This is a genomic window from Aeromonas aquatilis (assembly GCF_054052405.1).
In genome coordinates this window covers 1-57671 of the sequence record NZ_JBSTYP010000011.1, presented here as the reverse complement: position 1 = coordinate 57671, position 57671 = coordinate 1, and the positions used below count along the sequence as shown (strand labels likewise).

46 protein-coding genes and 2 pseudogenes (1 of these 48 running past the window's edge) are annotated in these 57671 nt (G+C 58.4%); 23 read left to right on the top strand and 25 right to left on the bottom strand.

Going from position 1 to position 57671, the window contains the following annotated elements:
• Positions 1-475: the beginning of an acyl-CoA dehydrogenase family protein gene (locus ACW5W8_RS05905; RefSeq protein WP_498626898.1), read on the bottom strand. The gene continues 683 nt to the left of window position 1, outside the view; only the first 475 of its 1158 coding nucleotides appear in the window; the start codon lies at positions 473-475; its stop codon lies beyond the left edge, outside the window.
• A gap of 319 nt (positions 476-794) precedes the next feature.
• On the opposite strand from ACW5W8_RS05905, the gene ACW5W8_RS05900 reads away from it, so the two are divergent.
• From ACW5W8_RS05900 to ACW5W8_RS05860, 9 genes are all read left to right on the top strand, one after another.
• The gene (locus ACW5W8_RS05900; RefSeq protein ID WP_100645989.1) at positions 795-1937 is read left to right on the top strand and encodes an isovaleryl-CoA dehydrogenase; all 1143 of its coding nucleotides are present in this window, start codon (positions 795-797) and stop codon (positions 1935-1937) included.
• The gene (locus ACW5W8_RS05895; RefSeq protein ID WP_498626897.1) at positions 1934-3535 is read left to right on the top strand and encodes a carboxyl transferase domain-containing protein; all 1602 of its coding nucleotides are present in this window, start codon (positions 1934-1936) and stop codon (positions 3533-3535) included. Before ACW5W8_RS05900 ends, ACW5W8_RS05895 begins: the two co-directional genes overlap by 4 nt.
• A gap of 11 nt (positions 3536-3546) precedes the next feature.
• Entirely contained in the window at positions 3547-4416 is an 870-nt protein-coding gene (locus ACW5W8_RS05890) for an enoyl-CoA hydratase-related protein (protein WP_498626896.1), read from the top strand.
• On the top strand, positions 4413-6383 hold the full coding sequence (locus ACW5W8_RS05885; RefSeq protein WP_498626895.1) for an ATP-binding protein: 1971 nt from the start codon (positions 4413-4415) through the stop codon (positions 6381-6383). The genes ACW5W8_RS05890 and ACW5W8_RS05885 overlap by 4 nt, the downstream gene beginning before the upstream one ends.
• Complete coding sequence (locus tag ACW5W8_RS05880; RefSeq protein WP_498626894.1) at positions 6380-7348, top strand: hydroxymethylglutaryl-CoA lyase; 969 nt, start codon at positions 6380-6382, stop codon at positions 7346-7348. The genes ACW5W8_RS05885 and ACW5W8_RS05880 overlap by 4 nt, the downstream gene beginning before the upstream one ends.
• A gap of 2 nt (positions 7349-7350) precedes the next feature.
• The gene (locus ACW5W8_RS05875; RefSeq protein WP_498626893.1) at positions 7351-7761 is read left to right on the top strand and encodes a MerR family transcriptional regulator; all 411 of its coding nucleotides are present in this window, start codon (positions 7351-7353) and stop codon (positions 7759-7761) included.
• 36 nt (positions 7762-7797) lie between these two features.
• A complete protein-coding gene (locus ACW5W8_RS05870; protein WP_498626892.1) occupies positions 7798-8559 on the top strand; it encodes a substrate-binding periplasmic protein in 762 nt (253 codons plus the stop codon).
• A 52-nt stretch (positions 8560-8611) separates the two neighbouring features.
• Positions 8612-11614 carry a DUF748 domain-containing protein gene (locus ACW5W8_RS05865; protein WP_498626891.1) on the top strand — a complete coding sequence of 1001 codons (3003 nt, stop codon included), beginning with the start codon at positions 8612-8614 and terminating at the stop codon, positions 11612-11614.
• Between the two features lie 224 nt (positions 11615-11838).
• On the top strand, positions 11839-12435 hold the full coding sequence (locus ACW5W8_RS05860) for an acetate uptake transporter (RefSeq protein WP_005336948.1): 597 nt from the start codon (positions 11839-11841) through the stop codon (positions 12433-12435).
• 88 nt (positions 12436-12523) lie between these two features.
• Here ACW5W8_RS05860 and ACW5W8_RS05855 read toward each other — a convergent pair whose 3' ends face one another.
• Positions 12524-13288 (bottom strand): M90 family metallopeptidase, encoded by a 765-nt coding sequence (locus ACW5W8_RS05855; RefSeq protein WP_498626935.1) that lies wholly within the window; start codon positions 13286-13288, stop codon positions 12524-12526.
• Between the two features lie 76 nt (positions 13289-13364).
• A complete protein-coding gene (locus tag ACW5W8_RS05850; RefSeq protein ID WP_498626890.1) occupies positions 13365-13802 on the bottom strand; it encodes a GNAT family N-acetyltransferase in 438 nt (145 codons plus the stop codon).
• A gap of 348 nt (positions 13803-14150) precedes the next feature.
• On the opposite strand from ACW5W8_RS05850, the gene ACW5W8_RS05845 reads away from it, so the two are divergent.
• Positions 14151-15650 (top strand): alanine/glycine:cation symporter family protein, encoded by a 1500-nt coding sequence (locus ACW5W8_RS05845; RefSeq protein WP_498626889.1) that lies wholly within the window; start codon positions 14151-14153, stop codon positions 15648-15650.
• 70 nt (positions 15651-15720) lie between these two features.
• Here ACW5W8_RS05845 and ACW5W8_RS05840 read toward each other — a convergent pair.
• Together ACW5W8_RS05840 and ACW5W8_RS05835 are read right to left on the bottom strand one after the other, a co-directional pair.
• Positions 15721-16263, bottom strand: a pseudogene (locus ACW5W8_RS05840) (enoyl-CoA hydratase-related protein); the annotation flags it as partial.
• A 53-nt stretch (positions 16264-16316) separates the two neighbouring features.
• Positions 16317-17402 (bottom strand): transposase, encoded by a 1086-nt coding sequence (locus ACW5W8_RS05835; RefSeq protein ID WP_498626887.1) that lies wholly within the window; start codon positions 17400-17402, stop codon positions 16317-16319.
• Between the two features lie 605 nt (positions 17403-18007).
• Between ACW5W8_RS05835 and ACW5W8_RS05830 the strand changes: the two genes are divergently transcribed.
• Entirely contained in the window at positions 18008-18343 is a 336-nt protein-coding gene (locus tag ACW5W8_RS05830) for a type II toxin-antitoxin system TacA family antitoxin (protein WP_498626885.1), read from the top strand.
• Positions 18306-18875 carry a GNAT family N-acetyltransferase gene (locus tag ACW5W8_RS05825; protein ID WP_498626884.1) on the top strand — a complete coding sequence of 190 codons (570 nt, stop codon included), beginning with the start codon at positions 18306-18308 and terminating at the stop codon, positions 18873-18875. Before ACW5W8_RS05830 ends, ACW5W8_RS05825 begins: the two co-directional genes overlap by 38 nt.
• A gap of 96 nt (positions 18876-18971) precedes the next feature.
• Here ACW5W8_RS05825 and ACW5W8_RS05820 read toward each other — a convergent pair whose 3' ends face one another.
• From ACW5W8_RS05820 to ACW5W8_RS05810, 3 genes and pseudogenes are all read right to left on the bottom strand, one after another.
• Positions 18972-19235, bottom strand: a complete 264-nt coding sequence (locus tag ACW5W8_RS05820; protein WP_498626883.1) for an Ogr/Delta-like zinc finger protein — start codon at positions 19233-19235, stop codon at positions 18972-18974.
• Positions 19236-19257: 22 nt separating this feature from the next.
• Positions 19258-19817 (bottom strand): annotated as a pseudogene (locus tag ACW5W8_RS05815) (phage portal family protein); the annotation flags it as partial.
• 18 nt (positions 19818-19835) lie between these two features.
• Positions 19836-20642, bottom strand: a complete 807-nt coding sequence (locus ACW5W8_RS05810; RefSeq protein ID WP_498626882.1) for a crotonase/enoyl-CoA hydratase family protein — start codon at positions 20640-20642, stop codon at positions 19836-19838.
• 168 nt (positions 20643-20810) lie between these two features.
• On the opposite strand from ACW5W8_RS05810, the gene ACW5W8_RS05805 reads away from it, so the two are divergent.
• The 5 genes from ACW5W8_RS05805 to ACW5W8_RS05785 all read left to right on the top strand — a co-directional run bounded on the left by ACW5W8_RS05805 (position 20811) and on the right by ACW5W8_RS05785 (position 27067).
• Complete coding sequence (locus ACW5W8_RS05805; protein WP_498626880.1) at positions 20811-22598, top strand: putative nucleotidyltransferase substrate binding domain-containing protein; 1788 nt, start codon at positions 20811-20813, stop codon at positions 22596-22598.
• Between the two features lie 2 nt (positions 22599-22600).
• Positions 22601-23227 (top strand): 3'-5' exonuclease, encoded by a 627-nt coding sequence (locus ACW5W8_RS05800; protein WP_498626879.1) that lies wholly within the window; start codon positions 22601-22603, stop codon positions 23225-23227.
• A gap of 105 nt (positions 23228-23332) precedes the next feature.
• Positions 23333-23644: a DUF485 domain-containing protein gene (locus tag ACW5W8_RS05795; protein ID WP_431363279.1), complete on the top strand. Its 312-nt coding sequence runs from the start codon at positions 23333-23335 to the stop codon at positions 23642-23644.
• Positions 23645-23655: 11 nt separating this feature from the next.
• Positions 23656-25308: a cation acetate symporter gene (locus ACW5W8_RS05790; protein WP_498626933.1), complete on the top strand. Its 1653-nt coding sequence runs from the start codon at positions 23656-23658 to the stop codon at positions 25306-25308.
• A gap of 166 nt (positions 25309-25474) precedes the next feature.
• Positions 25475-27067 carry an ABC-F family ATPase gene (locus ACW5W8_RS05785; protein WP_498626878.1) on the top strand — a complete coding sequence of 531 codons (1593 nt, stop codon included), beginning with the start codon at positions 25475-25477 and terminating at the stop codon, positions 27065-27067.
• Between the two features lie 258 nt (positions 27068-27325).
• Here the strand turns inward: ACW5W8_RS05785 and ppiD are convergent, their stop codons facing one another.
• From ppiD to tig, 6 genes are all read right to left on the bottom strand, one after another.
• Positions 27326-29239 carry a peptidylprolyl isomerase gene (gene ppiD, locus ACW5W8_RS05780; protein ID WP_498626877.1) on the bottom strand — a complete coding sequence of 638 codons (1914 nt, stop codon included), beginning with the start codon at positions 29237-29239 and terminating at the stop codon, positions 27326-27328.
• 150 nt (positions 29240-29389) lie between these two features.
• Entirely contained in the window at positions 29390-29662 is a 273-nt protein-coding gene (gene hupB / locus ACW5W8_RS05775; RefSeq protein ID WP_005315375.1) for a nucleoid-associated protein HU-beta, read from the bottom strand.
• Positions 29663-29902: 240 nt separating this feature from the next.
• Positions 29903-32257, bottom strand: coding sequence for an endopeptidase La (gene lon, locus ACW5W8_RS05770; RefSeq protein ID WP_498626876.1), 2355 nt, complete (start codon positions 32255-32257; stop codon positions 29903-29905).
• Between the two features lie 141 nt (positions 32258-32398).
• A complete protein-coding gene (clpX, locus tag ACW5W8_RS05765) occupies positions 32399-33673 on the bottom strand; it encodes an ATP-dependent protease ATP-binding subunit ClpX (protein ID WP_498626875.1) in 1275 nt (424 codons plus the stop codon).
• 70 nt (positions 33674-33743) lie between these two features.
• The gene (gene clpP, locus ACW5W8_RS05760; protein WP_498626874.1) at positions 33744-34367 is read right to left on the bottom strand and encodes an ATP-dependent Clp endopeptidase proteolytic subunit ClpP; all 624 of its coding nucleotides are present in this window, start codon (positions 34365-34367) and stop codon (positions 33744-33746) included.
• A gap of 86 nt (positions 34368-34453) precedes the next feature.
• Positions 34454-35764, bottom strand: a complete 1311-nt coding sequence (gene tig / locus ACW5W8_RS05755) for a trigger factor (RefSeq protein WP_498626873.1) — start codon at positions 35762-35764, stop codon at positions 34454-34456.
• Between the two features lie 441 nt (positions 35765-36205).
• Between tig and ACW5W8_RS05750 the strand changes: the two genes are divergently transcribed.
• Positions 36206-36640, top strand: a complete 435-nt coding sequence (locus ACW5W8_RS05750; RefSeq protein WP_498626871.1) for a YccF domain-containing protein — start codon at positions 36206-36208, stop codon at positions 36638-36640.
• A gap of 92 nt (positions 36641-36732) precedes the next feature.
• Positions 36733-37323, top strand: coding sequence for a 5'-deoxynucleotidase (yfbR, locus tag ACW5W8_RS05745; protein ID WP_498626870.1), 591 nt, complete (start codon positions 36733-36735; stop codon positions 37321-37323).
• Between the two features lie 90 nt (positions 37324-37413).
• Here yfbR and lolE read toward each other — a convergent pair whose 3' ends face one another.
• The 3 genes from lolE to ACW5W8_RS05730 all read right to left on the bottom strand — a co-directional run bounded on the left by lolE (position 37414) and on the right by ACW5W8_RS05730 (position 40677).
• Positions 37414-38655 carry a lipoprotein-releasing ABC transporter permease subunit LolE gene (lolE, locus tag ACW5W8_RS05740; RefSeq protein ID WP_498626869.1) on the bottom strand — a complete coding sequence of 414 codons (1242 nt, stop codon included), beginning with the start codon at positions 38653-38655 and terminating at the stop codon, positions 37414-37416.
• The gene (gene lolD, locus ACW5W8_RS05735) at positions 38655-39353 is read right to left on the bottom strand and encodes a lipoprotein-releasing ABC transporter ATP-binding protein LolD (protein WP_498626867.1); all 699 of its coding nucleotides are present in this window, start codon (positions 39351-39353) and stop codon (positions 38655-38657) included. Before lolD ends, lolE begins: the two co-directional genes overlap by 1 nt.
• 88 nt (positions 39354-39441) lie before the next feature.
• Positions 39442-40677, bottom strand: a complete 1236-nt coding sequence (locus ACW5W8_RS05730) for a lipoprotein-releasing ABC transporter permease subunit (RefSeq protein WP_498626866.1) — start codon at positions 40675-40677, stop codon at positions 39442-39444.
• Positions 40678-40753: 76 nt separating this feature from the next.
• Between ACW5W8_RS05730 and ACW5W8_RS05725 the strand changes: the two genes are divergently transcribed.
• Both ACW5W8_RS05725 and mfd read left to right on the top strand, forming a co-directional pair.
• Positions 40754-41329, top strand: coding sequence for a PilZ domain-containing protein (locus ACW5W8_RS05725; RefSeq protein WP_498626865.1), 576 nt, complete (start codon positions 40754-40756; stop codon positions 41327-41329).
• 56 nt (positions 41330-41385) lie between these two features.
• Positions 41386-44853, top strand: coding sequence for a transcription-repair coupling factor (mfd, locus tag ACW5W8_RS05720; RefSeq protein WP_498626932.1), 3468 nt, complete (start codon positions 41386-41388; stop codon positions 44851-44853).
• A 246-nt stretch (positions 44854-45099) separates the two neighbouring features.
• Here mfd and fbp read toward each other — a convergent pair whose 3' ends face one another.
• On the bottom strand, positions 45100-46134 hold the full coding sequence (gene fbp, locus ACW5W8_RS05715) for a class 1 fructose-bisphosphatase (RefSeq protein WP_005336993.1): 1035 nt from the start codon (positions 46132-46134) through the stop codon (positions 45100-45102).
• A 382-nt stretch (positions 46135-46516) separates the two neighbouring features.
• Between fbp and ACW5W8_RS05710 the strand changes: the two genes are divergently transcribed.
• Entirely contained in the window at positions 46517-48133 is a 1617-nt protein-coding gene (locus ACW5W8_RS05710; protein ID WP_498626864.1) for a peptide ABC transporter substrate-binding protein, read from the top strand.
• A gap of 102 nt (positions 48134-48235) precedes the next feature.
• On the opposite strand, the gene ACW5W8_RS05705 is transcribed toward ACW5W8_RS05710, so the two are convergent.
• The 3 genes from ACW5W8_RS05705 to sixA form a co-directional block, all read right to left on the bottom strand.
• Positions 48236-49153: a DMT family transporter gene (locus ACW5W8_RS05705; RefSeq protein ID WP_498626863.1), complete on the bottom strand. Its 918-nt coding sequence runs from the start codon at positions 49151-49153 to the stop codon at positions 48236-48238.
• 163 nt (positions 49154-49316) lie between these two features.
• Positions 49317-49523, bottom strand: coding sequence for a DUF1107 domain-containing protein (locus tag ACW5W8_RS05700; RefSeq protein WP_033137168.1), 207 nt, complete (start codon positions 49521-49523; stop codon positions 49317-49319).
• Positions 49524-49656: 133 nt separating this feature from the next.
• Entirely contained in the window at positions 49657-50124 is a 468-nt protein-coding gene (sixA, locus tag ACW5W8_RS05695; protein WP_498626861.1) for a phosphohistidine phosphatase SixA, read from the bottom strand.
• A 162-nt stretch (positions 50125-50286) separates the two neighbouring features.
• Here sixA and ACW5W8_RS05690 point away from each other — a divergent pair, with 162 nt between their 5' ends.
• The gene (locus ACW5W8_RS05690; RefSeq protein WP_498626859.1) at positions 50287-53073 is read left to right on the top strand and encodes an insulinase family protein; all 2787 of its coding nucleotides are present in this window, start codon (positions 50287-50289) and stop codon (positions 53071-53073) included.
• A gap of 332 nt (positions 53074-53405) precedes the next feature.
• Here ACW5W8_RS05690 and ACW5W8_RS05685 read toward each other — a convergent pair whose 3' ends face one another.
• The 4 genes from ACW5W8_RS05685 to ACW5W8_RS05670 all read right to left on the bottom strand — a co-directional run bounded on the left by ACW5W8_RS05685 (position 53406) and on the right by ACW5W8_RS05670 (position 57242).
• A complete protein-coding gene (locus tag ACW5W8_RS05685) occupies positions 53406-54053 on the bottom strand; it encodes a thiopurine S-methyltransferase (RefSeq protein WP_498626858.1) in 648 nt (215 codons plus the stop codon).
• 283 nt (positions 54054-54336) lie between these two features.
• Positions 54337-55707, bottom strand: a complete 1371-nt coding sequence (locus ACW5W8_RS05680; RefSeq protein WP_498626857.1) for a leucine-rich repeat-containing protein kinase family protein — start codon at positions 55705-55707, stop codon at positions 54337-54339.
• 323 nt (positions 55708-56030) lie between these two features.
• Complete coding sequence (locus ACW5W8_RS05675; RefSeq protein WP_498626856.1) at positions 56031-56576, bottom strand: hypothetical protein; 546 nt, start codon at positions 56574-56576, stop codon at positions 56031-56033.
• Between the two features lie 117 nt (positions 56577-56693).
• Positions 56694-57242: a hypothetical protein gene (locus tag ACW5W8_RS05670; protein WP_498626855.1), complete on the bottom strand. Its 549-nt coding sequence runs from the start codon at positions 57240-57242 to the stop codon at positions 56694-56696.
• Positions 57243-57671: the final 429 nt, after the last annotated feature.

The following is a 57671-nucleotide window of genomic DNA, read 5'->3' as shown; positions in this document are numbered from 1 at the left end:
CCCCCGAGATAAAGACCTTGGTTCCCTCGATGAGGTAGCTGTCACCCTCGCGCACCGCTCGGGTCTTGAGGGCCGCCGCATCGGAACCCGCCCCCGGCTCGGTGAGGCAATAGGAGCCCAGTATTTCGCCGCTGGCCAGTTTGGGCACCCACTCTTTGGCAACCTCGGTGGGCAACCAACTACCCAGCATCCAGCTCACCATGTTGTGGATGGTCAGATACGCCGTGGTCGAGGTACACCCCATGGCGAGGCGTTCAAAGATGAGGCTCGCATCGAGGCGAGGCAGCCCCAATCCGCCAAACTGCTCCGGGGTATAGAGACCGCAAAAACCTAGCCCGGCCGCCTGCTTGATAGTCGGGATCGGAAACTCATGCTCCTTGTCCCAGCGCGCGGCATGGGGTTTGAGCGCCTCATCGGCAAAGGCGGCGGCCGCCTCCACATACGCCTGTTGATCATCGGTCAGGGTAAAATCCATCTTGTCGTTCGCTCCCTTGTTGCCCCGCGCTTGTTGCCCTGCGCTTCTTTTCCTGAGTTAGTGCTTTATGACGCGGCGCCCACACACTGGTCATTCGGATCTGCCACTATGGCGCTGTTGTCGTGGTAGCTGCTGACGCTCTCACTACCACCCATCAATCGACACACAACAGATTAACAATTGATTTACGTTTACGCTAACGTAAACTTGTGACAGAAGTGAAGTACAAAAATGGACCGACCACTGCCAGCCGTAACGCCGAGTCAGCCGGTCGAACCCACCTTCCTACCCGATTGTCATATCCGCAAGGAGAGCATGGATGCAGATGGATGAGACCCTGAATGCCCTGACCGAACAGGTTGCGGCCTTCTGCCAGAAAGTGATCGCCCCGCGCGCCAGCGAGATCGATCAGAGCAACGCCTTTCCACGTGATCTCTGGCCCCGGATGGGTGAGCTGGGGCTGCACGGCATCACGGTGGCGGAGGAGTATGATGGGGTGAACCTAGGCTATCTGGCCCACGTGCTGGTGATGGAACAGGTAAGCCGCGCCAGCGCCTCGGTCGGCCTCTCCTACGGCGCCCACTCCAATCTCTGCATCAATCAGATCCACCGCCACGGCACGGCGGAGCAAAAAGCGCGCTACCTCCCCCCGCTGGTGAGCGGCGAGCATGTGGGGGCGCTGGCCATGAGCGAGCCGGGCGCCGGGTCCGATGTGGTGAGCATGCGCCTCACAGCGGAGCGCGAGGGCGATCACTTCGTGCTGAACGGCAACAAGATGTGGATCACCAACGGGCCCGATGCCGACACCTTCGTCATCTATGCCAAGACAGATACCAGTGCAGGCCCCAAAGGAATTTCTGCCTTTATCGTTGAAGCCGGCACTCCCGGTTTTTCTACCGCCCAGAAGCTCGACAAGCTGGGGATGCGCGGCTCCAGCACCTGCGAGCTGGTGTTCGACAACTGCCGGGTGCCGCAGGAGAACCTGCTGGGCACCTTGCATGGCGGAGTCAAGGTACTGATGAGCGGGCTCGACTACGAGCGGGTGGTACTGGCGGCCGGCCCCCTTGGCATCATGCAGGCCTGCATGGACGTGGTGCTCCCCTATGTGCGCGAGCGCAAGCAGTTCGGCCAGGCCATCGGCGAGTTCCAGCTGGTGCAGGGCAAGCTGGCCGACATGTATACCCGCCTCGCCAGCAGCCGGGCACTAGTCTATTCGGTGGCAAGTGCCTGCGATCAGGGCCGCACCAGCCGCAAAGATTGCGCCGCAGCCATCCTGTTTGCCGCCGAAAATGCCACCCAGATGGCGCTCGATGCCATTCAACTGCTCGGCGGCAACGGCTACATCAACGAATACCCCACCGGTCGCCTGCTGCGGGACGCCAAGCTCTACGAGATCGGCGCCGGCACTTCGGAGATCCGCCGCTGGCTGATCGGTCGCGAACTGATGGGGGAGAACGCATGAGTCGTATCCACTCCCACCTTGACACAGCGAGCCCGGAATATGCGGCCAATCGGGCCGCCATGCAGGGGCTGGTGGACGACCTTAATGCCCGCATTGCCGAGATCGCGCAAGGGGGCGGCGCGGCCAACAACGCCCGCCATCAGGCCCGTGGCAAGCTGCTACCCCGCGAGCGCATCAATCAGCTACTCGACGCAGGTTCCCCGTTTCTCGAGCTCTCGGCGCTAGCCGGCTGGCAGGTCTATGACGAACCGGTGCCCGCCGCCGGCATCATCACCGGCATCGGCCGGGTGTCAGGGCGCCAGTGCATGCTGGTGGTGAACGACGCCACCGTGAAGGGCGGCACCTACTACCCGCTCACGGTGAAAAAACATCTGCGCGCCCAGGCCATCGCCGAGCGGCTGCGCCTCCCCTGCCTCTATCTGGTGGATTCCGGCGGCGCCTTTCTGCCGATGCAGGATGAGGTATTCCCCGACCGGGACCACTTTGGCCGCATCTTCTACAACCAGGCCCGCATGTCGGCCCAGAACATTCCCCAGCTGGCGGTCGTAATGGGGCTCTGTACCGCAGGCGGCGCCTATGTGCCCGCCATGGCGGACGAGTCGATCATGGTCAAGAGCCAAGCCACCATCTTTCTGGCGGGCCCACCGCTGGTCAAGGCCGCCACCGGTGAGGAGATCAGCGCCGAGGCCCTAGGCGGCGCCGAGGTGCACTGCGCCCACTCCGGCGTTGCAGATCACATGGCACATGACGATGCCCATGCGCTGGCCATCGCCCGCACGCTGGTTACTCATCTGGGTAACGAGCCGTTAGAGAGCAGCCCCGGCTACGAGCCTCCCTGCTACCCCATAGAGGAGCTCTACGGTCTGGTGGGCTCCAGCCTCAAACGCCCTTACGATGCGCGGGAGCTGATCGCCCGACTGGTGGATGGCTCTGACTTTGACGAATTCAAGGCGCTGTTCGGCACCACTCTGGTAACCGGCTTTGCCCGTATTTGCGGCATGGAAGTGGGGATCCTCGCCAACAACGGCGTGCTGCACAGCGACAGCGCCCAGAAGGGGGCCCACTTTATCCAGCTCTGTAACCGCCGAGCCATTCCGCTGCTCTTTTTGCAGAACATCACCGGCTTTATGGTGGGGAGTAGCGCAGAAAAAGAGGGGATCGCCAAGCACGGCGCCAAGCTGGTCACCGCAGTGGCCTGCAGCCGGGTTCCCAAGGTAACGATCATCGTCGGCGGCAGCTTTGGTGCCGGCAACTACGGCATGTGTGGCCGCGCCTATGAACCCGATTTTCTCTTTAGCTGGCCCAACAGCCGCATCTCTGTCATGGGTGGCGAACAAGCTGCCGGAGTGCTGGTGCAGGTGCGTCGAGACAAGCTGACTGCCGAGGGCAAAGATTTGAGCGAGCAGGAGGCGGCCGCCATCCGTGCCCCGGTGATCGAGCAGTATGAGCGCCAGGGTCACCCCTACTACGCCAGCGCTCACCTGTGGGATGACGGCGTCATCGACCCGGCCCAGAGCCGCATCGTGCTGGCGCTGGCGCTCGCCGCCTGTCAGGGGGCCCGCGCAGAACCCGAGCAGTACGGCATCTTCCGGATGTAAGGAGCAAACCTATGTCAGATCCACTTACTTCCTCAGCACTTGGCTCTTCAACACAGGGCCCGTTTCGGCTGGAACGGCACGGCCCGCTGGCCGAGCTGGTGCTGTCGCGCCCGGCCCGCCACAACGCCTTTGATGCCGAGCTGATGCTGGGGCTGCTCGACTGCCTCGATGATCTGGCCCATCTCCATGGTCATGATCTCGCCGAGCGTCCCCACGCCCTGCTGCTACGTGCCGAGGGCAAACACTTTTGCGCGGGCGCCGACCTCAACTGGATGCGCAATCTGGCCCACGCCGATTTCGATCCCTCCTCGTTTGACAAGAATCGCGAAGACGCCCGGGTACTGGCCCGGCTGATGCAGACCCTCGACGAGCTCCCCTTCCCCACGGTGGCACTGGTACAGGGCGCCGCCTACGGCGGGGCGCTGGGGCTGATCTGTGCCTGCGATCTGGTGCTGGCCAGCGATGATGCGCGCTTTTGCCTCTCCGAGGTAAGCCTCGGGCTAGTGCCTGCGGTGATCAGCCCCTACGTGGTACGTGCAATGGGAATGCGTCAGGCGCGCCGCTACATGCTCAGTGCCGAGCCGTTTGATGCCATCACCGCCTGTCGGCTCAATGTGGCACACCAACTCTGCAAACCGGATCAACTGCTGGCGGAGGGGCGGGCGCAGGCCCTTCGTCTGTGCCGCAACGGGCCGGAGGCAATGAAAGAGACCAAACGGCTGCTGGCGGTGATAGAGGCCCATCCTTCCCGCCTGCACGAAGAGAAAACCGTCGAGACCATCGCCCGGGTTCGGGTGGGGCTCGAAGCCCAGGAGGGGATGCAAGCCTTCTTCGACAAACGCCCTCCCGCCTGGCGCCCCCGTTTCAAGGATGAGACATGACCCATCACACTCAGATTAAGCGCCTGCTAATCGCCAATCGCGGCGAGATTGCTGTGCGCATCATCAAAACGGCGAAACGCCTCGGCATTCACACCATCGCCCTCTACTCCGACGCCGACGCCCACGCCATGCACACCCGTCTGGCCGATGAGGCCTGGCATCTGGGGCCCGCACCGGCCAGAGAGAGCTATCTGGACACCGGCAAGGTGCTGAAGATTGCCAAAGGGGCGCGCGCCGATGCCATCCATCCCGGTTACGGCTTTCTGTCGGAAAACAGCGATTTTGCCACCGCCTGCGAGCAGCGTGGCCTACGTTTTGTCGGCCCAAGCGGCGCCGCCATTCTCGCCATGGGCGACAAATCGGGCGCCAAGGCGCTGATGCAGGCGGCCGGTGTACCTGTACTGCCCGGCTATCACGGCACGGATCAGCGGCAGAACGTCTTGCGCGATCAGGCGAGCCAGATTGGCTTCCCGCTACTTATCAAGGCCGCCAGTGGCGGCGGTGGCAAGGGGATGCGCCGGGTCGATCAGCTGGCCGACTTTGACGAGTCGCTGGCGGCAGTCAAACGGGAAGCCAAGGCTGCCTTTGGTGACGATCTGGTGCTGCTGGAGCGTTATCTGCCCCAAGCTCGCCATGTGGAAGTACAGGTCTTTGCCGATAGCCTCGGCAACGCCATCTATCTTGGGGACAGGGACTGCTCCTTGCAGCGACGCCATCAGAAGGTGATCGAAGAGGCGCCCGCCCCCGACATCCCTCCGGCTCTGCGCCGCGCAATGGGGGATGCGGCCGTGGCCGCAGCCAAAGCCATCCACTATCAGGGGGCGGGCACCATCGAGTTCCTGCTCTGCAAGGATGAGTTCTTCTTTATGGAGATGAACACCCGGCTGCAGGTAGAGCATCCGGTCACCGAAGCAGTGACCGGGCAGGATCTGGTGGCTTGGCAGCTGGCGGTGGCCGAAGGCAAGCCGCTGCCACTCACCCAGGAGGAAGTAGTGCTGCGCGGCCACGCGGTGGAGGCGCGCCTCTACGCCGAAGATGTGGCGGCCGGTTTTCTGCCTGCCAGCGGGCCTATCCACTGGCTCCACTGGCCCGTTGGCGTGCGCATCGACACCGGCGTTACCGCTGGCGATGAGGTGAGCCCCTATTACGATCCCATGATCGCCAAGCTGATCGCCCACGGCCAAAGCCGCGCCGAGGCGTTCGCCAAACTGGCCGATGCGCTGGCGGCGCTGGATCTCGGCCCGCTGGTGCACAACGGCCCGCTGCTGCTGCGCCTGTGTGAAGAGCCTGACGTCCTGGCCATGGGCCACCATACCCAGTGGCCCATCCCTACCACAGCGCAACCCATTCCTGAGCTCGCCTGGCCGCTGGCCGCCCTCTGGCTGGCGAGCCGCCCTGCGGGCACCTCCCCCTGGCAGCAAGCCTGCGGATTTCGGCTGGGGCCGGATCGCTGCTGGACAGCGGCGGTGCGCATCGGTGATGAGCACCGGGTATTGACCCTTAACGATCATGGCGGCCAGTTTGAGTGGCAAGGGGAGACCCGTTGCTACCAGAGAGGTGACGAGCATATCCGCCTGCAACAGGGTGGCTGCTGGCAACAAATCCCCATACAGACGGTCGCAGGCTCGGAGGCAACCTTCATCATGACCCTGGCGGGCCAGCGCATCCGTTTCGCAGCCGATAATCAGCTGCACAGTCAGCACCAAGATCAGGCAAACGAGAAGGCGCAGGGTGCCATCGCTCCCATGCACGGCATCGTAGTAGCCGTGCTGATCGAGCAGGGACAAACGGTCAGCAAGGGGCAACCCCTGCTGGTGCTGGAGGCGATGAAGATGGAACACCAGTTGCGTGCAGAGCGGGACGGGGTAATTCAAGCCCTGCAGTGCAAACAGGGCGAGCAGGTAAGCCAGGGGGCCGTGCTGGTACGCTTTGCCGAAGAGACAACTTCACAGGAGGATCACCCATGAACCGATCACAGGACGTCCGTGACGACAGGGTCAGTCTGGTGGAGATGGGACCGCGAGATGGCCTGCAAAATGAAGCTGCGCCCCTCTCCCTGGTACAGCGGCTGGAGCTGATCCAGCGCCTTACCGACAGCGGTCTGCAGCGCATCGAGGTGGGTGCCTTTGTCTCTGCGAAAAAGGTGCCGCAGATGGCGGACTCCGCAGCACTTTTTCAGGCACTGCCGCGCAAGGGCTCAACCCGTTACGGTGCCCTGGTGCCCAATTTGCAAGGCTTGCAGGCTGCCATTGCCGCCCGCGCCGATGAGATTGGCCTCTTCACCGCCTGCTCCGACGGTTTTACCCGCGCCAATATCGGCATCAGCGTGGAGGAGTCGCTGGTGCGCTTCGCCCCGCTGGTGCAGGAAGCTCGCCGCCTCGGCATCAAGGTGCGCGGCTACCTCTCCACCGTCATCGCCTGCCCGTTCGACGGCCCGACCCGCCCGAAACGGGTCGCCGCCATGGCCGAACAGTTGCTGGATCTCGGTTGCCACGAAATTTCGCTGGGGGACACCATTGGCGTCGGCACTCCGGGCACGGTGGCGCCCATGCTGGATGCTGTGCTGCACGAGATCCCGGCAGGGCGACTCGCGGTCCATTTTCACGACACCTACGGCCAGGGGTTGGCCAACCTGCTACCCGCGCTGGAACGCGGCATTCGCACCATCGACTGCTCGGTGGCGGGGCTTGGCGGCTGCCCCTATGCCCCAGGCGCCTCCGGCAATGTGGCGTCAGAGGAGGTGGTCTACCTGCTGCACGGCCTAGGCATGACGACGGGGGTGGATCTCGACAAACTGGCGGCCACCGGCCAGTGGGTGAGCGAGCTGCTCGCTCGCCCCAACGGCTCACGGGTCGGTCAGGCCCTGCACGCCAATGCCGAGCGACTGCGTGCCCGCCTCTGCCAGCCACACGCCCAGCAACAGGAATCATGACCATGTCCCGTTCCCTGCCCGGCAAGGAGGTCACCTACAGTATCTCGGAATTGGCCCACGAGTTCGATGTCACACCGCGCACTATCCGCTACTACGAGGACGAGGGGCTGCTCACCCCGCAGCGGGAGGGGCAGACCCGCATCTACAGCCATCGGGACAAGATCCGGCTCAAGTTGACCCTGCGCGGCAAACGGCTGGGGTTCAGCCTGGCCGAGATCCGTGAGCTGTTCGAGATGTATGACACCGACCGCTCGAGCAAAACCCAGCTCCACTCCATGATCCAGCTCATCGAGGAAAAGCGCTGCGCCCTGCGCCAGCAACTGGAAGATATCCAGATGGTGATGGCCGAGCTGGAGGCTGCCGAGCAGCGCTGCGTTAATTCCCTTAACAACTTGAAAAGCGGCGCAGATTAACCGAATCTGGGGTTATGCAATTGCCTTGGGACGACCATGAGATATTGGTGCTGGTTTTTACTTCTGTTCAGTCTGTCCGGTTGGAGCTACCCCCTCATCAAGGTCGGCGGTTATCCCTATGCCCCGTTCGTAGTCAAAGTGTCGGATGACCACTATGAAGGTCTGACGCTGGACCTCATCGCCAAGCTCAACGAGATCCAGCAAGAGGTGACATTTATCTTTGTGCCCACCTCGGCCGCCAATCGCTACAAGGCACTCGATCTGGGCCGCTTCTCGCTGATGCTGTTTGAAGACAGCAAATGGGGCTGGCAAACCGACAAGTTGAAGATGACAACCCCCTTTCTCGGCGGTGGCGAAGTCTATGTGGCACTGCGCAAAGCAGGCCGGGATCAGCGCTTTTTTGACGATCCGGCCAGCCATCATCTCATCGGGGTGACCGGCTACCACTACGGCATTGGCCAGTTCAATGCCGATCCCGTCTACCTGCAGCGCAAGCTCAATATCACCCTGGTCAAGGACAACATCAGTGCCCTGCAAGCCCTGCTCAAAGGGCGCGGTGAGGTAGCCATTCTCAACGTCTCATACCTTAACCAGTATCTGTTGGCCCATCCCGGCACCGCTGAACAGCTGCTGATCTCGCAAAAATGGGATCAGCATTACCAGCACCGCGCCATCCTCCACCCCGCGGCCCCCATTACCCCTGCCCAGCTGGAACAGTGGCTGGCAGCGCTGCAACAAAAGGGTGAACTGGATCGCCTTTGGACAAAGTACGGCGTACAACAGCACGCAACCCCATGATGACTATCCAGCGTTTCTGTACCATGGCGGGAACCCAATGGGAGTGCACCAAATGAACACCACCGAACCCACGTCCCCCAAGCCCCGCTTGCTGCGCTACCTTGCCTACGCTTTCCTGCTGCTTCTTATCCTGATCACCCTGCTGCTGTGGCAGACCCCCCGTCTGGTCCAGCGCTATCTGCCCGGCTGGCTGGCCGAGCACTATGGCCTGCAACTGACGCTGGGGGAGATTGACGTAGGAGTGCGCACCCCATCTCTCACCCTTGGCGCGACTACTCTGCACGATGCCAAACAACAGCCCATCATCCGTTTTGAGCAGCTCTTTATCAGCCCCGACCTGCAAGCCAGTTGGCAGCAGAAAGGGGTCGTGCTTTCCGCAGTCACCCTGACCAAACCCGTGGTGCTGCTGCAACGGCTGGCCGACAAAACAGGGGACGTTCGACTCAATCTGACCGATGCGCTGGCCACCGTGCTCACCCCTGCGCCCTCCCCCGAGCCCGAGACAACGAGCGCCCCGCTGCTGGTCGACATTGCCAGCCTCGCAGTCACTGACGGCCATGTGCGCTATCAGGATCAACGCAAGGAGAGCGAACCCGGCTGGCTGCCGACCCTCAATCTGGAAAAAGTGACCCTCAAGCTCGATAACCTGCGCACAGAGGCAAACCACCCGACCGCCTATCAGCTGAGCGTCGCCATCAACGGCAACAGCAGCCTCGCCGCCCAAGGCAAACTCGATGTGATGAGTGGTATGGGTCAGGGCAAGGTGAACCTCAAGCAAGTCGAGCTTAAACCCTTCGCTCCGCTCTGGGCCCCCTACCTCAAGCTGGATCTGGCCAAGGGCCACGCCAATGCAGAGGTGGAATACCAGCTCAAAGAGGGCAAGCAAGAAGTGCAGTGGCAATTGTCAAAAGGCAAGCTGACGCTGGACAACTGGCAGCTTAAAAAACACAAGGGCGACGAGTTTGCCCGCTTCAGCCAGCTGGCCCTCAGCGAATTGGCGGTCGATGGCCAGAAACAGTCGCTGCAGATCGGCAAGGTGACCCTGCAGCAGCCCTTGCTCAAAGCCACCCTCAACGCACAGCAAGAGCTGGATCTGGCGGATTTGCTCATTGCACCGGCCCCCGCCAAACCCGTCAAAAGAGCCAGATCTGCAAACGAGGTGACAAAAAATGCGGCTCCCAAGTCGACACAACAAGCAAAGACAGCGGGTAACGGCAAGAAAAACACGGCAGACACCCCCTGGCAGTGGCAGATCAAGCAGATCGTTATCGACAAGGGCGATCTTACCCTCACCGAATCGAGCAGCGGCAAACCGCAGGAACGCCAGCTCTCCGGCCTCAAGCTGGCGCTGGGGCCACTGGGCAGCAAGGGGGAGCAACCGAGCAAACTGACTCTGGCCACCCAGTTCAACCAGAGCAGCCCCCTCGCCTTTGATGGCCAACTGACCCTGACTCCTTTCACCTTAAGCGGCGACATCAACCAGCAGGGACTGCCCCTGACGCTGGCACAGCCCTATCTGGCTGATCTGGTGCGCATCAAGGTGCAAAACGGGCTGCTGAGCAGCAAGACCCGACTCGATCTTGCCACCACACCCCAGGGGGATCTAAACAAGCTGACCCTGCAAGGGGGGCTCGATGTCAACGGGCTCAAAGTGGTCGATCGGGCAGATAACCAACGGCTGCTGGAGTTCAACACCCTGGCACTCACCGGTCTGACGTACGACGGCATCAGCCAGCAGATGCGGATCAAGGAGATTGCCCTGAACAAACCCTTCGCCCGCATCGAGATCAACGAGGATGGCACCACCAACCTGCAACAGCTGCTGTTACCGCAACCGGCGGCAGCTAAAAGTACTCAAGCAGCGGCAGGCAGCAAGGCTCCCGACTTTCGTTTCACCATCGACCAGCTGCGTACCGAGCAGGGCAACCTGCGCTTTGCCGACCGCAGTCTGAGTCAGGATTTTGTGGCCGATATCGCCTCGCTGGGCGGCCAGAGCCGTCATATCAGCAATATTCCGGGGCAACGCTCCGAACTCTCCTACAACGGCAAGGTGGATCGCTATGCGCCGGTGACCATTCGCGGCGGCACCAACCTGCTGGTGGCCAACCCGATCCTCGACATCGCAGTGGCCTTCAACAATCTGGAGCTCACTACCTTTACCCCCTACTCGGGCACCTATGCCGGTTATGCCATCGACAAGGGGCAGCTCTCCATGAAGCTGCACTACAAGCTGGAGGGCAACCGGCTGGAGGGGGATAACGACATCACCATCAAGAAGCTGCAACTGGGCGAGAAGATCAAGAGCGATCAGGCCAAGGATCTGCCGCTGGGGCTGGCCATCGCCCTGCTGAGCGATGCCAACGGGGTGATACAGATGAACCTCAAGGTGAAGGGCGATCTCGATCAACCGGACTTCAGCATCGGCAATATCTTCTGGGATGTGCTGGGCAACACCCTGAGCAAGGCGATCACCTCCCCCTTTTCCCTGCTCGCCTCGCTGGCCGATGGCACCGAAGATCTCGACGAACTCCCCTTCCTGCCGGGGGAGCCCGATCTCACCCCCACCCAGCAGGAAAAACTGGTCAAGCTGGCGCAGGCCCTCAAGGATAGACCCAAGCTCAGCATGAACATCCGCGGCAAGGTCAACTTCAACGAAGAGCGCCCCATCCTGCAACGGCAAAAGCTGGAGCGGGTACTGGCCAAGCTCACCGGCAATCAGGCGGATCTCGACCTGCTGGAACAGGACCCTGTCCTGCAAGAGGCGCTGGCCCAGGCCTATGAAGAGCGCTTTGGCGAAGATCTGGATGATCTGGCCGATCGGCTCCATCTGGATGAAGATAGCGCAGCACTGCGGGCCCAGGCGGTGATCCTGCTGCGGGATCAGCAGCTCATCACCGCCAAATCCCTGCGCAATCTCGCCATGCGCCGGGCGCAAAATACCAAGGAGTTTCTGGTCGACAGCCAGGGGATCGCCCCGGAGCGGCTGTTCGTGCTCGACAGCCAGGTCAAGGACGAGGACAAGGAAGCCAAAGTGATCCTGACACTGGATCAGTGACGCCGCCGCACTTCGTAAAAAGCGTAATAAAAATACAACCCCTCAACTATTTTGACACCTTTTGCTCACCAAACAGCCTGTATTGGTGAGCATTTGGCCGCTAATGCAAATAATTACGTAGTTTTTTTACGATTTATCCCCCTTGCCCCCTTGCGGGCGCGCCGCAGCCTGCCTAAAATCGCGCGTCTTTTGTTAACCCCACCTCTATTTTTGGAGAACGCCACGTGAGCGAAAAATTGGCCAACCCTGCCCCTCTGGGTCTGATGGGTTTCGGTATGACCACCATCCTGCTGAACATCCATAACGCAGGTTTCTTCCCCATCAGCGCCATGATCCTGGCCATGGGCCTGTGCTACGGCGGCATCGCCCAGATCATCGCGGGCATCATGGAGTACAAGCGTGGCAACACCTTCGGTGTGACCGCATTCACCTCCTACGGCCTGTTCTGGCTGAGCCTGGTGTTCCTGCTGATCATGCCGACCATGGGTCTGGCTGAAGCCACTCCGCACGCTTACATGGGTTGGTATCTGCTGATGTGGGGCATGTTCACCCTGTTCATGCTGGTTGGCACCATCAACTACCCGCGTGCCAAGCAGTTCGTGTTCGCCTCCCTGACCGTGCTGTTCTTCCTGCTGGCCGCCCGTGACTTCACCGGCAGCACCCTGATCGGCACCATCGCCGGTTTCGAAGGCATCATCTGTGGCGCCAGCGCCATCTACCTGGCCATGGCCACCGTGATCAACGAGCAGTTCGGCCGCACCGTAATGCCGATCGGCGATCACAAGAAAGCCGCCGCCGTACAGCTGAAAGCCGCTGCCTGATAGGCAAGCCACTCAGATTGTGGATTGTGAAAAAGGCACCCTCGGGTGCCTTTTTACTATCTTGAATAACCGTTTAACAGCTCGGTTATCAGCCAAGTGACCCGGCGTCCACCTCCCCCGCCAGCAAACGGGTCGCGGGGAAACGCAGGGCGGGATCCTGGCTAAAGAACTGGCTCAGTTGCCGGTATACCGCGGGATAGACCTGCTGCAGCCGCAGCGGATCGGTAAAGAAACATTCGCAGCTGACGGCAAAAAATTCGGCGGGATGTTCCGCAGCATAGGGATCGATAGCGGTTACCTCGTCCCGATCAAGCTGCTGGCAGAGCGCATCGAAGGTGGTCTGAAAGGCCTGTTGCCACTGCTGGCTGCTCATCTGCCCCGGCAACGGCGGCGTACCGTCCGCCTCACCGCCCAGCATATCGAGCTTGTGGGCCAGCTCGTGGATCACCAGATTAAAGCCGTCCCAGTCACCATCCTGCTGCAGTTCGCTCCAGGCCAGCACCAGCGGCCCTTGCGGCCAGGATTCACCGGCGTTCTCCTCTTCAAACTCGCTCACCAGCCCGAACTCATCCTGCACCTCCTGACGCCGGGTGACGGGTTCGGGAATGATGATGACTTCGTGAAAGCCGCGATACCAGTCAAGGCCGAGGTGCAAGATGGGCAACGCAGCCTGCAGCGCCAGCACCGCCTGTTGGCGTGGGCTGAGCTCGACCCCGATCAGGGTCAGGGTCTTGCGCTTGAGTAGCTGTTGCCCCAACCCGATAAGCGTCGTCTGCTCGGTGTCACTGAGCCCTTGCAAGATGGGCACAGCCGCCAGCGCCTGACGCCACAGCGCCAACTCATCCTCACTCATGGACGTTTGCGGGCGACCACCCAGCCATTTGAACCATCCCAGCACGCCTACTCCTTCTTTTGATGCAAAAAACAGGTCATAACAGTTTGACGAACCGCTTCGGCCGCTCCTGATAATCCTGCGCCAGATAGAAACGGTGAGCCGCCTCGCGCTTGAGGCTGCTGGATAGCTCCAGCTGGGCGCAACCTGCGGCCCGCGCCATCGCTTCTGCTCCTTTGAGCAAGGCTCCGCCCACTCCCGCCCCTCTTGCCCCTTCATCGACAACCAGCGCCGAGATCAGGCCCCAAGCTGGTGCAACATGCAGCGGTGCCAGCTTGTGCCACACCAGCACGCCGACCACCTTGTCAGCCTGGGAGGCGAGCAGCACCGAGCTCGCGTGATCCGGCGCCAACAGGCGCGCCGTCACGTCAGCACCTTCGGCAGGATACCCCAATTGGGTGAACAGGTGGGCGATGGCGCTCCCGTCGTCGGCCTCAGGGGGACGGATCGTCAAGGTGTCAGGGTCATTTTTCATTGTTGGCCTCATGTTTGCTTTCCATTGTGTTACGCCCGTCACATTGTCTGGCGCAGATCAACAAGGAGGATCTCATCTTTACTCATAGAAAACGCTGCCTGCCATTATCCCCCCACCCTTGTCAATTCACAAATTTGCAACAAGGCAACATTTTTCGCTGGGAAGCACCGGTACAACTCGATATGTTACAAGCCATGCATGGCGCGTGTTTGCGCTCTGCTTAACCCCTCAACCTTGAGCTCATTTGTTAACTGGATTGTTAACAGGCAGGGCTAAAAACAGTGACAGATAGCGAGGCCAAGATCTCGCCAAGACAGCGCCACAAACACAACAAAGGAGTTGTTGTACATGAATGAAATCGTCAATGCCATCAATGGTGTAATCTGGAGCCCTGCGCTCATCTACCTGTGTCTGGGGGTCGGTCTCTACTTCTCCCTGCGCTCCCGTTTCTTGCAGTTGCGTCACATGGCCGAAATGGTACGGCTGATGTTTGATGGCAAGAGCACCGACGCCGGTGTCTCCTCCTTCCAGGCGCTGGCCATGACCCTGGCCGGTCGCGTGGGTACCGGTAACATCGCGGGTGTGGCGACCGCCATCACCTTCGGTGGCCCGGGAGCCCTGTTCTGGATGTGGATGGTCGCCTTCCTCGGCGCCAGCTCCGCCTTCGTGGAGTCCACCCTGGGTCAGGTTTACAAAGAGAAGATCAACGGTGAGTACCGCGGCGGCCCGGCTTTCTACATCGAGAAAGGGCTTGGCATGAAGTGGTATGCCTGGACCTTCGCCATCGCCACCATCTTCGCCTGCGGCGTACTGCTGCCGGGCGTGCAGGCCAACTCCATCGGTTCCAGCCTGCAGACCGCCTTTGATATCGATCCGAACGTCACTGCCGCCGGTCTGGCGCTGCTGCTCGGCTTTATCATCTTCGGTGGCGTCAAGCGTATCGCCAGCTTCGCCAGTACCGTGGTGCCCTTTATGGCGCTGGGCTACATCATCGTGGCTTGCGTCATCATCGCCCTCAACATCTCCGCCCTGCCGGGCGTGATCCTGCTGATTTGGAAGAGCGCCTTCGGTATGGATGCCGGTTTCGGTGCCATTTTGGGTCTGGCCATCATGTGGGGTGTCAAGCGCGGGGTCTACTCCAACGAAGCGGGTCAGGGTACCGGGCCGCACGCCTCCTCTGCTGCGGCAGTGAGTCACCCGGCCAAGCAGGGTCTGGTGCAGGCGTTCTCCGTCTATATCGACACCCTGTTCGTCTGCTCCGCTACCGGCTTTATGCTGCTGATCACCGGCCTCTATAACGTACAAGGGCCGGACGGTGCTGCTATCTACACAGGTATTGCCGGTATCGCAGCAGGCCCGGGCTATGTGCAGACCGCTATGGAGAGCATGATGCCGGGCTTTGGCAGCATTTTCGTGGCCATCGCGCTGTTCTTCTTCGCGTTCACCACCATCGTTGCCTACTACTACATCGCCGAAACCAACATCGCCTACATCAACCGCAAGGTAAACCGTCCCTGGTTGACCTTCGTGCTCAAGCTGACCCTGATGGCCTCCACTGTCTATGGCACCGTCAAGACAGCCGATCTGGCGTGGGGCATGGGTGATATCGGGGTCGGTCTGATGGCCTGGCTCAACATCGTCGCCATCCTGCTGCTGCAAAAGACCGCCTTCACCTGTCTGAAGGATTATGAAGCGCAACAGGCACAAGGCATTGACCCCGTGTTCCACCCGGAGAAGCTCGGCATCAAGAACGCCGATTACTGGATGGGCCACCGCTCCGAAGACAATTTGGAGCTGGAGAAATCGGGCCATCCGTTCGAGCCGGATCAGGATCGCAAGATCTCCTGAACCAGAACGACATAAGACATCAATAAAAATGGCAGCCTCGGCTGCCATTTCTTTTTCCTGTCACCTCATCTCAAAGCGGATTCCGGCGTGGCCCGAACGGCAGACGCCAGCGAAACAGGCTGTTAAAGGTGGCTCGCCACTGATTGGGGCGCCCCAGGATCTGCTTTTGCAGGCGGGTCTCTTCTTTGAGCATCGCCTCATCGCTGCGGGCCCAGGCCTGACTGTAGAGCTGCTTGATCCCCGCCAGGGCATCGGGCGACTTGGTGATGAGGGTGCGGGCAAACTCCCGCGCCTCCACCAGCGGATCGGCGCAGACCCGGCTCACCATCCCGAGGGATTTCGCCTCGACGGCATCGAGCTCACGCCCGCTCATGGCCAGCTCCATGGCGGTATCCAGTCCCATCAGGTTACGCATGGTGACGCTGCCACTCATGTCGGGGATGATGCCCCACTTGATCTCCATCACCGAAAAGCGGCAATCGGGGGTACTGAAGCGAAAATCGGCGCCAAGGGCAATCTGCAGACCACCGCCGAAACAGACTCCCTGGGTCACCGCAATCACCGGCACCGGCCAGATGACCTGGGACACCCACCTTTTTGACAAAGACGTAGCAGGGATTGTCAGACCATGGGGGCTTGCCCCAGCATCCACAGGTCGACCTGATATCAATGCAACATCCAAGAAAAAAACGCGCGCTGACGTGAAAACTCGTCGCTCAGAAAAGGGGCAACCCACCAACTGAGTAGCGATGTGGCTTGATGATGAAATGGCGTTATCCGGTCACAAAGCAGGTTGGTGACATCGCTGCTGACCGCAATGCAGAGCGAACTGCTGGCAATGCACCCTGTCACCCACGGCTCTGATCCCCTGACGCCGGAACAGTGCCACTTGTCGCAGCCATTGCGCGCCCTCCAGGCCAAGCCGTTGCAGGATAGGCGCGAGATGAGCTGGAATGTGGCCTCGCTTGTCGGTTCTGATGGCTCGACCAGTCCAGTCCAGTCCAGTCCAGTCCAGTCCACCAGCATCAGATAATCGGTGAAAACATAAGGTAAATCATCAGGATGGCTCTTATCGGAAAATGGCAATAACAAGGGCGGCAGTGATAGCACAGACGGTTCGCCATCGAGCCGTTGCTTGATGCTGGTGTAGTCGCTCTCCTCAGGCGCCTCTGCCAGCTTGGCTCGAATAGGGTTGAGATCCACATATGCCATGCAGGCCAGCAGGGCCGCTTCGGTGAGCAGCGCCTGACTTTTGAAGCGCCCTTCCCAGAAGTGGCCCTTGCAGCCATCTTCCAAATTGGCCTGGCGCGCCAGATTTTCGTTGAGCAATCGCACAAACCAACTGATGGAGTGCAGTCGCTCACGCCATGTTGCAATCAGTTGCTGCACAACCGCCAGCTCAGGCTCAATCAGTGGAGCCCCTTGATACCAGCGCCGCACCAGTAGGGGCCATTGGAACAAGGCCGCCCAGCGTTCTGCCACTTCCCGTTCATCCCAGGCTGCGGCTTTGTCAGCCTCCACTTTCAACACCAGATGATAGTGATTACTCATCACCGCATACGCGCATACGCCGATGGCAAACAGCCGAGACAGCTGACCCAGCTTGTCGACAACCCATTGGCGCCGATGCTGGTAACTCTGGCCTGAGTGGACATCTTCCCCACATAGAAAGGCCCGCCGCACGCAACGGCTGACGACATGGTAGTAAGGGGTATCTTGCAGGCTGATTTGGCGGGAACGGGCGATAGTCATGGCAATCTCCTGTGGCACTCCTCTCAGTCAAGAACAGCGATATCCCACTGTCAAAAAGATGGGTGTCCTAATAAGTAGCAACTGAGGAGTCGAACCCTGATCAGGCCAGAGTGAACAAACCAACCATACCAAAGTGCTCAGTAGATGTGCTGTCACCGACGCCCACATTCACCTCACGTATCGCGCGAACCCGGCGCCCCCAAACAGCTTAACCAAACATACCAGCAACCCTGCACCAGCTAGTTGCTAGTCACCGTTAAAATTTCGAATTAATACTTTCTATCGTACAAGGCTGTAATCAAGAGAAGCCAACACCTTACCAACTCGTACGGCTATTAGCCGTACCGCTTGACAGGATGAATAGCCGGGGATATAGTTGATGTACGGCTAATAACCGTATTTACATAGAGTATGTTTACCTACACCACGTAAAGCACCACACAATCCCAAAAAGAGAGGAGTGCTTAGATAGTCTCTAAGCCAATCAATATGGAAAGAACAATCAACATAATGTCTTTACAAGAAAAGGACTCAAGTGGAGAGCGAAGATGCAGATACGTCTAGCTCCGGGAGGTTAACAACAGACTATTTAATCAGAGGTTACTATGACTAATTTATCAATACTTTCTGTTAATCAAGGTGATTTACCTAGGAACAGTAGAATTGAGCTGAAAACAAACAGCGATATTAAAGATGTTTTACGCCATGCAGCGACCAGTTGTGGAGTCGATCTGACGTCTTTCATTCTTCAAGCAGCAGCAGAGAAGGCACGACAAATCTTGCTAGAAAGCCAAGTTTTGTTCCTATCTTCTTCTATGTTTGACAAAGTGAACGACTCAATCAACAACCCTCCTGCGCCGTCTGCTTCATTACTCACGTTGTTAGCAGGGGATACATTCGGTGATGTTGACGAATCAAGACCAAGGGTCAAACGAAAATAACCATCCATTTCAGTTTATGGCATTTCCACTTGAAGAACCCCTTCAAGATGTGAAGCAATTTGACTGCGATGACGAATTTTTGAACAACTTCATCGCAAAAACGATGAAAAAACATGTTCAAGACAAATTGTGCTCGTGTCGAATCTTAGTTGATGTGACACAAAAAAATAAGCTGGTCGGCTTTTACAGCCTGCAAAACTTTAGCTTAGCTAAAGAGGAGCTCAATGTAACCAAAGGCCCCAAGATCATCCCTGTAACCAAACTGAGTATGCTTGCAATCGACAAGTCGCTTCAAGGGAAAGGGATTGGGAAAAAGGTACTTGTCAAAGCATTGAAGGATGCTTACGACGCCTCTCAGCTTGTAGGTTCGTTTGGTGTGTACATTGATGCGATTGAAGACAAGATTGGGTTTTACCAAAAGCTTGGTTTTATCTCTATCGGAGAGCTCAAGGCTCAGGGCACGGTAAATACACTGCCGATGTTCTTGCCGATGCAGACGCTCGCCGAAGCATTCACTAAAACTACAGCTTAACAACAGTGCCGCAGTTTTTTTAGTTAACTGAAGCATTAAAGAAAGCCTGTCGACTAGAACAACAGTCGCAGGTTTTCTCATTTTTAGCAAATCGATCTACATGTTGCTAAAGTGCCCATTCAGTCCTTGTAACACCAACTGCCGCCCTTCTGGCGTCAGCGAGCCCATCAAGCTCAGCACCAGCTGGTTTGTGGTCTTGGCCGAAGGGCATAGGGTGTGGGCGAACGACAAGGTGGCCACCCAGCTGTGGCCACACTCTGCATCGGTGCACTGGCAGTAGAGATCCGAGACATCATCACTCAGTCGGTTGGTCTTGGTAATGCGGCCCCGCTGGCCACACACTTTGCAATAAACCCGCATTACGCCCCCTTTTCTATCCAAATCAACCGCCTATCTTGCCATAGCGAATACTGTTTGTTTGTACAGTTGAACCAATATTCTCCCGAAAATCGGCCCGCAGGGAGACGGGAGTCCCGCGCTGTTGATGGCATCCTGGATAAGCTCACACAGCGGCACCTCGTTGCGGGCATAGGTGGCATCGTACTTTTCGGGGTCTCCAAGCCCTCCCCCGCCATTGGTCGGGATGATACCAGCCAGCGCTGCCGGAAAGCGGTGGCTGGTCAATACATCCTGGGCGGTGATCCCCTTGATGGCCGCGAACTCGTCCTTGGTGGCGATATCCCCCACCGGAATAAGCTTGATGCCATCGGGCTTGCCGTCCGGGATGTTCACGAACATGGAGCGGAAATTCCCCACCCCCTTGCTGCTCGCAATCATCTCCTTCATCTCCTCCTCGGTGTCGTCATCCATGTTCGGGTCGGTGGCGTAGAAGATGAATCCCATATGGGCGCCGTTGAGGAAGTATTTGCGCCGAAACAGGGTGGCATCCTGGTTGAGCAGGGCAGACTACAGGCCACCCGGGTAGTCAGGCATGCCGTAGATCGCTCGTGCAGCTCACAGTCAGAGCGGATTACGGCGCGGCCCGAAGGGCAGTCGCCAGCGAAACAGGCTATTAAGGGTGGCCCGCCACTGATTGGGTCGCCCCAAAATTTGCTTCTGCAACCGAGTCTCCTCTTTCAACATCGCCTCGTCACTGCGGGCCCAGGCCTGGCTGTAAAGCTGCTTGATCCCCGCCAGGGCATCCGGCGACTTGGTGATAAGGGTGCGGGCAAACTCTCGCGCCTCCACCAGCGGATCGGCGCAGACCCGGCTCACCATCCCGAGGGATTTGGCCTCGATGGCATCGAGCTCGCGCCCGCTCATGGCCAGCTCCATGGCGGTATCCAGTCCCATCAGGTTGCGCATGGTGACGCTGCCACTCATGTCGGGAATGATGCCCCACTTGATCTCCATCACCGAGAAGCGGCAATCAGGGGTGCTGAAGCGAAAATCAGCCCCGAGCGCAATCTGCAGACCACCGCCAAAACAGACTCCCTGGGTCACCGCAATCACCGGCACCGGCAGCTGGTGCCAGCCATAAGCGACCCGCTGGGCCAGATTGGTGGCCTCATCCACCTCGCGCTTGAGGATATCGAGCGCCGCCACCGGCTGTCTCAGCATGGATTTCACATCCAGCCCGGCGCAGAAGGCCCGTCCCTCGCCGTGCAGGATCACCGCCCGCAGCCCCTTGTGCCGGGCGAGCTGCGTCAGCGTCTCGTCGATGGCGCTGAACATGGCGCGGTCCAGCGCATTGAGTTTGTCCCCCCGCGTCAGCATCACTTCGGCAATCCCGTCGTGGATCTCGCATTTGATCCTTGGTTTTTCCATCTCCCTTGTCCTCTCCTTGATCCCTGAAACTGACTCACTGGTCATACCACCACGTTATCAGAGTGTGAACAGGCGGTACAGCTGAGACTAAAGTCGGCTGGTCGCCTCCCCCTCCCTTTGTCACACTGGCAGCTGTATGAGTGCCGCAAGCCAGCAGAGGACACTGTCATGTCAACCCTGTTCAATTTTGCCAGACCACCGTTCGACCGACTGGATGAGGAGGCGCGCGAGCGGCTCTCCCGTCACCTCTCGCTCTGCTATTTTCGGGCCGGGGATCTGCTGCTCAAGGAGGGGGACGAGCCTCCCGGCCTCTATCTCATCATCAAGGGGGCGGTGGAAGAGTCAGCCCCTCACCACCAGTTTGGTGATTACGGGGTCGATGATCTGTTCGATGTGCGCGCCCAGTTTGACGGCCGCTGCCGCCACCGCTTCACCGCGCTGGAAGATAGCCTTTGTCAGCTCATTCCTCGCCACACCTTTCTGGCGCTCTGTGAGCAGGATCCGCAGTTTGCCAGCTACTTCACCGCCAATCTGGCCGAGCGCCAGCGCCAGCAGGAGCAACGCGAACAACTGGGGCAGAAGAATCTGGCGGAATTTATACTGACCCGCATCGAACCCGGCCACTTGCAAGCACCGCTTATCGTCGACAGCAAGCTGTCACTGCTGGCGGCGACCGAAGCCATGGTGAGCAAGGGGACCGATTGCCTGCTCTACCCGGCCCACGACGGCTCCCTCACGCTGGCAACCCGCAAGACCTTGCTCCATGCCCTGACCCTCAAGGGATTGCCGCTGACGGCTCCCCTCTCGGTGCTGACTCCCACGCCCCTGATTGGTCTGCCGCTGGAGAGCTATCTGTTTGATGCCCTGCTGCTGATGACCCGCCATCGCATCAAGCGACTGGTGGTGTGGCGTGGCAACGAGGTGGCGGGCATCTTGCAACTGACCCAGGTGCTGGGGCTATTCTCTACCCACTCCCACGTGCTGACCCTGCGCATTGCCCGCACCGACAGCCTGCCGGCACTGGAGGCGGTGGCCCGCGAACAGCAACAATTGACCCGCTCGCTGTTTGCCCAAGGGATCCACACCGCCTTTTTGATGAAGCTGATCGCCACCATCAACGAACAGCTGATCGCCAAAGCCTTTGCGCTGGTGATCCCCCCCGAGGTACAGGATAAGGTTTGCCTGCTGATGCTGGGCTCGGAGGGGCGCGGCGAGCAGATCCTCAAAACCGATCAGGACAACGCCCTGATCCTGCCAGAGGGGCTGGCATGGCCCACCCAGGCAGCCGATCTCGCCGAATTCAGCGCCCTGCTGGAGCGGCTCGGCTACCCCCTCTGCCCCGGGCAGGTGATGGTGAACAATCCGGCCTGGGTAAAAACGGGCAGCGAGTGGCAAAGCGCCATTGCCAGCGCCTGCACTACGGCCAGTGAGGAGGAGCTGCTCTGGCTGGCGACTCTCGCGGATGCTCACCCCATCGCGGGGGATCGCCAACTCCATCTGCCGGTTGCCAGAGCGCTGCGCGAGCAGTTGGCGGACAGACGGGATCTGCTGGCGGAGATGGTGCGACCGGCAGTGGCCTTTCACGCGCCGCTCACCCTCTTTGGCAGGCTGGAGCAGCCACCGGAAGGGCTGGATCTGAAACGGGGTGGCCTGTTCCCGCTGGTGCACGGCATCCGCATGTTGGCCCTTGAGGCAGGCATTCTGGAGACTTCAACCCTGGGGCGTATCGACGCGCTGGTGGCCGCCGATCGGCTCAGTGCCGACTATGGCAGCAATCTGGCAGAGGCGTTTCGGCTCTTTATCCGGCTGAGGCTGCGCAGCCAGCTCAAGGGGGGCAATAGTCGGGTGCAGACCAGCGAGCTTAGCCACAGCGAGCGGGATCTGCTGCGCCAGGCGCTGCATCAGGTGAAGAAGTTCCAGCAGTGGCTCACCTTGCACTTTCGTCTGAGACAATAGCCATGTTGAGCAGCGTTCGACGCTACTGGTATGGCCGCACGTTCCGAACGGGCGAGTTCGCGCCGCTCTTTGCCACCCCACCCGAAGATGAACGGGTCGCCCTCGATTTCGAGACCACCAGTCTCGATCCCGAGCAGGCCGAGATCGTCTCCATCGGGGCGGTGCGCATTCAGGGCAACCGGCTGTTGACCGGCGAGGCCCTCGCCATCAAAGTGCAGCCACCGGCCAGCCTGACCAGCCAATCTGTGGTGATCCACGGTCTGCGTCATCAGGATCTGCAACAGGGGATGGAGCTGGAAGCCGCGCTGCGCCTGCTGCTCGACTTTATCGGCCCCCGTGAACTGGTGGGCTATCACATCGCCTACGACCTGCGTATTCTCAATCTCGCCTGCCAGAAATTGTGGGGATTGACCCTGCCCCAACGAGGGATCGAGGTGAGCCAGCTCTATCACGACCACCTCTATCGCCGCTATCCCGATGCGGCTATTGACCTCCATTTGAGTGCCATCTGCAGCCACCTTGAACTGCCATCCCTGCCCGCCCACGATGCCCTTGCCGATGCCACCACGGCCGCGCTCATCTACCTGCGCCTGACCTGCGGCTCACCGCTGGCTTATCCCAAAGTCTAATTGTCGACAAGTAACATTTAATTCACATTTTGCTTACATGAGCAGATTACCTGCTCGTCGGGGTTACCCCATCCACCGCTGACACTCATGTCATGGAGAACTGCAATGGAACAGCAAAGCTATCTGAGGATCCAGCAAGATCCCAACTTCCAGGAGCTGGTCGCCAAACGCCAGCGTTTTGCCTGGGCCCTCTCGGCTCTGATGCTGGGACTCTACCTGGCGTTTATTCTGCTCATCGCCTTTGCCCCCGGTTGGCTGGGCACCCCGCTCAGCGAGGGCTCGACCATCACTCGCGGTATCCCAATGGGAGTGGGCTTGATCCTCTCCTCCTTCGTGCTGACCGGCATCTATGTGTTTCGGGCCAACGGCGAGTTTGATGAACTGAACCAGAAGATCCTCAAGGGAGCACAGTCATGAGCACACACAGCATGAAAGGCAAGTGGCTACTGTTGGCCTCACTGGTCTCCTCCCCCCTGTGGGCAGCGGATGCACTGACCGGAGAGGTACAGCGTCAACCTCTCAACGTGTCAGCCATTGTGATGTTCCTGCTGTTTGTGGCCGCGACCCTGGCTATCACCTACTGGGCCTCCAAGCGTAACCGCTCGGCTTCCGACTACTATGCCGCCGGTGGCCGCATCACCGGCTTCCAGAACGGTCTGGCCATCGCCGGAGACTATATGTCCGCCGCCTCCTTCCTCGGGATCTCCGCGCTGGTCTACACCTCCGGCTATGACGGCCTCATCTACTCCATCGGCTTTCTGGTGGGCTGGCCCATCATTTTGTTCCTGATCGCCGAACGGCTGCGCAACCTCGGCAAATACACCTTTGCCGATGTCGCCTCCTACCGCCTCAAGCAGACCGAGGTGCGTACCCTCTCCGCCTGTGGCTCGCTGGTGGTGGTTGCTCTCTATCTGATCGCCCAGATGGTCGGTGCCGGCAAACTGATCGAGCTGCTGTTTGGCCTGCAATACCATGTGGCCGTGGTGCTGGTCGGCATCCTGATGGTGCTCTACGTGCTGTTTGGCGGCATGCTGGCCACCACCTGGGTGCAGATCATCAAGGCAGTGATGCTGCTCTCTGGTGCATCCTTCATGGCCATCATGGTCATGAAATCGGTCAACTTCGACATCGGCGCCCTGTTTAGCGAAGCGGTCAAAGTGCACGAGAAAGGGATCGCCATCATGAGCCCAGGTGGCCTGGTTGCTGACCCCATCTCCGCCATCTCGCTCGGTCTGGCATTGATGTTCGGTACCGCCGGCCTTCCCCATATCCTGATGCGTTTCTTCACCGTGAGCGATGCCAAAGAGGCGCGTAAATCGGTGTTCTACGCCACTGGCTTTATCGGTTACTTCTATATCCTCACCTTCATCATCGGCTTTGGCGCCATCCTGCTGGTGAGCACCAATCCGGCCTTCAAGGATGCCACCGGCGCCCTGCTGGGCGGCACCAACATGGCAGCCGTCCACCTGGCTGATGCAGTGGGTGGCAGTCTGTTCCTCGGGTTCATCTCTGCGGTCGCCTTCGCCACCATTCTGGCGGTAGTCGCCGGATTGACCCTGGCGGGTGCCTCTGCGGTCTCCCATGACCTCTATGCTAGCGTGTTGAAGAAGGGCAAGGCCAACGAGACCGATGAACTGCGTGTCTCCAAGATGACGACTCTGGTGCTGGGTGTGGTTGCCATTGGTCTGGGGATCCTGTTCGAGAAGCAGAACATCGCCTTCATGGTGGGTTTGGCCTTCTCCATCGCCGCCAGCTGCAACTTCCCGGTGCTGTTCCTCTCGATGTTCTGGTCACGCCTGACCACCCGTGGCGCCGTCTACGGTGGCTGGCTGGGGCTGGTGAGCGCAGTGACCCTGATGATCCTGGGCCCGACCGTGTGGGTGAAAGTGCTGGGCCATGCCCAGGCGATTTTCCCCTACGAATACCCCGCCCTCTTCTCCATGGGCTTGGCCTTCGCCGGGATCTGGTTCTTCTCCATCACCGACAGCTCCCAGAACGCCGCCGACGAACATGCCAAGTTCCTGCCGCAGTTCGTTCGCTCCCAGACCGGGCTGGGTGCCTCTGGCGCCACCTCCCACTGATAATTGGATGACACCACCAAGCCGGCCTCGTGCCGGCTTTTTTCATGGTGGATCCCTCTGCGGCCAAATAGCCATCTGACCGATCCAGATCACAGTTCTTGCTAAAACTTTTTGGGGATCTGTGCCATAATGCGCGCCATTTGACAGACCAACCGGGACACTCATCTTGTTAAGCAGCAATAACATCACCATGCAATTCGGCGCCAAGCCGCTGTTCGAGAACATCAACGTCAAGTTTGGCGGCGGCAACCGCTATGGCCTTATTGGCGCCAACGGCTGTGGCAAGTCCACCTTTATGAAGATCCTCGGCGGCGATCTGGAGCCCAGTGGCGGTAATGTGAGCCTGGACGTCAATGAGCGCATCGGTAAGCTGCGCCAGGATCAGTTCGCCTACGAAGATACCCGTGTCCTGGACGTGGTCATGATGGGTCACACCGAGCTGTGGGCGGCCATTGCCGAGCGCGATGCCATCTACGCCAACCTCGAAGCGACCGATGACGACTACATGAAGGCCGCCGAGCTGGAAGGGCTGGTCGCTGAATATGACGGCTACACCGCCGAAGCGCGTGCCGGTCAGTTGCTGCTGGGTGCCGGTATTCCCATCGAACAGCACAACGGCCCGATGAGTGAAGTGGCGCCAGGCTGGAAACTGCGGGTGCTGCTGGCACAAGCGCTGTTCTCCAACCCGGACATCCTGTTGCTGGACGAACCGACCAACAACCTGGATATCAACACCATCCGCTGGCTGGAGCAGGTGCTTAACGATCGTGAAAGTACCATGATCATCATCTCTCACGACCGTCACTTCCTGAACTCCGTCTGTACTCACATGGCGGATCTGGACTACGGCGAGCTGCGCGTCTATCCGGGTAACTACGATGACTACATGCTGGCCGCCACTCAGGCGCGCGAGCGTCTGCTGGCCGACAACGCCAAGAAGAAGGCCCAGATCGCCGATCTGCAATCCTTCGTCTCCCGTTTCAGTGCCAACGCCTCCAAGTCCAGCCAGGCCACCTCCCGCCTCAAGCAGATCGACAAGATCAAGATTGAGGAAGTGAAGGTCTCCAGCCGTCAGAACCCCTTCATCCGCTTCGAGCAGGAGAAGAAGCTCTACCGCAACATTCTGGAAGTTGAAGGCGTCTCCAAGGGTTATGGTGAAGGTCCCCTGTTCAAGGGCCTCAACATGATGCTGGAAGTGGGTGAGAAGGTCGCCATTTTGGGTACCAACGGTATCGGTAAATCGACCCTGATCAAGACCCTGGTTGGCGCGCTGGCACCGGACAGCGGTACTATCAAGTGGTCCGAGAATGCCCAGATCGGTTACTACGCCCAGGATCACGCCGAAGATTTCGACACCGATCTCAATGTGTTCGACTGGATGGCCCAATGGAAACAGGAGAACGAAGACGAGCAGGCTGTGCGCTCCGTACTCGGCCGTCTGCTCTTCTCCCAGGACGACATCAAGAAGCCGGTCAAGGTGCTCTCCGGTGGTGAACAGGGCCGCATGCTGTTCGGCAAGCTGATGATGCAGCGCCCCAACATCCTGATCATGGATGAGCCGACCAACCACCTGGACATGGAATCTATCGAATCCTTGAACCTGGCCCTCGAGATGTATAAGGGTACCCTGATCTTCGTCTCCCACGACCGCGAATTCGTCTCCTCTCTGGCGACCCGCATCCTGGAGCTGACCGAAGATGGCATCCGCGATTTCGGCGGCACCTACGAGGATTACCTGCGCACCCAGGGCGTGGTATAACCCCGTTCCTGCACAAGTTCGCAATGAAAAACCGGCACTCAGGTGCCGGTTTTTTTATATCCCGTATTTAGACGACTGAGATGGCGTATAGCCGCGGTGTGACTACACGCCACAGAACAGAGCACAGAGCACAGAGCACAGAGCACAGAGCACAGAGCACAGAGCACAGAGCACAGAGCTTGAGTATCCCCCCCTCTTCCCACAGATAAAAAAACGGCTCCATCAAGGAGCCGTTTTCAATGGATTGCGCAGTGCCGATTACTCGACGGTCGCTTCCACACTGGTGAAGTACTCGATCTTGGCCGCTTTGCGCAGCTCGTCGATCAGAGACTTGTAATCCACTTGGGCTTTGCCCTGACCCAGCTGAGCTTGCAGCATGGCGGCCATGCCGGATGCGGCGGCAGGGACGTTGACCTTGTCCAGCGAAACCACAACGCGGTCACCATTGGTCTCGGCAACCAGAGCCACGCTCGGCTTGCCGTCGATCGGATGGGGCAGTGTGAACGCCTGGGCAATCAGATTCTGATCCAGCTCGCGATCGAAGCGGGCAACCCCTGTGTGGGTCTCCACTTTCAGACCGAGTGCAGTCAGATCGGCGGTGATGCTTTCACCGACCTTCAGCTTGTCCAGCAGGCCCTGCGCCTTGCCACGGGCCACTTCACCGGCCTTGTCATGCTTGATGGCGGCAATCACCTGCTCTTTCACTTCCGCCAGCGGCTTGACGGCCTTCGGCTGGTGGCCGGTGATGTGCAGCACCAGCGCCTTGCCATCTGCCAGCTCGATCACGTCGGAGTTGGTGTTGTCATCGCGCAGTTGCTCGGAGAACGCCACGGAGAGCACCTTGGGATCGTTCAGCGGAGCCGGAGCAGTCGCCTGGGTGAAGAAATCGGAAGATTGAACCTTCATCCCCATGGCATCAGCGGTCAAGTCCAGCGAGTCCGGGTTTTCGAAGCTGTTGTCAGCCATCTTCTGCTGCTCGGCGAAGAACTTCTCCTTGGCCTTGTCAGCTTGCAGACGAGTGATGGTCTCTTCTTTCACATCGGCAAACGGCTTGGTCTGGGCAGCTTCAACCCCCAGCAGCTTGATGATGTGGAAACCGAACGGGCTCTTCACCACGGCGGAGAGATCACCCGCCTTGTTCAGGGCAAAAGCGGCTTTCTCGAAGGAAGGATCCATCACCCCTTTCTCGAACCAGTCCAGCTCGCCGCCTTTTTTGGCGGAGAAGGTATCGGAAGAGTCAGCCTTGGCCAGCGCAGCGAAATCATCGCCCGCCTTGGCTTTGGCCAGCACGGCTTCTGCTTTCTGCTCGGCCGCTTTCTCGTCCTTGCCAAACGAGATCAGGATGTGAGCCACGTGGCGACGCTCGGCACGCTGGAACAGATCCTGGTGCTGATCGTAGTAATCCTGGGCATCCTGCTCGGTGACCTTGATATCCTTGGCGAGGTTAGCGGCGTCCAGCAGCAGATAGTCGACCTTGATCTGTTCGTCATTCATGAAACGGGCGCCATTGGTCTTGTAGTACTGCTCGAGCTCGTTGTCGGAGACCTGAACATCAGCCATGTAGTTGGCGGCAGCCAGACGCACCAGACGCAGATCGCGAGTCTGGTTGTAGAGCTTGTCGAGCTGCTCCGCTTCACCCTTGAGGGAGAACTCGGTGCCCAGCAGGGCGCTCATCAACTGTTGACGCACCATGTCCTGACGCAGGGAGTCACGGAACATTTCAGGAGTCATGCCGGCACGACGGATCAGTTGCAGATAGCGGTCATTGTTGAACTTGCCGTTCTCGGCAAACTCCGGCATAGCCACGATGGCTTGCTTGATCTGTTCGTCACTGATGCGCAGACCCAGTTCACGGGCCTTGCTATCCAGCAGCGCCTGATCGATCAGCCGATCCAGCACACCGCGACGGAACTGTTTCATGTAATCGGGGTTCGCGGCCAGCTGGCTGAATGCCTCTCCCATCTGGGACTCCATGCGGGCGCGCTCGTTACGGTAGGCATTTTCCAGTGCCGCAGCACTGATCTCGGTGCCATTGACGGTGGCGGGGGCTGTACGGGCCGGGCCGTTCAGGTAACTACCTACACCAGCCAAGGCAAAGGAGAGGATGATCAGGCCCAAGATAACCTTGGCTACCTTGCCCTGCGCCCCTTCGCGTAGTTTATCCAACATCATGTTTGTACTTATGCTCCCGAACTCGATGGGCGTAAACAATAAAAAGGCGCACCGATTGCGATGCGCCTTGGTCAATCAGTATGAGAGAAGACTCTCTAACTTGTCTGGTCTGCGACCAAGGACGGTAGCCGACGGATATCAGCGACCGACTTAGTTAACAGCGTCTTTCAGGGCCTTACCGGCTTTGAAGGCAGGAACTTTACCAGCAGCGATTTCGATGGTCGCGCCAGTCTGCGGGTTACGGCCTGAACGGGCAGCACGCTCGCGTACAGCGAAAGTACCGAAACCAACCAGAGCAACCTGGTCACCCTCTTTCAGCGCTTCACCAACAGCATCAATGAAGGCATCCAACGCACGGCCAGCGGCAGCTTTGGAGATATCGGCACCGTCTGCAATCTTGTCAATCAGTTGAGATTTATTCACTCTTATATTCCCCTTTTATCAAACACCGCTGCGGCGCTGATTTCCCTGGCCACAACAAGTGGAGGTTTTATAGCAAGCCTCCTGATCAGTTGCAAGTGACAATCTGGCGCAAACCCGCGCCACACAACGCATTGCGACTCATCACGAGTACCCGATCGGTGGTCAAGGCTACTTCCGTTATCGGGCGCATGCAAGCCTTAACCACCCGCCGAATGCGCCAAATTTGCGGCGCATCAACATTTACACGACAGAAACGCGCTCAAACCCCTGTGGATTGTCCTGCAACGCCAATTCCAGCACCTCGTCAATCCAGCGAACCGGATAAATTTCAAGGTCTTGTTTGACGTTTGCCGGGATCTCCTCAAGGTCACGCTCGTTCTCTTTCGGAATAAGCACTCGCTTGATGCCGCCACGGTGGGCTGCCAGCAACTTCTCCTTGAGACCACCGATGGGCAGCACTTCGCCGCGTAAGGTGATCTCCCCTGTCATCGCCACATCAGCACGAACCGGATTACCGGTCAAGCTGGAGACCAGGGCGGTACACATGGCGATACCGGCGCTCGGACCATCTTTCGGGGTTGCCCCTTCCGGTACGTGCACGTGGATATCGCGCTTCTCGTAGAAGTCGGCGTTGATGCGCAGCTTCTCGGCACGGGCTCGTACGACCGTCATGGCCGCCTGGATGGACTCCTGCATCACATCACCGAGAGAACCGGTGTAAGTGAGCTTGCCCTTGCCCGGCATGTTGGTGGTCTCGATGGTGAGCAGATCGCCCCCCACTTCGGTCCACGCCAAACCACACACCTGACCCACTTGATTCTGGTCGGTGGCCTTGCCGTAATCGAAACGCTGCACCCCGAGGAACTCCTTGAGGTTGGCCTGATTGACCTGAACATGTTTGATGCTCTTGTCCAGCAGAATGCGCTTGACCGCCTTGCGACAAATCTTGGAGATCTCGCGCTCCAGACTCCGCACCCCCGCCTCGCGGGTATAGTAGCGGATCACTCCGACCAGGGCAGAATCTTCGATGCTGATCTCGGACTCTTTCAGGCCGTTGCGCTGGATCTGCTTGGCAACCAGATGCTGCTTGGCAATGTTGAGCTTCTCATCTTCGGTGTAACCGGAGAGACGGATCACTTCCATCCGGTCCAGCAAGGGGCCCGGGATGTTCATGGAGTTGGAGGTGGCCACGAACATCACGTCCGACAGGTCATAATCCACTTCCAGATAGTGATCGTTGAAGCTGTTGTTCTGTTCCGGGTCCAGCACTTCCAGCAAGGCGGATGCGGGATCGCCGCGCATGTCCGAGCTCATCTTGTCGATCTCGTCGAGCAGGAACAGCGGGTTCTTCACGCCGACTTTCGCCATCTTCTGGATCAGCTTGCCTGGCATGGAACCGATGTAGGTACGACGGTGACCGCGGATCTCCGCTTCGTCACGCACCCCACCCAAGGCCATCCGCACATATTTGCGGCCGGTCGCCTTGGCGATGGATTGGCCCAGCGAGGTCTTGCCCACACCGGGAGGCCCAACCAGACAGAGGATGGGGCCCTTGAGCTTGTTCACCCGTGCCTGTACCGCCAGATATTCGAGGATGCGATCCTTGACCTTCTCAAGGCCATAGTGATCGGCATCCAGCACCTCTTGCGCCTTGCCCAGGTCTTTCTTGACCTTGGAGCGCGCCTTCCACGGCACCTGTACCATCCAGTCCACATAGCTGCGCACCACGGTAGCCTCGGCGGACATGGGAGACATCATCTTCAGCTTGGCAAGCTCGGCCTGGGCCTTTTCACGGGCATCTTCCGGCATGCCCGCCTCTTCAATCTTGCGATTGAGGGCTTCGAACTCATCCGGGCTATCTTCCAGCTCACCCAGCTCTTTCTGGATGGCCTTCATCTGTTCGTTGAGGTAATACTCGCGCTGGCTCTTCTCCATCTGCTTCTTGACGCGAGTTCGGATGCGCTTCTCGACCTGCAGCAGATCAATCTCCGACTCCATCATCGCCATCAGGAATTCGATGCGCTCGGAGACAGAGACAATCTCCAGCACCTTCTGCTTGTCTTCCAGCTTGAGCGGCATGTGGGCCGCCATGGTGTCGGCCAGACGCGCAGCATCGTCGATCGCCGAGATCGAGGTCAGTACCTCGGGCGGGATCTTCTTGTTGAGCTTGATATAGCCTTCAAACTGGCCGATGGCGGAGCGAACCAGTACTTCCTGATCCTTCTCCTCAATGGCTTGAGAGGGGATGTACTGGGCCTCGCAGACAAAGAAATCCTTGTCGTCGATCATCCGCTCCAGGCGGGCACGCTGCCCCCCCTCTACCAGCACCTTGACGGTGCCGTCCGGCAGCTTGAGCATCTGCAGAATATTGGCCACTGTCCCGACGGTGAAGATCTCCTCCACGGTCGGCTCATCGGTTGACGCATCCTTCTGGGCCACCAGCAGAACTTTCTTGTCCTGCTCCATGGCCGCTTCCAGACAGCGAATGGATTTTTCCCGCCCCACAAAGAGTGGAATGACCATGTGGGGATATACCACCACGTCACGAAGAGGCAGGACGGGAATCTCGATGCGTTCTGAACGCTCTAGGTTCATATATGTCCTCTCGGCTTGTTATACCGTTGGTAAAGCGCTTGGCTGAGTATATGGGGGCGCTGAGATGAGATTCAATCGCCGAAACCGTAAAAAGCATGGAAGGGGCAAAAAGCCCCTTCCATTTGATTAAAAATCAGACATTTACTCTGATGCGGCAGCCTGGGTCTCGGGATTTTCGTAGATCATCAAGGGCGCAGAGTCCCCTTTGATCACGGTCTCGTCGATCACCACCTTGCTGACCCCTTCCAGAGAAGGCAGGTCATACATGGTATCCAGCAGCACGGCTTCCACGATGGAACGCAGACCACGAGCACCGGTTTTACGCTCCATCGCCTTGCGGGCAATGGCGTTGAGTGCGTCGTCACGGAACTCCAGCTCGACCCCTTCCAGATCGAACAACGCAGCGTACTGTTTGGTCAGCGCGTTTTTCGGCTCTTTCAGGATCTGGATAAGCGCAGACTCGTCCAGTTCGGTCAGGGTCGCGACCACCGGCAGACGGCCGATGAACTCGGGGATCAGACCGTACTTGATCAGATCTTCCGGCTCCACCTTGGCGAAGGTCTCGCTCAGGGTGGCCTTGGCATCCTTGGATTTCACCTCGGCGCCAAAACCGATACCGGTTCCCTTCACGGAACGCTGCTCGATCACCTTGTCCAGACCGGCAAAGGCACCGCCGCAGATGAAGAGGATCTTGGAGGTATCAACCTGCAAGAACTCCTGCTGCGGATGCTTGCGACCACCTTGCGGCGGCACGGAAGCGATGGTCCCTTCGATCAGCTTGAGCAGTGCCTGTTGTACCCCTTCCCCGGAGACATCGCGGGTGATGGAGGGGTTGTCCGACTTGCGGGAGATCTTGTCGATCTCGTCGATATAGACGATGCCACGCTGGGCCTTCTCTACGTCGTAATCGCACTTTTGCAGCAGCTTCTGGATGATGTTCTCCACGTCCTCGCCCACATAACCGGCTTCGGTCAAGGTAGTCGCATCGGCCATGGTAAACGGCACATCAAGCAGGCGAGCCAGGGTCTCGGCCAGCAGGGTCTTGCCACTACCGGTCGGGCCAATCAGCAGAATGTTGGACTTGCCCAGTTCCACACCACTGTTTTCGCCGCTGTTGCGCAGACGCTTGTAGTGGTTGTAGACGGCAACGGCCAACACCTTCTTGGCATACTCCTGCCCGATCACATAGTCATCGAGATGAGCGCGGATCTGATGAGGGGTCGGCAGCTCGTTACCATCGCGCTTGGGCGAGATCTCGCGGATCTCTTCGCGGATGATGTCGTTGCACAGCTCGACGCACTCATCACATACGTAGACGGAAGGGCCAGCGATCAGCTTGCGCACTTCATGCTGGCTTTTGCCGCAAAAAGAGCAGTAGAGCAGCTTATCACCCTCACCCTTGCGTTTTTCTGTCATTCAGCAACCTCGTTTTATCAATAGAGGATGGATCGGCCTGTTGAGTTTACAACAGACCGGGACACCCTGCTCAGCCACGCTGGCTCAGGACACCGTCAACCAGACCATAGGCCACGGCCTGCTCGGCGGACATGAAGTTGTCACGATCGGTGTCACGCTCGATGGTAGCCATGTCCTGACCGGTGTGGAACGCCAGGCGCTCGTTCAGGGTATTTTTGATCTTCAGGATCTCCTGGGCGTGGATCTGGATATCAGATGCCTGACCCTGGAAGCCACCCAGCGGCTGGTGGATCATCACGCGGGCGTTAGGCAGGCAGAAACGCTTGCCCTTGGCGCCGCCAGCCAGCAGGAAGGCCCCCATGGAGCAGGCCTGCCCCATGCAGACGGTGCTGACATCCGGCTTGATGAACTGCATGGTGTCATAGATGGACATGCCCGCAGTCACCGAACCACCCGGCGAGTTGATGTAGATATAGATGTCCTTGTCCGGATTCTCGGACTCGAGGAACAGCAGCTGGGCCACCACCAGATTGGCCATGTGATCTTCAACCTGACCAGTCAGGAAGATCACCCGCTCTTTCAGCAGACGGGAGTAAATATCGTAGGAACGTTCACCCTTGGCAGTCTGTTCGACCACGATGGGGACCAGCGCATTGCTGGGAGAATCGGTCATATCGTTATAGTTCTTGTACATAAGGCATTGTCCCTAAAATAAAATGGCCCGAGTGGAGATCACACGAGCCATTATACTTAACAGTCTTGACCTTAAGTCAAATGTTCTTAGGCAGCGGCGCCAGACTTGTTGATCACTTCGTCAAAGGCCACTTCTTTTTCGGTCACTTGCGCTTTGGACAGGATCAGGTCGATGGCTTGATCTTCTACTGCCAGGTTACGAACGCCGTTCAGCATCTGTTCGTTCTTCTGGTAGTACTCAATCACTTCCTTCGGATCTTCGTAGGCAGTCGCCATGGACTCGATGATGCTGGTTACGCGGGCATCGTCAGCCTTGATCTCGTTGGTGCGGATCACATCACCCAGCAGCAGGCCTACGCGTACACGACGCTCAGCTTGAGCCTGGAACAGTTCAGCCGGCAGCTCGGGAGCGTTGCCGCCCTGGAAACCACCGAAGCGCTGCAGAGCTTGCTGACGCAGGGTGTCGATCTCTTGAGCAACAGCGGCTTTCGGCAGGTCGATCAGGTTGGCTTCAACCAGACCGTTCAGAACCTGCTCTTTCACGCTGTTTTTCAGGGCTTGAGCCAGTTCGCGCTCCATGTTCTTGCGCACTTCGGCTTTCAGCTCTTCAACAGAACCGCTTTCGATACCGAAACGCTTCACGAACTCTTCGGTCAGCTCAGGCAGGATCTGCTCTTCAACCTTGATCAGCTTGGAAGCGAACTTGGCTTCTTTGCCTTTCAGGTTTTCAGCGTGGTAGTCAGCCGGGAAGGTCACTTCGATGGTGAACTCGTCGCCTGCTTTCTTGCCCATGATGGCGTCTTCGAAGCCCGGGATCATGCGGCCAGCGCCCAGCACCAGGTTGAAGCCTTCAGCTTTGCCGCCGTCGAACTCTTCACCGTCGATGGAACCGACGAAGTCCATGGTCACACGCATGCCATTGGCAGCGGCAACATCGGCATCAGCCCAGGTAGCGTGCTGCTTGCGCAGGGTGTCGATCATGTTGGCCAGATCTTCATCCTTAACTGTCGCAACCGGCTTCTCGACCTTGATGGTCTCAAGACCTGCAACTTCGAACTCCGGGTACACTTCGAAAGTGGCGGTGAATTCGAAATCCTGACCTTCCTGGATCTCTTTCGGATCCATGGTCGGGGCGCCGGCCGGGCTCAGTTTGTTGTCGATGATGGCTTTGATGAAGTTGCTCTGCATCATTTCATCAGCAACGCGGGCGTGAGCCATGGCGCCGAACATCTTCTTGATGATGGCAACCGGAGCCTTGCCAGGACGGAAACCGTCGATGCGACGAGTTTTGGCCAGGCCATTCAATTCTTTACGCACAGCGGCGTCTACGGTAGCGGCCGGTACAGTGATGGTAAGACGGCGTTCCAGACCCTGGGTTGTCTCTACAGAAACTTGCATTCTTCTACCTCGTTCAACTCAGCACTGTGTGCTGACCCTTATTGCCCCTGGGCAAAGCCCGGAGTCTTCCTGTTTATAAAGACAACGATATGTCTTTGTGATGAGAAAATATGACGCGGCATTATAGCGGCGCACTTTGGTCGAGTCGAGCCACACATCCCCCACATTGAGCGGCGTGCAAGCACAATTCGTGCAAAACTGCCCTTTATATGGGGAGAGAGGCACCCGACTTCAACCATCCGGTGACGATAATTTTGCGTTTGTTCACCTTTTTTCAGCCGAATGCCGATTTATTACCCATTTTTCGCCGCAAAACGGGCCGCTGTCGCGGGCGGCGACTTAATTTGTCCAGCCAAATGGCGATTGACCCAATCAACCATTGCGTCCCCTGCCCTCCCTCGTTATGGTGGCAGCCAAATTGATGTATCTGGAGTCACTCACATGGCCTTTTTCCGCTTCTTGTTCAATCTGCTCTGGTTTGTACTGGGAGGTATCTTTATGGGCCTGGCCTGGTGGCTGGCCGGTCTTATCTGCTTTATCTCGCTGGTCGGCATCCCCTGGGGACGCGCCTGCTTCGTGATCGGCACCTTTACCTTCTTCCCTTTTGGCAAGCAGGCGGTCAATCGCAAGACCATGACTGGCCAGAGCGATATCGGCACCGGCACCCTGGGGCTGATTGGCAACATTCTCTGGTTCGTGCTGATCGGTATCTGGCTGGCCATCGGCCACATCGCTTCCGCGCTGGCCTGCTTCGTGACCATTATCGGTATCCCGTTCGGTATCCAGCACCTCAAGCTGGCACTGATCAGCCTGGCGCCCATTGGCCAGATGATTGTGACCAACCAGGAGGCTGAATCGGGTCGCTATATCCGCTAACTGCGGGAAATGCGCGGGCAGACGCTGCCCTGCAACGAAAAAAAGGGCAGACTAGGGTCTGCCCTTTTCTATTCTCTTTCGTTGAGGCCATCATGTTACCCAGCCACTTTTTCGCCAATCTCGCCCGCATGAAACTCATCTATCGCTGGCCCCTGATGCGCAACATCCAGCCGGAAAACATCGCCGAGCACAGCCTGCAAGTCGCCATGGTGGCCCATGCCCTCGGCATCATCAAAAACCGGCTGTTTGGCGGCAACGTGAATGCCGATCGCGCCGCCGTGATGGCCCTCTACCACGACAGCAGTGAGGTGCTGACCGGCGATCTGCCCACCCCGGTCAAATACTTCAACCCCGAAATTGCCCGCGAGTACAAGAAGATAGAACTGGCCGCCGAACAGCGCCTGCTCGCCATGCTGCCGCCAGAACTGGTCGATGACTTTCGCCCCCTGCTCGACTCGGGAGCACAGGATGAGGAGCTGGCAAGGCTGGTGAAAGATGCCGACACCCTCTGTGCCTATACCAAGTGTCTGGAGGAGATCAACGCCGGCAACCGGGAGTTCGAACCGGCTCGCAAGCGCCTCGAGGCCATGCTGACAGCCCGGATGAGCGATGAGATGCGCTACTTTATCGATACCTTTGTGGCCAGCTTCTCCCTGCCGCTCGATGAGTTGAACGCCCACTAAGTCCGCTCACACAGACAAAAAAACAGAAGAGCCCGCCGGTTTAACACCGGCGGGCCCTTCGTTCTTTATCGACGGATCAAATGCATCGCATCAGTGACCCAGCTCGCGGGAGGGCACCAGACCGCTCGCCCGCCAAGCGGGATAGAGGGTCGCCACCAGACTCATCAGAATGGCGGCGCCTGTCACGATGAGCAGATCCTGCATATGCAACTCGGTCGGCAAGAAGTCGATGAAGTAGATATCCGGATTGAGGAAGCGGTGGCCAATCACCCCTTCGATAAACCCCAGGATCTGGGTCAGCTTGCTGGAGAGCAGCCCACCCAGCAGCGCGCCAAGCAACGCACCGGCCACGCCGTTGACCATCCCCTGAATGACGAAGGTGAGCCGGATCTGGCCGGGGCTCGCCCCCATGGTTTTCAGGATGGCAATCTCGCTGCGCTTCTCATTCACCGCCATCACCAGGGTGGAGACGATGTTGAAACAGGCGACGGCCACCACCATCAGCATCACCACATACATGACGGTACGCACCATCTGGATGTCCTGATAGAGGTAGCCCTGGCTGTTCATCCAGCTGCGGATATAGACGTGATGGGGGAATTGCTGCGCGGCGGCTACCGTGATGGATTGCGCCTTGAGCACATCGCTCACCCGCAGGCTGAAGCCCTCTACATCGCTGCCCATACCGGTGATGGTCTGGGCATCGGCCAGATGCATAAAGCCGAGCAGACCGTCGAGCTGACCACCAATTTCCAGCAGTCCTACCACGGTCAGGGCTTCGCGCCGGGGATTCTTGATCCCGGCCTGATCGCCCCCTTGCGGCAGCAGCAGGGCGACCGCGTCCCCCACCTTGACCCCCAGCTTGTCGGCGATGGTCTTGCCGAGGATCACCCCGTGCTCGCCCGGTTGCAGCTCACGCAGGCCGCGGCCCGTCATGTATTTACCGGCATCCGACAGATTGGCTTCCAGATCGGGCAGCACGGCGCGCAGTTGCACCCCCTTGAGGGCAGAGCCGTGCTCCAGCAGGCCATTGAGGCGAATGACCGGCGCGGCCGCCTCGACACCCGGCTGGGCCAGCAGGTAGTCACGCAGACGGGGCCAGTCCGGCAGCGGCCGCTCGACGGCGTCCAGCTCACCTTGCGGCACGACCGAGAGCACCCGAACTTTGAGCTCACGCTCGAAACCGTTCATGGCGGAGAGGCCCAAAATCAGCGCCATCACCCCGAGGGCGATACCGATCAGGGAAGAGGCAGAGATAAAGGCGATAAACCCGTTGCGACGGCGGGAGCGGCTGTAACGCAGGCCCAAAAAGAGGGGCAGCGGTTTGAACATCAGGCAACCTCCGCCATCACGCCGCTCACCAGGGTCACCCGGCGATGGAGCTTGGCCGCCAGGCTCAAGTCGTGGGTCACCACCACAAAGGCGGTGCCCAGCTCACGATTCAGTTCACACAACAGTTCGTACACCGCAGTGGCACTGGCGTGATCCAGATTGCCGGTGGGTTCATCCGCCAGCACCAGGCTCGGTTCGTTGACCAACGCCCGGGCGATCGCCACCCGCTGACGTTCGCCACCGGAGAGCTCGGACGGTCTGTGGTTGAGACGATGGGAGAGCCCTACCCGCCCCAGCATCTTGGTTGCCTTTTCGGTGGCAACCGCCACCGACTCACCGGCGATCAGCAGCGGCATGGCCGCATTTTCCAGCGCACTGAACTCGGAGAGCAGGTGGTGGAACTGGTAGACAAAGCCCAGCTCGCGGTTGCGAAAACGGGCTTGGGTGCGGCTATCCCAATGGTGAATATCCTCCCCATTGAACAGTACGGCGCCGCTGGAGGGGTTATCAAGGGCCCCCATCAGATGCAGCAGAGTGGTCTTGCCGGAGCCCGAACTCCCCACCACTGCCAGCATTTCACCGGGCGCGACGCAGAGATCGATCCCCTTAAGCACCTGAGTCTCCAGCTCCCCCTCTTTATAGACATGATTGAGCGCCTGGCAGCGCAGCAGAGGTTCACGGGATACGGCTTCATTCATAACAGGGGCTCCACTTGCCTCGGTAACAACGCTGGTACCCGTAACTACGGGGGCACCAGTCACAACAGAAGATGCATTATTCACGGTATTACTCATAACGCAGCGCCTCGGCCGGTTTCACCCGCGCAGCGCGGGCCGCCGGATAGAGGGTGGCACTGAAGCTCAGCAGCACGGCGCCCAGCAAGATGGTGATGACCTGAGCCGGCTCGACAATCACCGGCAAGCCACTGCCGCCCGCCGCCATATAGAGGTTGAGCCCCACCGCATTGAGCAGAGGGTTGAGACCCAAGGAGAGCGCCAGGCCCGCCAGTCCGCCAAACAGGGCGCCAATCACCCCGCTGGAGGCGCCGAGCACCATGAAGATTTTGACGATCCCCGACTCACTCATGCCCATGGTGCGCAGGATGGCCACTTCGCCCTCCTTGTCCGTCACCACCATCACCAGCGCGGAGAGGATGTTGAAGGTAGCGACGGCGATGATCAGCACCAGCATCAGCCCCATCATCCGTTTTTCCATGGCAACCGCCTGGAACAGCTCGCCCCGCTCGCGGCGCCAATCCTGCCATATCAAGCCATCCGGCAACGGTGTCTTGATCACCTCGTCGGCCGCAAACGGATCATCGAGCCAGAGGCGAATGCCACCAACGGTTTCTGTCGGCAGGCGCAGCAGCCGCTGGGCATCCCCCAGCGCGATCAACGCAATCTGGTTATCCACATCGGCGCCGACCCCGAAGATGCCGGAGACAGTAAAGAGGCGCTGGGCCGGTACCCGGCCAAACGGGGTGAAGCGAGTTCCTTCGGTCAGGATCAGCCGAACCTGATCGCCGATGGAGACATTGAGGCGGCGTGCCACCCCCTGCCCCAGCACGATGCGGTAGTGACCAGCCTGCAAGGTATCGAGCCGTCCCCCCAGCATCTGGGAGTGCAGGATATCATCCTTGGGCCACTTTGCAGGGTCGATCCCCTGCACGCTCACCCCGGTCAGCTGGCCTGGGCTTTGCAGCATCCCTTCGCTGTCGAGCATGGGGGCAGAGGCAACCACATGGGGTAATTTAGCCAGATCCGGCAAGCCTTGCGGGTCTGCATCAATGCGGCCAGCCTGATTGGTCACCACCACATGGGGGATCACCCCAAGGATGCGCCCTTTGAGCTGCCCTTCGAAACCGTTCATCACCGAAATGACCACCATCAGGGCAGCGACCCCGATGGCGATGCCAAAGGTAGAGAACAGGGAGATAAATGAGACGAAGCGATTGCTGCGCTTCGAGCCTGCATAACGTAGGCCGATGGCCAGCGAAAGGGGCTGAAAAAGTCCGGTCTTCAAGGATATGTACGTTGCCAACAAAATAAGATACCGGATAATAAAGGGAAACCGTCCATGACAACAAGGGATAGCCTCCATGCAGGAACAGTTCTTCAGCGTCACTCATGCCACGCCGGTCAATGTGATCCCCATGCCGGCCGACTTCCACCTCCCCTCGCTGGAGGAGCTGGACGCTGAGCTGCCGGAGCCCTTTCGGATCTCCTCGGCCATTACCTCCATCGATCTGGTGACCACTCGCCTGCTGCGCAACCAGAACGAGTCGATGCACGATCTGATCGAGATCGTCAATCAGCAGTCCCGCAAGATCGACATGATCATGGGCTATGTGCTCTCCGTGCAGGACCATCCGGAGCAGCGCTTCCACACCCTGCGTTTCGGGGCCGGCCAGCTCACCTATCTGCATCCCTATCATGGTCACGGGGATGCGCCGCACCTGCACCAGATCGTGCGCCTCAAGATCTTCCTGCGGGAAGAGGCGGCCGCCATCTACTGCTATGGCCAGGTCAAACAGCTCGACGGCGGTGAACATGGCACCCATGTGCAGCTCGACTATGTGCGGATCCGCGAAGATGACCGTGAACTGCTGGTTCGTGCCAGCCTCCACGTGCAATCGAAACAGCTCAAACTGCGCGCCCAAGAATGTCAGCGCTAACCAGAGCGAACGTCAGCGATAGATAACGTCAACGTTAAAAGAATCGAACCATGCCAATGACACTCCCCGCCTTGCCCGCCAAAGCGGGCCAAAAGATCACGCTCGGCCAGCTGGTCGGCAGCAGCCTCTCGCTGATTGCAGCCCGTCTCACCAATGAAGCCAAGGGGCCGGTACTGCTTATCACCGCCGATACCCCGAGCGCCCTGCGCCTGGAGCAGGAGCTTCACTATTTGCTGGCAGACAAGCAGCTAGCCGATCAGTCCGCGCCGGTATTGCTGTTCCCCGATTGGGAGACCCTGCCCTACGACACCTTCTCTCCCCATCAGGACATCATCTCCCAAAGGCTCGAGAGCCTCTACAAGTTGCCGCAGATGAGCAAGGGGGTGCTGATTGTCCCCATCTCCACCCTGATGTTGCGCTGTGCCCCCCGGGTCTATCTCGACAAATACAGCCTGATGGTGAAGGCCGGTCAGCGCCTCAATCTGCAACAACTTAGAGGGCGTTTGGCGGAAGCGGGTTACGTGGCGGTGGATCAGGTGCTGGAGCATGGCGAATTTGCCGCCCGCGGCTCCCTGCTCGATCTCTTCCCGATGGGCAGCAACAGCCCCTATCGCATCGACTTCTTCGATGACGAGGTGGACTCCATTCGCCCGTTCGATCCCGAGACCCAGCGCTCCAGCGAGCCGGTCAAGACGGTCAGCCTGCTGCCTGCCCGGGAGTTCCCCACCGACGAGGCGGCTATCGAGCTGTTTCGCGGCCAGTTCCGCGAACAGTTCGAACTGTCGCGGGCCGAGGGCTCCGTCTATCAAGAGGTAAGCAAGGGGCGCTGGCCCGCCGGCATCGAATATTATCTGCCGCTCTTCTTCAACCAGACCGCCAGCCTGTTTGACTATCTGCCGGAAGATACCCTGCTGCTCACCGTAGGGGATATCTACCCCGCGGCTCAACGCTTCTGGAATGACATCGGCCAACGTTATGAAGACAGACGCTGGGACAACACCCGCCCCCTGCTGCCACCGGCCCAGCTCTATCTGCCGGTAGAGCAGCTTTTTGCCGCCCTTGGCCAATATGGCGCGGTGCGGCTGCAAGAGGCCGCCACCGCCGGTGATGCCGGTCAGCACGATCTGCCCATCTTGGCGCTGCCCGATCTGCAACTCGATCACAGCAAGGAGCAACCCCTGCTGGCGCTTAACCAGTTCCTGCAAGGCTTTGCCGGGCGCACCCTGTTTGCGGTGGAGTCGGAAGGGCGGCGGGAAGTGCTCGGCGATCTGCTGGCGCGTATCGCATTGCAACCCAAGGAGTTCCCCTCCCTCGACGCCTTTATGGCGAGCCCGGATCGCCACGGCCTCTTGGTTGCACCGCTTGAACGTGGCTTCCTGTGGCAGGAGGTCGGTCAGGATCCACTGGCGCTGATCACCGAGACCGAACTGCTGGGCGGCAAGGTGCGCAGCAAGCGGGCGCGGGAAAAGAGCAAGAACCTGAGCTCCGATGCGGTGATCAGAAACCTGGGCGAGCTGACCCAGGGTCAGCCAGTGGTCCATCTGGATCACGGGGTCGGCCGCTATCTGGGGCTGGAGACCATCGATGCCGGTGGCCTGCCCACCGAGTTTTTGACCCTCGAATATGCCGGCGGCGACAAGCTATTCGTGCCGGTCACCAGTTTGCACCTTATCAGCCGCTACACCGGCTCTGACAACCCGCCCAGCCACAAACTTGGCGGCGAAGCCTGGAGCAAGGCGCGGCGCAAGGCGGCGGAGAAGGTGCGCGACGTGGCAGCAGAGCTGCTGGATGTCTACGCTCATCGCGCCGCCCGCGCCGGTTTTGCCTTCAAGCACGACAAAGAGGCCTACCGCCAGTTTGCCGCCGGCTTCCCGTTCGAGGAGACCGACGATCAGCTCAACGCCATCAACGCGGTGCTGGGTGACATGTGTCAGGCCAAGAGCATGGATCGGCTGGTATGCGGCGATGTGGGTTTCGGCAAGACCGAAGTGGCGATGCGGGCGGCGTTTGTGGCCGTCCACGGCGGCAAGCAGGTTGCCGTGCTGGTGCCCACCACCCTGCTGGCGCAACAGCACTACGACAACTTCCGCGACCGCTTCGCCAACTGGCCGGTGCGGGTCGAGGTACTGAGCCGCTTCCGCTCCGCCAAGGAGCAAAACAGCGTCATGCAGGAGCTGGCCGAGGGCAAGGTGGATATCATCATCGGCACCCACAAGCTGCTCGGCTCCGAGCTCACCTTCAAGGATCTGGGTCTGCTCATCGTCGATGAGGAGCACAGATTCGGGGTGCGCCAGAAGGAGAAGATCAAGGCGCTGCGGGCCGATGTGGATATCCTCACCCTCACCGCCACCCCCATTCCGCGCACCCTCAACATGGCGATGTCGGGCATGCGGGATCTCTCCATCATCGCGACTCCACCCGCCAAGCGACTCGCCATCAAGACCTTCGTGCGCCAGCACGAACCGGCGGTGGTGCGCGAGGCGGTACTGCGGGAACTCAAGCGTGGTGGTCAGGTTTACTACCTGCACAACGATGTCGAGAGCATCGAGAAGTGCGCCGCCGATCTGGCGGAGCTGGTGCCGGAGGCGCGCATCGGCATCGCCCACGGCCAGATGCGCGAACGTGACCTTGAGCGGATAATGTCCGACTTCTACCATCAGCGCTTCAACCTGCTGGTCTGCACCACCATTATCGAGACCGGTATCGACGTTCCGAGCGCCAACACCATCATCATGGATCGGGCGGATCATCTCGGTCTGGCCCAGCTGCACCAGCTGCGGGGCCGGGTTGGCCGCTCCCACCATCAGGCCTATGCCTACCTGCTCACCCCCCATCCCAAGCTGATGACCAAGGATGCGGCCAAGCGGCTGGAGGCGATCGCCTCCCTCGAAGATCTCGGCGCCGGCTTTGCGCTGGCGACCCACGATCTGGAGATCCGTGGCGCGGGCGAACTACTCGGCGACGATCAGAGCGGCCAGATCGAATCGGTCGGCTTCACCCTCTATATGGAGATGCTGGAGCAGGCGGTCGAGGCGCTGAAAAATGGCAAGGAGCCGTCGCTGGAGCAGCTGATGAGCCAGCACACCGAGGTGGAGCTGCGCCTGCCTGCACTGCTGCCGGATGACTATATTCCGGACGTCAATATGCGCCTCTCCATGTACAAGCGGATCGCCAGCGCGGCAGACGAGCAGGAGCTGCGAGAGCTGAAAGTGGAGCTGATCGACCGCTTCGGCCTCTTGCCGGAGGCGACCAAAACCCTGCTGGAGCTGGCTGCCTTCCGTCAGCGTGCCACCGCCCTTGGCATTCGCCGGGTGGAGATGAGCGAGCGCGGTGGCTATCTCGACTTCACGCAAGAAACCAAGGTCAATCCGGCCTATCTGGTCAAGCTGCTCTCCAGCCAGCCCCGGGTCTACAAGATGGACGGGCCAACCCGGCTACGCTTCCAGGTGCCGACCCAGGATCGTGCGATGCGCCTGAAACTGGTGGATGGTTTGCTGGCTGATCTGGCCAACAACAGCCTGTGAGTGTTTGCCGTGCTAGCGGCGAGCCAGAGAGAGAATGCCAACTAAAACGGGAGCCAAATCGGCTCCCGTTTTGTTTATGTTGGCTGGTGACTAGCGTCTCCCTTCTCCCCTTGTGGGAGAAGGGTCGGGGATGAGGGGGGCACTGAAGACCATTCCCCTCACCCTGCCCTATCCCAGGGGGAGAGGGCATCGCGCCGGTAAATGTTGGGCTTCGCTGCGCTCAGCACCAACCTACACCTCTGACGATCAGCCCTGGTTGGCTGGATCCTCATGGGCGGAGAATTCACGCATAAAGGCCTCGGCACGCTCCACCATCTTGGTCGAGCCCACGAAGTAGGGGGTACGCTGGTGCAGCGCGGTGGGCTGGATATCCATGATGCGGCCAAAGCCATCGGAGGCTTTGCCGCCTGCCTGCTCCACCAGAAACGCCATCGGGTTGCACTCATAGAGCAGGCGCAGCTTGCCGTTCGGCGAGTTGGTGCCGGACGGATAGATGTAGATGCCGCCCTTGAGCAGGTTGCGATGGAAATCGGAGACCAGGGAGCCGATATAGCGGGAGGTGTAGGGTCGGTGGGTCGCCTCGTCGCGCTCCTGGCAATATTTGAGGTACTTCTTCACCCCGTCCGGGAACTTGATGTAGTTACCCTCGTTGATGGAGTAGATTTTGCCCTCTTCCGGAATGCGGATGTTCTCGTGGGAGAGGCAGAAGCAGCCGATGGAGGGGTCGTAGGTAAAGCCGTTGACGCCAAAACCGGTGGTGTAGACCAGCATGGTGGAGGAGCCGTAGACCACATAACCTGCGGCGACCTGACGGTTGCCCGGTTGCAGGAAGTCCTCCAGGGTCACCGGCGAACCCTGCGGGCTCAAACGGCGGTAGATGGAGAAGATGGTCCCTACCGAGACGTTGACGTCGATATTGGAGGAGCCATCGAGCGGGTCGATCAGCACCACATACTTGGAGTTTTTGGAGAGCGGCGAGTCAAAGGCGACGAAGTCCTCTTCCTCTTCCGAGGCCATGCCGCACACCTCGCCGCGCGCTTCCAGCGCCGCCTTGAAGCGTTCGTTGGCGTAGACATCCAGCTTCTGCTGCACCTCGCCCTGTACGTTTTCAGCGCCCATGGAACCGATGATATCCGCCAGTCCCGCCTTGTTGATCTCCCGGTTCACCACCTTGGCAGCAAGGCGGATCGAGCTGAGCAACGAGGTCAGCTCGCCGGTCGCGGTAGGATAATCCGCCTGCTTTTTGACGATGAACTCACCCATGGTGATCATGTTTCGCATTTTTGTTCCTTTAGATCGCATCCGTTGGCGTTGAAAACGTTTGCAGGCATCGGCAAAAAAAATGCCGATCACCGGCAGCCTTGATTTGTAACCTAATGTAACGTCTGTTTTTTGTTTTTGCAGCGAATTAAGCGGCCTAATAATTAGGCTATCTCACCTGATTTTATGGTAACTGGTGCCCTTTATGCGGTTTCATTCGATAACTTTCGGCCCCTTAATTCGTGGCAATAACCTGCAGCAAGCCATGATCTGACTGGCCTCGAGCCATAAAAAATGGAGTCTGATGGACCTGTTTATTACTCAGCCAGTACCTCTTGAGATCCGATCGCCAATCCAGCACACTGATTTCGCTTTGGAAGCAAATAAAACTCAAGGATTATCAATGAACAAGACTCTCATTGCCGGCATGGTAGCCGGACTTTTCGCCCTTCCCGCCTGGGCTGCCCAGGTGCCTGCCGGTACCAAGCTGCTGCCGGATGCCCAACAAATCTACGTGACCAATATCGGCACCGAGCCCACCACTATCGATCCCCAGCTGGTGGAAGAGACCGCTGGTAGTGCCATCGTTAATGATCTGTTTGAAGGGCTCTATGAACTGGATAGTAGCGGCAAGATCAAGCCAGCAGGCGCTATCAGCTACGACGTCGATAAAACCGGTACCGTCTACACCTTCAAGCTGAGGCCCGAGGCCAAGTGGTCAAACGGTGAACCTGTCACCGCCGCCGATTATGTCTACGGCTGGCAACGGGCTGCCGACCCCAAAACCGCCTCCAACTACGCCTGGTTTATCGAGCTGACTGGCGTGGTCAATGCTGGCGAGGTGATCCAGGGCAAGAAGAGCCCGTCAGAGCTCGGGATCAAGGCGATCGATGAGCACACCCTGCAGGTGACCCTGAAAAATCCGGTCCCCTTCTTCCTGAAGACGCTGGCCCACTACACCACGTTCCCGGCCCCCAAGGCCACTATTGAAAAATTCGGCAAGGATTGGGTCAAACCGGGCAATATCGTCTCCAACGGCGCCTTTATACTCAAGGAGTGGACCCCCAACGAACGACTGAGTGCCGAGCGCAATACCCACTACTGGAACAACCAGCACACCGTCCTGAACAAGGTGGTCTATCTGGAGATCGTCTCCGAAACCGCCGCCTACAACCGCTATCGCACCGGTGAGCTGCACTACACCATTTATCCGCTGGAGCAGTACAAGCAGATCAAGAGTCAGAGCCCGGAAGAACTGGTCAGCGTCCCCACACTGGCCAGCTATTACTATGTGTTCAATGTGAACCGCAAACCGTTCGATGACCCGAAGGTACGCAAGGCGCTTTCGCTCGCCATCGACCGGGAGACCATCACCGACAAGATCCTGGGGCAGGGACAAATTGCCGCATATAGCTTCACGCCCCCCATTGTGGACGGTTTTGAATTGAAAAAACCGGCCAGCCAGCTGCAGAGCAAAGAGGAGCGGATCAAGCAAGCCAAAGCCCTGTTGGCCGAAGCGGGATATGGCCCGGACAAGCCACTCACAGTGGACATTCTCTACAACACCAACGAGAGCCACAAAAAGATTGCGCTGGCCGTCTCCTCCATGTGGAAACACAACCTGGGGGTCACTGCCACCCTCAACAACATGGAGTGGAAGACCATGGTCTCCAACCTCAACGAGGGGGATTTCGGCGTGAGCCGCTATGGCTGGAACGGGGATTATAACGATGCCTCCACCTTCCTCGACATCATGACCTCCAGCAGCAGTGCCAACAGCGGCAAGTGGTTCAACAAGGAGTACGACGCCCTGCTGGCCAAGGCTCACGACTCGCTGGATCCCGCTGAACGCAATGCCCTGTATCAACAGGCAGAGGCGCTGATTGATGCAGATGCCCCCATCGCACCTATCTATTTCCTGGTCAAATCCAGGTTGCTCAAGCCTTTCGTGAAAGGTTACCCCCACCTTAACCCGCAGGATGTGGTCTACAGTAAGGAGCTCTATCTGGTTGCCCAGTAACCGGCTAGGAAGATGTAACCATAAAAAAGCGCCTGCATTGCTGCAGGCGCTTTTTCATTGGCGGCCAGCGGGCCATTGGCCCACTTACGCGTTCGCGCAAGCTTACTCTTCGGGACAGGGTGCCAACGCCCCCCGGCGGCGACCCACCACCACCGGACGCACTAAGAGTTGTGCCAGCAAGACACCCAGCAGGGTCAGACCGCCGCCGATCAGGTGATAGCTGGTCAGCCGCTCACCCAACAGGGTGATAGCCAGACCCGCCGTCATGACCGGCAACAGGTTCATAAAGATGGCGGTACGGTTGGCGCCGAGCAGGGTGATCCCCTGCATCCAGAGCCAGGGACAGAGTGCCGACGCGGGGATCCCCGCATAGAAGATCAGCCAGAGCGCCCGCCACTCTGGCAGCTGACCATCCACCAGCAAAAAGAAAGGGGTCAGGATCACCACGCTGCAGAGCACCTGACCGTAGAGCAGCGACCAGTTGTCGAGCCCCAGATCCCACTTCTTGAGCAGCACACTATAGAGGGCATAAGTGCCCGCCGAGAGCAGCATGTAGACCGAGCCGATATGAATACCCTGGGTAAACAGCCGGGTCGGATCCCCCTGCCCCAGCAAGATAGACAAGCCAAAGATGGAGAGCAGCGCACCCAGCACGGCACCCCAGGTGGGCCGCTCACGCAATAGCCAGATGCTCAGCAGCACAGTCAAAAGGGGTGTCAGGCCCATCATCAGCCCCATCTCGGTGGCCCCCAGGGTTTGCGCCGCATAGTAACCAAAGGTCTGGTTGAGCACCATGCCCAGCAGCGCCAGCATGGCGATCTGCCAAAGGCCAGCACGAAGACGAGCGCGAACACGCCATACCCGACGAACCAGAAACGGGCTTAATACCAACGCCGCCACCACCCAACGCGACCAGGCCAAGGCTGCCGGGGACAACACACCGACCGCCAGTTTACTGACGATGCCATTGCCAGCCCAGATGGCAATGCAGGAAAAGGGAAACAGAAAGGCAAGGGGCATGAGACGATCCTGACCGAAGAGACAATAGCGGGCCAGTATAGGGGGCGATGGGAGATAAACAAAGGAGTGAGCCTGAACAGGCAAGCAGTGAACGCCAGCCGCCAGAAACAAATATGCCCGCAAAATGCGGGCATATCAGCGCAGAAACAGGTTCAGAAGCGCATCACGCAGCATCCATGTGCAATCTGGAGATCAGCTCGTTGACCTCGGTGACTGTCTGGCGGTGGGGAATATCCGCCGGATTCGGCATCAGCAATAAACCGAATTGGAAATCAAACCGCCCCCGACCATGGATGTAAATCCGACCTTTAAAGAAGGTTTTGACGTGCTTTGCCACCATCAGTGGCAGGTACTTCTTGAACACTCTCATCGTTTGCAACCTCTTGCAGTTGTATCCGTATGACAGCAGCTTCTGCGAAATAATTCCGTTAACTAACTATAAAAATCCGAAAAATTCGCCCATCTCTTCCCAAAAAATTCAATCTATAACTTTTTATTAACTTTTAGCCTATTGTATGCGGCCCTTCGAGCCAGAGCAAGGCTCCTTTGCCATGGTGCCACTCGATACAGGCGATGCCCGAGGTGGCGAACATGGGTGCCCCTGCGGCCGGGCAGAGGCTTTGCACCAGATAACCCACCAGCGGCAGATGGCTGACCATCAGGATCTGGTCGTGCTGCTCAGCCAGAGTGGTGAGGTAGCTGGCCACGAAAGCGGGATCACCGTAAGGGGTAATGTCGCCACTCTCTTCAACGGCTGCTGCGTCAGGTAATTCACTGCATATGGCTTGCCAGGTCTGGCGTGCCCGCAAATAGTTGCTGTGGATCACCCGATCCAGCGGGCCAATCAGCTGAGGCGCCAGCCAGCGGGCCATCTGGATAGACTCTTCAACACCCTGCTCGGTCAATGGACGCTGTTCATCTGTTTTCGCATTCATGCCAGCCTGGCCATGACGCATGATATAGATCTTCATTACAACCTCGCCCAACGGGCCTGTTTTGATAGCCGGGGGATCTTACCCCGCCACGGGTGTGGAAACAATTGCGCTACCTCTCAGAAAAGGGTTTGCCTGACGGGATAGCGGGGTCGATAATCATGTTTAAATTCAAATAAATCCAACGTGAGTCACACGCCAATGAGCCCATATGCCAGTCCCAATGACCATCGGCAATACCATTTTCTGGAGCTGGCCAACCGGCTCAGGGTTTTGTTGATTTGTGATCCCGACACCGACAAATCCGCCGCCTCGCTGGCGGTCAATACCGGCCATTTTGACGATCCCGCCGACCGGCAGGGGATGGCTCACTTTCTCGAACACATGCTGTTTCTCGGCACCGCCACTTACCCCAAGCCTGGTGAGTACCAGCAATTTATGAGCCGTCATGGCGGCAGCAACAACGCCTGGACCGGCACCGAGTTCACCAACTTCTTCTTCGAGATCGACAACGGCTTCTTCGAAGCAGGGCTGGATCGCTTCGCCCAGTTCTTTATCTGCCCCACCTTTGATCCGGAGTGGGTGGACAAGGAGCGCAACGCGGTCGACTCCGAGTATCGCCTCAAGCTGCAAGATGATATGCGCCGCAGCTATCAGGTGCATAAAGAGACGGTCAACCCGGCTCACCCCTTCTCCAAATTCTCGGTGGGCAATCTCGATACCCTGGCCGATCTGCCGGGACGGGATCTGCGCTCCGACCTTATTCGTTTTTACGAAAGCCACTACAGCGCGGACCGCATGGCGCTGGTGATGATCTCGCCAGAATCCATCGATACCCAGTTGCAGTGGTGCTGTCGCTACTTTGCTCCCATTTTGAATCGCAATTTGGGAACCCCGACCCTCACCATGCCGCTCTATCGGCTCGATGATCTCGGCGTGCGCATCCACATCAATCCGGTCAAGGAGACCCGAAAGCTGTCGCTCTGCTTCCCCCTGCCCAATGTGGACGAGTTTTACGACAAAAAGCCCCTCACCTTCCTGAGCCATCTGATTGGTTATGAGGGGGATGGCAGCCTGCTCTCCCTGCTCAAGGCGAAAGGCTGGGTCAATCAGCACTCGGCGGGCGGTGGCATCAGCGGCGCCAACTTCAAGGATTTTGGCGTCAACTTCGGCCTCACACCTCTGGGCCTTGAGCATGTGGACGACATCCTCGCCGCCCTGTTTGGCTATCTGAAACTGATTGGCCGCGAAGGGCTGCAGAGCTGGCGCTATGACGAGAAACGGACCGTGCTCGAATCGGCGTTTCGCTTTCAGGAGCGCGGTCGCCCCCTCGATACGGTGTCGGGGTTGGTGCTCAACCTCTTTAGCTACAAACCTGAGGATCTGCTCTACGGCGACTACATGATGCGCGAATATGACGAGGGGCTGATCCGCCGCTTCCTCGCCAAGCTCACCCCGCACAATTTGCGTATCACCATCACTGCGCCGGAAGTGGCGACCGATCGGCTGGCCCGCTGGTATCAGACTCCCTACAGCGTGACGACCATTACCGAGGCCGAGAAAATTCGCTGGCAGCAGAGCGAACCGGACTCGGCGCTGGCGCTGCCCATACCCAACCCCTTTATCAGCAACCGACTCGATCCGCGCACGCCAGAGCTTGCCGCCGACATGCCCGCCTGCCTTATCGATCGCCCCGGTTTTCGCCTCTGGCATCTCCATGAGCACCAGTTCAGCGTGCCCAAGGGCAATCTCTACATCTCCATCGATAGCGAACATGCGGTCAAAAATCCGCGCAATATCGCCATGGCGCGCCTCGCCGTGGAGCTGTTGGCCGACCACCTCAACGCCCTCACCTATCCGGCGGAGCTGGCGGGGCTGGGCTACCAGATCTATGCCCATCAGGGGGGCTTTACCATCAACCTGAGCGGCTTTGCCGACAAGCAGCCGCTGTTGCTCGACATGATCCTCGGCAACCGCACACTGGGGTATCCGGATCCGGGTCGCTTCGCCGAGATCAAGGAGCAGCTCATTCGCAACTGGGACAACCAGTCCAAGGCGCGCCCCATCTCCCAGCTCTTTAACCAGCTCACCAGTTTGCTGCAACCGAACAACCCACCGTTCGAGCAGTTGCTGCGCCACCTGCGCACCGTCGAACTCTCCGAGATGCCCGCCTTCGTGGCCCAGCTGTTTGGCGAGGTGCATGTCGAAGCGCTGGTGCACGGCGACTGGACTGCCGCCGAAGCACTGGAGCTGGCCGCCCTGATGGAGCGTCACCTGAGCGATATCAATGGCACCAGCAGCAAGCCGAGCGGCGAGACCCGCCGCCCGCTCATCTCCATTCAGGACAGGGGCACCCTTATTCGCGAGCAGGGTTGCGATCACGAAGACTCGGCACTCCTGGTCTACTACCAATCCCGCACCACCCGAGCGCGAGATCTCGCCTGCTTCACTCTGGCGAACCACATCATGTCCTCCACCTTCTTCCACGAGCTGCGCACCCGCCAGCAGCTCGGTTATGTGGTGGGCGCCGGCAACCTGCCCCTCAATCGCCATCCGGGCCTGATCTTCTATATCCAGTCGCCGGTGGCGGGGCCGCAGATCCTGCTCGATGCGGTGGAGGAGTTTATCGACCTCTTCCCACTGGCCATGCTCGAATTTACCGAGCAGCAGTGGCAGGAGAGCAAGGCGGGGCTGCAAGCCCAACTGAGCGAGCGGGATGCCAATCTGCGCAGTCGCGGCCAGCGGCTGTGGGTCAGCATCGGCAACAAGGATCTGGGGTTTGATCAGCGGGAACGGGTCTGCGATGAGGTGGGCAAGTTGAGCCGCGCCGATCTGGTGCGCTTTATCACCCAGCTGCGCTCGCGCACCTCCGATCGACTGATCCTATGTAGCTATGGTCAGGGGCACGAACATGACGAGCGGATCACCGGCCAGTTTATCGATGACCCCAAGGCATTTCGGCTCAATGCCGCCACCTTCGAGGCCTGATCTGGCCTCGCACTCCCCCGTTTTTCCATTCCCACGGCAAATCGCAGACAATAAAAAGCCGACCCATCAGGGTCGGCTGGAAAAACCATAACAATTGCGACCAAAGCCGCCAAAAGTGAACATGAGCGTGAAAATCAGACACTGAGTTGCTGATCAGCAAGTGGGACAGACCCGATACTCGCTTTGCAATGCCAACAGTGATTGAGAAACAGCCTCATATTAGGCACGCCCCCCGTCAGTCACGTTGATCTACGTCAAAGGAGGTAGCGAAGAGCGCACAGCCCGACAATTTGTCGGCGCAGATCACCCTTTGCCCGCCCGTTAGCTGCCCGTTAGCCCCGGCGAACCAGCCGGTAGGCCACCTCATCGAAGTAAGAGAGCTGACCCGACAGCACCCGCGGGTGATCCACCTCGGCGGCGCGCCCCAGCACCTCGATACGAAAATCGCGCTCGAACAGGGCTCGCACCTCCATCTCCCCCACCGAGAAGGGGGGCTGACTCTGCTGCTCCGGCTGATATTCAAGGGTCACCAGCAGGATCTGGCCACCGGTCTCGACCAGCGAACTGATCAGGGCTGCATACTGGCGGCGCATCGCGGTCGGCAGGGCGATCAGCGCCGCGCGGTCATAGACCAGCCGGTAACGGCGACCCAGACTGGGGGCGGCGAAAAAATCCCCCTGAAAAATGCGCAGGCTGTCCACCTGATGGCACTGATAAGGGCCCACTTCGCTCACGGTCGCGGCGAGCTGGTTTTCACTGAAGAACTGACTGACGGCAAGGCTCGATAGCTCGAAACCGTCGACCGGATGACCCTGAGCGCTCAGCCAGAGCATGTCACGGGACTTGCCGCACAGGGGAACCAGTACCGGCTCGTTCGCTTGCTGGGCTGACCACCAGGATTGCAGCCAGCGGTTGAAGTCCGCCTGATGAAAGCCAATCCGGTTCTCTTCCCAACGCTGATGCCAAAACGCAGCTTCCATCGTTATTACCCTTCTGTACTAAAGATGCCTCAATATCACAACTTAACCGGCACCGCGCAACCCACTGCCCTCCCCTTTTTGCCGCGCAGCCTCTGCGTGTTATCGGGCGAATGGCGAGACGTCCCCTTGCCGTGCGCCTCGCTGTCGCAATGGGCGCTATTGGGTGCGTTGATGACGAGCAGAGGCACACCAATCCATGCAAATACGTCATGCATTGATAGCCATTAATGAGAGAAGGGAATGACGTTGGCAGGCCAAAACGTGCCCGCCAACGCCAGAAAGATCACGACAGCGTGGCGCGAGCGGCCGCCAGCTGACGGTCGATATAAGCAAAATTGGGGCGTTCGGCGGGGAGTTCCGAGAGGCAGGCCGCTTTGAGCTGATGCAACCCATCGAGCGGTGAGTCTTGCGTATCGCAATGGGCCAGCAGCTCTTCCAGCAGGCAACCAAAGGCGCGCACTTCCAAACGCTCAAGTCCTACGGCCCGCTCGCGGTCGCTGCGGTCATACAAAGAGGCGGCACCAAAATCCCCCAACAGAGCGCGAGCCGGTGCGTCAGACCCGCGGGTAAACAGAATATTGTGACCGTAGAGATCCCCGTGCATGATGCCCGCGCGGTGCAGATGGCCCGCCACCGAGGCGATGCCGTGGGCCATCGCCAGCGCATCCGGCACACTCAGATGCAGCTCCTCTGGATAGACATCCCGGGTGCAGGAGTCCAGGCTCGGCGGCCCGGCCAGATTGGCAAAGGCCGGATCGATCAGCTCCATCACCAGCGCCGGAATACCGGAGGGGTGATCCGCCACCTTGCCTATCACCTTGATAAGGTTGGGATGAGTGCCTGCCGCCAGCGACACCGCCATCTCGCAGCGGGGCAGCCCGTCGCTGGTCACTGCCCCCTTGAACAGCTTCACCGCCACCTGACTGCCAACGCCTCTATCGCTCGCCTGAGTCACTGCATCAGCAGTATTACCCACAAGGGTGGCGCGATGGATAACGCCGGATGCTCCCTGCCCCAGCAACTCGCCCAGCGCCAGCGCCGCCCAGGCAATGGGCGCGACATGGGCATCATCGATAGCCCGCGCCTCCGCCCCTTCGCTAAAGGGGTTGCCGGAGTAAGCGAGCCATGAAAGGCGCGGCAGCGAGAGCAGCCACTCGGGGAAGCGCTCGATGCGGTTGGCGGCGATACGCAACAACTCAAGATTGCGGCAGTTGGCAAGGCTGGCCGGCAACTCACGCAGGCGGTTACCCGCCAGCATCAGCTTTTGCATAGCGTCGCACTGGCCCAACTCATCAGGCAGCTGCTCAATTGCGTTATCGGTCAGGATCAGCCAGCGCAACCCCGCAGGCAGCGCCCTGGCCGAGACGGTAGCAATCCGGTTGGCCTTAAAACCCACCATGGTGAGCGCCGGGCAGCGTCCCAGCACCTCGGGCAGCTCGGTAAAGCGGTTCTCGGAGCAGAAGATGATGCGCAGTTTGCCAAACCCGGCCAGCTCGTCAGGGAGCGTGCTCAGCTGGTTACCGGTCAAATCCAGCACCTCTAGCGTCTCTTTCAGGCTCAGGATCTCGTGGGGGAAAACCGCGAGGTTTTCAGAGAGCTTCAAATGGCGGGCACCGCACAGTTCGCCTGCGCGCAGCTGTTCCAGAGTATGCATAACCGTGTCTCAATCCTGATGATCTGTCTGATGGTGTAGCCAGCCATCAGCGCGCCGAACCTGGGTCCGGCGGTTTTAAAGGGGGGCATTATAAAGAATTCGGGGCGCAGCTCGCCCCTTTTGTTGCTTTGGCAAGGCTCAGCGCCCAGCCACACCACCCCAGCGAATTGACGAAGAGACGTAGGGTGCAATAAGCGCAGCGCATTGCACCGTTTGCTGAGCGGCTTTTGTGCAAGGTATGAGGAACAAAAGTAGAGGTGCAATTTCATTGCACCCTACGGGGTGGGCTGTCACCTAATGTGTAAATTTATCACCGAGTTAAATCACAAGCCGCTAATAATATATTTTTTTGCCTCATCTCTTTTGTCATAGGTACTCATTTTAGATGAGATTTTAATCGCTTCTTCAACATCACCAGACAGCACTAATGACTTTAGTATTTTCATGTAATTATCATCACGTTTTTCATAAGTCGACAATTGCTCTGCAATTTTCAATGCTGAATCATGGTTTTTGTTACATAAATAATCATCAATTAATTGCGTATAAACTGAATCACGTTTGTCATAGGTAGATAGAGTTCTTGCAAGAGAGAACTTATTTTCAAGTATTTTTACATCTTTGCAAGTAGATCTATCCATACTATCCAAGCCACTACCACGAGAGTTTTTAAAATCACCTTGCTGGGCCGATTCAATGTTGGAGAATTTAGCTTTTTGAACTCGATTTTCACTAATTTCTGGCTCATCAATAGAAACTAAATTATCTTTATCTGACGTATTAGGGAAAAACTGAAAATATCCAGTAAGTAGTACTCCAGATATACCAGCTATCCATGATGCAACTTCCAAAGGATTATTTTTACTCATAATTACTCAATCATGCTTTAATAATCAAGTGTGAAGCTATACAGCTCCATGCTTATATAGGAAAAATCACCAAGTAAGAGCTTCGAATATCGAAGATACTGATTAAAAACCTCATTACTAGCCGCAATAAACATATCTACGGCAACTCCAATCTGGATCAATCTTTTTCTTCACGTATATCAAATTTAAATTTGGGTAGAGTTCTTCAAGCAAGTATTTCTCATCTGAAATAACCGCTTTAGAAAGCCATCTATGAATTGTATCCATTAGCTGCCCATATTCATGATAGAAAATTCTTAGATCGAATGTGTATATTAATGCATGTTCGGAAACCAAATCTAAAACCTGAGCGATTCTATCTATAGCACCATCATCGGGCGAACCTTCCGCATACAAAACTGAAAATGGGGTTTGAAGCCCATCCTCGGAAACAAAATGGCCAACCTTTGCACCAGAGGACTCAGATGAAGCATTGAATAACTTAACCCACTGCTCAAAATCCTGTGCAGTTATAGTATCTCGGAAAAGCTGAATCATACGAAAAATATTCTCTAATCTGCGCTGATTCTGCCCCCGAGAATAGGTCAGTAAGGCCATAACCCCACCAATTACACCTAGTCCAAACATCAACCAATTACGAACCTCTGCAACCAATAATATATCCATACTTAGTTCTTCTAGAATTAATTAGATAAAAGCTAGCTCCAGTTATATTCTCAGAGCTTTTTTAATAGCCCTATTTAAAATATATAATCACAAAAACTCATTCAAAAAATAAACTCACTAATCTTTTTCTTGCATCTTATGCATATTTCATGAACTCCTTTTCATCTGCAATTCTTCTCGGGTATCACATACCAGTCAACCCGAAAAGACAGTTGCCAAACGAAGTGATTAATGAGCGAAATGAAACACAATGATATTAACAAATTGAATAATAAACAGCAATACTGATCACATACCAGAGGTGCCGGACCGTAGATAAAGAAAAGACGCCCTAAGGCGTCTCAGACTGCTGACAAACCCCTGGACGCCGATCCCGGGGTTTGATCTAATTGCTGCATGGTCAATAAATGGACTGCACCATGCTCAGAG

Excerpts from the sequence above, each read along its gene's own strand:
- ACW5W8_RS05900 (WP_100645989.1), top strand. The coding sequence starts at position 795 with ATGCAGATGGATGAGACCCTGAATGCCCTGACCGAACAGGTTGCGGCC.
- ACW5W8_RS05895 (WP_498626897.1), top strand. The coding sequence starts at position 1,934 with ATGAGTCGTATCCACTCCCACCTTGACACAGCGAGCCCGGAATATGCG.
- ACW5W8_RS05890 (WP_498626896.1), top strand. The coding sequence starts at position 3,547 with ATGTCAGATCCACTTACTTCCTCAGCACTTGGCTCTTCAACACAGGGC.
- ACW5W8_RS05885 (WP_498626895.1), top strand. The coding sequence starts at position 4,413 with ATGACCCATCACACTCAGATTAAGCGCCTGCTAATCGCCAATCGCGGC.
- ACW5W8_RS05880 (WP_498626894.1), top strand. The coding sequence starts at position 6,380 with ATGAACCGATCACAGGACGTCCGTGACGACAGGGTCAGTCTGGTGGAG.
- ACW5W8_RS05875 (WP_498626893.1), top strand. The coding sequence starts at position 7,351 with ATGTCCCGTTCCCTGCCCGGCAAGGAGGTCACCTACAGTATCTCGGAA.
- ACW5W8_RS05870 (WP_498626892.1), top strand. The coding sequence starts at position 7,798 with ATGAGATATTGGTGCTGGTTTTTACTTCTGTTCAGTCTGTCCGGTTGG.
- ACW5W8_RS05865 (WP_498626891.1), top strand. The coding sequence starts at position 8,612 with ATGAACACCACCGAACCCACGTCCCCCAAGCCCCGCTTGCTGCGCTAC.
- ACW5W8_RS05855 (WP_498626935.1), bottom strand. The coding sequence starts at position 13,288 with ATGAGTGAGGATGAGTTGGCGCTGTGGCGTCAGGCGCTGGCGGCTGTG.
- ACW5W8_RS05850 (WP_498626890.1), bottom strand. The coding sequence starts at position 13,802 with ATGAAAAATGACCCTGACACCTTGACGATCCGTCCCCCTGAGGCCGAC.
- ACW5W8_RS05845 (WP_498626889.1), top strand. The coding sequence starts at position 14,151 with ATGAATGAAATCGTCAATGCCATCAATGGTGTAATCTGGAGCCCTGCG.
- ACW5W8_RS05835 (WP_498626887.1), bottom strand. The coding sequence starts at position 17,402 with ATGACTATCGCCCGTTCCCGCCAAATCAGCCTGCAAGATACCCCTTAC.
- ACW5W8_RS05830 (WP_498626885.1), top strand. The coding sequence starts at position 18,008 with ATGACTAATTTATCAATACTTTCTGTTAATCAAGGTGATTTACCTAGG.
- ACW5W8_RS05825 (WP_498626884.1), top strand. The coding sequence starts at position 18,306 with ATGTTGACGAATCAAGACCAAGGGTCAAACGAAAATAACCATCCATTT.
- ACW5W8_RS05820 (WP_498626883.1), bottom strand. The coding sequence starts at position 19,235 with ATGCGGGTTTATTGCAAAGTGTGTGGCCAGCGGGGCCGCATTACCAAG.
- ACW5W8_RS05810 (WP_498626882.1), bottom strand. The coding sequence starts at position 20,642 with ATGGAAAAACCAAGGATCAAATGCGAGATCCACGACGGGATTGCCGAA.
- ACW5W8_RS05805 (WP_498626880.1), top strand. The coding sequence starts at position 20,811 with ATGTCAACCCTGTTCAATTTTGCCAGACCACCGTTCGACCGACTGGAT.
- ACW5W8_RS05800 (WP_498626879.1), top strand. The coding sequence starts at position 22,601 with ATGTTGAGCAGCGTTCGACGCTACTGGTATGGCCGCACGTTCCGAACG.
- ACW5W8_RS05795 (WP_431363279.1), top strand. The coding sequence starts at position 23,333 with ATGGAACAGCAAAGCTATCTGAGGATCCAGCAAGATCCCAACTTCCAG.
- ACW5W8_RS05790 (WP_498626933.1), top strand. The coding sequence starts at position 23,656 with ATGAAAGGCAAGTGGCTACTGTTGGCCTCACTGGTCTCCTCCCCCCTG.
- ppiD (WP_498626877.1), bottom strand. The coding sequence starts at position 29,239 with ATGATGTTGGATAAACTACGCGAAGGGGCGCAGGGCAAGGTAGCCAAG.
- lon (WP_498626876.1), bottom strand. The coding sequence starts at position 32,257 with ATGAACCTAGAGCGTTCAGAACGCATCGAGATTCCCGTCCTGCCTCTT.
- clpX (WP_498626875.1), bottom strand. The coding sequence starts at position 33,673 with ATGACAGAAAAACGCAAGGGTGAGGGTGATAAGCTGCTCTACTGCTCT.
- clpP (WP_498626874.1), bottom strand. The coding sequence starts at position 34,367 with ATGTACAAGAACTATAACGATATGACCGATTCTCCCAGCAATGCGCTG.
- tig (WP_498626873.1), bottom strand. The coding sequence starts at position 35,764 with ATGCAAGTTTCTGTAGAGACAACCCAGGGTCTGGAACGCCGTCTTACC.
- ACW5W8_RS05750 (WP_498626871.1), top strand. The coding sequence starts at position 36,206 with ATGGCCTTTTTCCGCTTCTTGTTCAATCTGCTCTGGTTTGTACTGGGA.
- yfbR (WP_498626870.1), top strand. The coding sequence starts at position 36,733 with ATGTTACCCAGCCACTTTTTCGCCAATCTCGCCCGCATGAAACTCATC.
- lolE (WP_498626869.1), bottom strand. The coding sequence starts at position 38,655 with ATGTTCAAACCGCTGCCCCTCTTTTTGGGCCTGCGTTACAGCCGCTCC.
- lolD (WP_498626867.1), bottom strand. The coding sequence starts at position 39,353 with ATGAATGAAGCCGTATCCCGTGAACCTCTGCTGCGCTGCCAGGCGCTC.
- ACW5W8_RS05725 (WP_498626865.1), top strand. The coding sequence starts at position 40,754 with ATGCAGGAACAGTTCTTCAGCGTCACTCATGCCACGCCGGTCAATGTG.
- mfd (WP_498626932.1), top strand. The coding sequence starts at position 41,386 with ATGACACTCCCCGCCTTGCCCGCCAAAGCGGGCCAAAAGATCACGCTC.
- fbp (WP_005336993.1), bottom strand. The coding sequence starts at position 46,134 with ATGCGAAACATGATCACCATGGGTGAGTTCATCGTCAAAAAGCAGGCG.
- ACW5W8_RS05710 (WP_498626864.1), top strand. The coding sequence starts at position 46,517 with ATGAACAAGACTCTCATTGCCGGCATGGTAGCCGGACTTTTCGCCCTT.
- ACW5W8_RS05705 (WP_498626863.1), bottom strand. The coding sequence starts at position 49,153 with ATGCCCCTTGCCTTTCTGTTTCCCTTTTCCTGCATTGCCATCTGGGCT.
- ACW5W8_RS05700 (WP_033137168.1), bottom strand. The coding sequence starts at position 49,523 with ATGAGAGTGTTCAAGAAGTACCTGCCACTGATGGTGGCAAAGCACGTC.
- sixA (WP_498626861.1), bottom strand. The coding sequence starts at position 50,124 with ATGAAGATCTATATCATGCGTCATGGCCAGGCTGGCATGAATGCGAAA.
- ACW5W8_RS05690 (WP_498626859.1), top strand. The coding sequence starts at position 50,287 with ATGAGCCCATATGCCAGTCCCAATGACCATCGGCAATACCATTTTCTG.
- ACW5W8_RS05685 (WP_498626858.1), bottom strand. The coding sequence starts at position 54,053 with ATGGAAGCTGCGTTTTGGCATCAGCGTTGGGAAGAGAACCGGATTGGC.
- ACW5W8_RS05680 (WP_498626857.1), bottom strand. The coding sequence starts at position 55,707 with ATGCATACTCTGGAACAGCTGCGCGCAGGCGAACTGTGCGGTGCCCGC.
- ACW5W8_RS05675 (WP_498626856.1), bottom strand. The coding sequence starts at position 56,576 with ATGAGTAAAAATAATCCTTTGGAAGTTGCATCATGGATAGCTGGTATA.
- ACW5W8_RS05670 (WP_498626855.1), bottom strand. The coding sequence starts at position 57,242 with ATGGATATATTATTGGTTGCAGAGGTTCGTAATTGGTTGATGTTTGGA.